This is a genomic window from Actinoallomurus vinaceus, from assembly GCF_039542055.1.
Classification (GTDB): domain Bacteria; phylum Actinomycetota; class Actinomycetes; order Streptosporangiales; family Streptosporangiaceae; genus Actinoallomurus; species Actinoallomurus vinaceus.
The window spans coordinates 111749-168447 of record NZ_BAABHK010000014.1 but is presented as its reverse complement, the minus strand read 5'-3'; the positions used below and the strand labels follow the sequence as shown (position 1 = coordinate 168447).

General features: G+C 70.9%; 47 protein-coding genes, 1 tRNA gene, 2 pseudogenes and 2 riboswitches (2 of these 52 running past the window's edge). Of the genes and pseudogenes, 27 read left to right on the top strand and 23 right to left on the bottom strand.

The features are described from left to right. The 5 genes from ABEA24_RS38440 to ABEA24_RS38420 all read right to left on the bottom strand — a co-directional run. On the bottom strand, positions 1-923 hold the 5' portion of the coding sequence (locus ABEA24_RS38440; protein ID WP_345437785.1) for a hypothetical protein. It extends 367 nt beyond the left edge of the window; 923 of the gene's 1290 nt are visible here — the first part of the coding sequence; the start codon lies at positions 921-923; the stop codon falls past the left edge of the window. 255 nt (positions 924-1178) lie between these two features. Further along, on the bottom strand, positions 1179-2480 hold the full coding sequence (locus ABEA24_RS38435; RefSeq protein WP_345437783.1) for a homoserine dehydrogenase: 1302 nt from the start codon (positions 2478-2480) through the stop codon (positions 1179-1181). Then, the gene (lysA, locus tag ABEA24_RS38430; RefSeq protein WP_345437781.1) at positions 2477-3856 is read right to left on the bottom strand and encodes a diaminopimelate decarboxylase; all 1380 of its coding nucleotides are present in this window, start codon (positions 3854-3856) and stop codon (positions 2477-2479) included. The genes ABEA24_RS38435 and lysA overlap by 4 nt, the downstream gene beginning before the upstream one ends. Positions 3857-3875: 19 nt before the next feature. Continuing rightward, positions 3876-4607 (bottom strand): DALR anticodon-binding domain-containing protein, encoded by a 732-nt coding sequence (locus ABEA24_RS38425; protein ID WP_345437779.1) that lies wholly within the window; start codon positions 4605-4607, stop codon positions 3876-3878. A 45-nt stretch (positions 4608-4652) separates the two neighbouring features. Continuing rightward, entirely contained in the window at positions 4653-5030 is a 378-nt protein-coding gene (locus tag ABEA24_RS38420) for a response regulator transcription factor (protein WP_345438097.1), read from the bottom strand. Positions 5031-5241: 211 nt separating this feature from the next. Between ABEA24_RS38420 and ABEA24_RS38415 the strand changes: the two genes are divergently transcribed. From ABEA24_RS38415 to ABEA24_RS38405, 3 genes are all read left to right on the top strand, one after another. Continuing rightward, positions 5242-5313, top strand: a tRNA-Arg gene (locus ABEA24_RS38415). A 271-nt stretch (positions 5314-5584) separates the two neighbouring features. Further along, complete coding sequence (locus ABEA24_RS38410; RefSeq protein WP_345437777.1) at positions 5585-6532, top strand: hypothetical protein; 948 nt, start codon at positions 5585-5587, stop codon at positions 6530-6532. Positions 6533-6937: 405 nt separating this feature from the next. Beyond that, entirely contained in the window at positions 6938-10066 is a 3129-nt protein-coding gene (locus ABEA24_RS38405; RefSeq protein WP_345437775.1) for a hypothetical protein, read from the top strand. 82 nt (positions 10067-10148) lie between these two features. Here the strand turns inward: ABEA24_RS38405 and ABEA24_RS53800 are convergent. Both ABEA24_RS53800 and ABEA24_RS38395 read right to left on the bottom strand, forming a co-directional pair. Continuing rightward, positions 10149-10328 (bottom strand): annotated as a pseudogene (locus ABEA24_RS53800) (integrase core domain-containing protein); the annotation flags it as partial. A gap of 182 nt (positions 10329-10510) precedes the next feature. Then, on the bottom strand, positions 10511-10897 hold the full coding sequence (locus ABEA24_RS38395; protein ID WP_345437773.1) for a VOC family protein: 387 nt from the start codon (positions 10895-10897) through the stop codon (positions 10511-10513). 93 nt (positions 10898-10990) lie between these two features. Here ABEA24_RS38395 and ABEA24_RS38390 point away from each other — a divergent pair, with 93 nt between their 5' ends. Further along, complete coding sequence (locus ABEA24_RS38390; protein ID WP_345437770.1) at positions 10991-11980, top strand: helix-turn-helix transcriptional regulator; 990 nt, start codon at positions 10991-10993, stop codon at positions 11978-11980. A gap of 32 nt (positions 11981-12012) precedes the next feature. Here the strand turns inward: ABEA24_RS38390 and ABEA24_RS38385 are convergent, their stop codons facing one another. After that, the gene (locus tag ABEA24_RS38385; protein ID WP_345437768.1) at positions 12013-13065 is read right to left on the bottom strand and encodes a hypothetical protein; all 1053 of its coding nucleotides are present in this window, start codon (positions 13063-13065) and stop codon (positions 12013-12015) included. A gap of 71 nt (positions 13066-13136) precedes the next feature. Here ABEA24_RS38385 and def point away from each other — a divergent pair, with 71 nt between their 5' ends. After that, positions 13137-13679 (top strand): peptide deformylase, encoded by a 543-nt coding sequence (gene def / locus ABEA24_RS38380; protein WP_345437766.1) that lies wholly within the window; start codon positions 13137-13139, stop codon positions 13677-13679. 56 nt (positions 13680-13735) lie between these two features. Here def and ABEA24_RS38375 read toward each other — a convergent pair whose 3' ends face one another. Continuing rightward, complete coding sequence (locus ABEA24_RS38375) at positions 13736-14755, bottom strand: NADPH:quinone reductase (RefSeq protein WP_345437764.1); 1020 nt, start codon at positions 14753-14755, stop codon at positions 13736-13738. Positions 14756-14960: 205 nt separating this feature from the next. Between ABEA24_RS38375 and ABEA24_RS38370 the strand changes: the two genes are divergently transcribed. Then, on the top strand, positions 14961-15548 hold the full coding sequence (locus ABEA24_RS38370) for a TetR/AcrR family transcriptional regulator (protein ID WP_345437762.1): 588 nt from the start codon (positions 14961-14963) through the stop codon (positions 15546-15548). A 72-nt stretch (positions 15549-15620) separates the two neighbouring features. Here ABEA24_RS38370 and ABEA24_RS38365 read toward each other — a convergent pair whose 3' ends face one another. Further along, on the bottom strand, positions 15621-17219 hold the full coding sequence (locus ABEA24_RS38365) for an FAD-dependent monooxygenase (RefSeq protein ID WP_345437760.1): 1599 nt from the start codon (positions 17217-17219) through the stop codon (positions 15621-15623). An 83-nt stretch (positions 17220-17302) separates the two neighbouring features. On the opposite strand from ABEA24_RS38365, the gene ABEA24_RS38360 reads away from it, so the two are divergent. Beyond that, positions 17303-18280, top strand: coding sequence for an Lrp/AsnC family transcriptional regulator (locus tag ABEA24_RS38360; RefSeq protein ID WP_345437758.1), 978 nt, complete (start codon positions 17303-17305; stop codon positions 18278-18280). A 110-nt stretch (positions 18281-18390) separates the two neighbouring features. Beyond that, positions 18391-19107, top strand: coding sequence for a class I SAM-dependent DNA methyltransferase (locus ABEA24_RS38355; RefSeq protein WP_345437756.1), 717 nt, complete (start codon positions 18391-18393; stop codon positions 19105-19107). 11 nt (positions 19108-19118) lie between these two features. Here the strand turns inward: ABEA24_RS38355 and ABEA24_RS38350 are convergent, their stop codons facing one another. After that, on the bottom strand, positions 19119-21302 hold the full coding sequence (locus tag ABEA24_RS38350; protein ID WP_345437754.1) for a SpoIIE family protein phosphatase: 2184 nt from the start codon (positions 21300-21302) through the stop codon (positions 19119-19121). Between the two features lie 394 nt (positions 21303-21696). Between ABEA24_RS38350 and ABEA24_RS38345 the strand changes: the two genes are divergently transcribed. The 4 genes from ABEA24_RS38345 to ABEA24_RS38330 all read left to right on the top strand — a co-directional run bounded on the left by ABEA24_RS38345 (position 21697) and on the right by ABEA24_RS38330 (position 24714). Continuing rightward, the gene (locus tag ABEA24_RS38345; RefSeq protein ID WP_345437752.1) at positions 21697-21972 is read left to right on the top strand and encodes a hypothetical protein; all 276 of its coding nucleotides are present in this window, start codon (positions 21697-21699) and stop codon (positions 21970-21972) included. Between the two features lie 106 nt (positions 21973-22078). Next, complete coding sequence (locus ABEA24_RS38340) at positions 22079-22459, top strand: BlaI/MecI/CopY family transcriptional regulator (protein ID WP_345437750.1); 381 nt, start codon at positions 22079-22081, stop codon at positions 22457-22459. Then, the gene (locus ABEA24_RS38335) at positions 22456-23388 is read left to right on the top strand and encodes a M56 family metallopeptidase (protein ID WP_345437748.1); all 933 of its coding nucleotides are present in this window, start codon (positions 22456-22458) and stop codon (positions 23386-23388) included. The genes ABEA24_RS38340 and ABEA24_RS38335 overlap by 4 nt, the downstream gene beginning before the upstream one ends. Positions 23389-23551: 163 nt before the next feature. Next, positions 23552-23689, top strand: a riboswitch (cyclic di-AMP (ydaO/yuaA leader). 5 nt (positions 23690-23694) lie between these two features. Continuing rightward, on the top strand, positions 23695-24714 hold the full coding sequence (locus ABEA24_RS38330) for a C40 family peptidase (protein ID WP_345437746.1): 1020 nt from the start codon (positions 23695-23697) through the stop codon (positions 24712-24714). A 170-nt stretch (positions 24715-24884) separates the two neighbouring features. Here the strand turns inward: ABEA24_RS38330 and ABEA24_RS38325 are convergent, their stop codons facing one another. Beyond that, positions 24885-25676, bottom strand: a complete 792-nt coding sequence (locus ABEA24_RS38325; RefSeq protein WP_345437744.1) for an alpha/beta fold hydrolase — start codon at positions 25674-25676, stop codon at positions 24885-24887. Between the two features lie 92 nt (positions 25677-25768). After that, positions 25769-26230: a cupin domain-containing protein gene (locus ABEA24_RS38320; protein WP_345437742.1), complete on the bottom strand. Its 462-nt coding sequence runs from the start codon at positions 26228-26230 to the stop codon at positions 25769-25771. A gap of 112 nt (positions 26231-26342) precedes the next feature. Here ABEA24_RS38320 and ABEA24_RS38315 point away from each other — a divergent pair, with 112 nt between their 5' ends. The 3 genes from ABEA24_RS38315 to ABEA24_RS38305 all read left to right on the top strand — a co-directional run bounded on the left by ABEA24_RS38315 (position 26343) and on the right by ABEA24_RS38305 (position 28919). Continuing rightward, positions 26343-26972 carry a TetR/AcrR family transcriptional regulator gene (locus tag ABEA24_RS38315; protein WP_345437740.1) on the top strand — a complete coding sequence of 210 codons (630 nt, stop codon included), beginning with the start codon at positions 26343-26345 and terminating at the stop codon, positions 26970-26972. 127 nt (positions 26973-27099) lie between these two features. After that, complete coding sequence (locus ABEA24_RS38310) at positions 27100-28002, top strand: aldo/keto reductase (RefSeq protein ID WP_345437738.1); 903 nt, start codon at positions 27100-27102, stop codon at positions 28000-28002. A gap of 143 nt (positions 28003-28145) precedes the next feature. Further along, a complete protein-coding gene (locus ABEA24_RS38305; protein ID WP_345437736.1) occupies positions 28146-28919 on the top strand; it encodes an IclR family transcriptional regulator in 774 nt (257 codons plus the stop codon). Between the two features lie 98 nt (positions 28920-29017). Here the strand turns inward: ABEA24_RS38305 and ABEA24_RS38300 are convergent, their stop codons facing one another. Then, positions 29018-31333: an ATP-binding protein gene (locus ABEA24_RS38300; RefSeq protein ID WP_345437734.1), complete on the bottom strand. Its 2316-nt coding sequence runs from the start codon at positions 31331-31333 to the stop codon at positions 29018-29020. A 484-nt stretch (positions 31334-31817) separates the two neighbouring features. Here ABEA24_RS38300 and dhaL point away from each other — a divergent pair, with 484 nt between their 5' ends. The 3 genes from dhaL (at position 31818) to ABEA24_RS38285 (ending at position 35013) form a co-directional block, all read left to right on the top strand. Beyond that, positions 31818-32441, top strand: coding sequence for a dihydroxyacetone kinase subunit DhaL (dhaL, locus tag ABEA24_RS38295; protein WP_345437732.1), 624 nt, complete (start codon positions 31818-31820; stop codon positions 32439-32441). Positions 32442-32625: 184 nt separating this feature from the next. After that, a riboswitch (cyclic di-AMP (ydaO/yuaA leader) is annotated at positions 32626-32762 on the top strand. A 53-nt stretch (positions 32763-32815) separates the two neighbouring features. Further along, positions 32816-33505, top strand: a complete 690-nt coding sequence (locus tag ABEA24_RS38290) for a CHAP domain-containing protein (RefSeq protein ID WP_345437730.1) — start codon at positions 32816-32818, stop codon at positions 33503-33505. A 122-nt stretch (positions 33506-33627) separates the two neighbouring features. After that, positions 33628-35013, top strand: coding sequence for an outer membrane protein assembly factor BamB family protein (locus ABEA24_RS38285; RefSeq protein WP_345437728.1), 1386 nt, complete (start codon positions 33628-33630; stop codon positions 35011-35013). A gap of 301 nt (positions 35014-35314) precedes the next feature. Here ABEA24_RS38285 and ABEA24_RS38280 read toward each other — a convergent pair whose 3' ends face one another. Then, positions 35315-35698 (bottom strand): RNA-binding S4 domain-containing protein, encoded by a 384-nt coding sequence (locus ABEA24_RS38280; RefSeq protein ID WP_345437726.1) that lies wholly within the window; start codon positions 35696-35698, stop codon positions 35315-35317. 107 nt (positions 35699-35805) lie between these two features. On the opposite strand from ABEA24_RS38280, the gene ABEA24_RS38275 reads away from it, so the two are divergent. Further along, the gene (locus tag ABEA24_RS38275; RefSeq protein ID WP_345437724.1) at positions 35806-36996 is read left to right on the top strand and encodes a Ppx/GppA phosphatase family protein; all 1191 of its coding nucleotides are present in this window, start codon (positions 35806-35808) and stop codon (positions 36994-36996) included. A gap of 182 nt (positions 36997-37178) precedes the next feature. Then, positions 37179-37346, top strand: a pseudogene (locus ABEA24_RS53795) (DUF6098 family protein); the annotation flags it as partial. Positions 37347-37354: 8 nt separating this feature from the next. Here ABEA24_RS53795 and ABEA24_RS38270 read toward each other — a convergent pair. Further along, positions 37355-40090 carry a type 1 periplasmic-binding domain-containing protein gene (locus ABEA24_RS38270; RefSeq protein ID WP_345437722.1) on the bottom strand — a complete coding sequence of 912 codons (2736 nt, stop codon included), beginning with the start codon at positions 40088-40090 and terminating at the stop codon, positions 37355-37357. Positions 40091-40446: 356 nt separating this feature from the next. Further along, on the bottom strand, positions 40447-40884 hold the full coding sequence (locus ABEA24_RS38265) for a hypothetical protein (protein ID WP_345437720.1): 438 nt from the start codon (positions 40882-40884) through the stop codon (positions 40447-40449). A 226-nt stretch (positions 40885-41110) separates the two neighbouring features. On the opposite strand from ABEA24_RS38265, the gene ABEA24_RS38260 reads away from it, so the two are divergent. Beyond that, positions 41111-43102 carry a zinc ribbon domain-containing protein gene (locus ABEA24_RS38260; RefSeq protein WP_345437718.1) on the top strand — a complete coding sequence of 664 codons (1992 nt, stop codon included), beginning with the start codon at positions 41111-41113 and terminating at the stop codon, positions 43100-43102. A gap of 317 nt (positions 43103-43419) precedes the next feature. Here ABEA24_RS38260 and mca read toward each other — a convergent pair whose 3' ends face one another. Together mca and ABEA24_RS38250 are read right to left on the bottom strand one after the other, a co-directional pair. Next, positions 43420-44298 (bottom strand): mycothiol conjugate amidase Mca, encoded by an 879-nt coding sequence (gene mca, locus ABEA24_RS38255; RefSeq protein WP_345437716.1) that lies wholly within the window; start codon positions 44296-44298, stop codon positions 43420-43422. A gap of 382 nt (positions 44299-44680) precedes the next feature. Next, on the bottom strand, positions 44681-46105 hold the full coding sequence (locus tag ABEA24_RS38250; RefSeq protein ID WP_345437714.1) for an MDR family MFS transporter: 1425 nt from the start codon (positions 46103-46105) through the stop codon (positions 44681-44683). 138 nt (positions 46106-46243) lie between these two features. On the opposite strand from ABEA24_RS38250, the gene ABEA24_RS38245 reads away from it, so the two are divergent. From ABEA24_RS38245 to ABEA24_RS38225, 5 genes are all read left to right on the top strand, one after another. Next, on the top strand, positions 46244-46879 hold the full coding sequence (locus tag ABEA24_RS38245; RefSeq protein ID WP_345437712.1) for a TetR/AcrR family transcriptional regulator: 636 nt from the start codon (positions 46244-46246) through the stop codon (positions 46877-46879). 226 nt (positions 46880-47105) lie between these two features. Beyond that, on the top strand, positions 47106-49142 hold the full coding sequence (locus ABEA24_RS38240) for an NPCBM/NEW2 domain-containing protein (protein ID WP_345437710.1): 2037 nt from the start codon (positions 47106-47108) through the stop codon (positions 49140-49142). Between the two features lies 1 nt (position 49143). Beyond that, on the top strand, positions 49144-49743 hold the full coding sequence (locus ABEA24_RS38235; RefSeq protein ID WP_345437708.1) for a (2Fe-2S)-binding protein: 600 nt from the start codon (positions 49144-49146) through the stop codon (positions 49741-49743). Then, a complete protein-coding gene (locus ABEA24_RS38230) occupies positions 49743-50705 on the top strand; it encodes an FAD binding domain-containing protein (RefSeq protein WP_345437706.1) in 963 nt (320 codons plus the stop codon). The genes ABEA24_RS38235 and ABEA24_RS38230 overlap by 1 nt, the downstream gene beginning before the upstream one ends. After that, on the top strand, positions 50702-52876 hold the full coding sequence (locus tag ABEA24_RS38225; RefSeq protein WP_345437704.1) for a xanthine dehydrogenase family protein molybdopterin-binding subunit: 2175 nt from the start codon (positions 50702-50704) through the stop codon (positions 52874-52876). The genes ABEA24_RS38230 and ABEA24_RS38225 overlap by 4 nt, the downstream gene beginning before the upstream one ends. Here the strand turns inward: ABEA24_RS38225 and ABEA24_RS38220 are convergent. Continuing rightward, positions 52869-53813, bottom strand: a complete 945-nt coding sequence (locus tag ABEA24_RS38220; RefSeq protein WP_345437702.1) for a LysR family transcriptional regulator — start codon at positions 53811-53813, stop codon at positions 52869-52871. The genes ABEA24_RS38225 and ABEA24_RS38220 overlap by 8 nt on opposite strands. Before the next feature lie 98 nt (positions 53814-53911). Between ABEA24_RS38220 and ABEA24_RS38215 the strand changes: the two genes are divergently transcribed. After that, positions 53912-54517, top strand: a complete 606-nt coding sequence (locus ABEA24_RS38215; RefSeq protein ID WP_345438095.1) for a ClpP family protease — start codon at positions 53912-53914, stop codon at positions 54515-54517. Between the two features lie 46 nt (positions 54518-54563). Here the strand turns inward: ABEA24_RS38215 and ABEA24_RS38210 are convergent, their stop codons facing one another. The 3 genes in view from ABEA24_RS38210 to ABEA24_RS38200 are tightly spaced (at most 52 nt apart) and all read right to left on the bottom strand, a layout consistent with a single transcriptional unit that may run on beyond the window. Further along, positions 54564-54983 carry a spore germination protein GerW family protein gene (locus tag ABEA24_RS38210; protein ID WP_345437700.1) on the bottom strand — a complete coding sequence of 140 codons (420 nt, stop codon included), beginning with the start codon at positions 54981-54983 and terminating at the stop codon, positions 54564-54566. Then, complete coding sequence (locus tag ABEA24_RS38205) at positions 54980-55657, bottom strand: class I SAM-dependent methyltransferase (RefSeq protein ID WP_345437698.1); 678 nt, start codon at positions 55655-55657, stop codon at positions 54980-54982. The genes ABEA24_RS38210 and ABEA24_RS38205 overlap by 4 nt, the downstream gene beginning before the upstream one ends. Positions 55658-55709: 52 nt before the next feature. Further along, a protein-coding gene (locus tag ABEA24_RS38200) for an AAA family ATPase (protein WP_345437696.1) crosses the window boundary here: on the bottom strand, positions 55710-56699 show its final stretch. Its footprint extends 1671 nt past the window's final position; the window shows 990 of its 2661 coding nt (coding positions 1672-2661); the start codon falls outside the window, past its right edge — the gene reads right to left on this strand; its stop codon occupies positions 55710-55712.

Here is a 56699-nt window from a genome sequence, read left to right as displayed (position 1 = left end):
ACGTACTTCTCCCGCAGGCTCCGGCTGGCCACCTCCGCCAGCCGCAGGCGCCGGCCCTCGAGGCGATCGGGCAACCGCTCCAGCGGGGTCCCCCGGATCGTCTCCCGGCCGTCCATCTCCAGGCCGTACACGATCGCCGCGATGGCGAGCCACACCAGTGGCAGCACGAGGGCGTCCTTGACCGGTCCGGGCCCCTTTACGTGGACGGCATGGGTGATGGCCTGCCGGAACACCCGGTCGTCGAGCCAATGCGTCGCCGCCAGCACGAGCTGCATGACCGAGTACAAGGCGTACAGGGTGAAGTTCACCTCGAAGAACGCGGTGAGGACGCCCATGGTGCGGCCGTGCCGCGCCTCGTACCGGCGTTCGCACAGCACCCGCAGGCCCCACGCGACCACCGCGACCGCGAGGCAGACCAGGATCGGCAGGTCGAGGATGTGCCCGGCGTTCATCTCGTCGCCGGCGGTCACGAGCCGCTGGGCGTCGGCCCGCAGCACCTCGCGAAGATCCGTGGTGTAGAGGTTCCAGCTGAGGTAGACGAGGACGAATGGGAACAGCGTCCGGCCGATCGCGGCGACGTACGGTTCGTCCGGATCCTTGATCACCGACAGGCCGCGGCCGAGCGTGAAGAGCATCCCGATCGCGACGATGAGCGAGGCCAGCACGGTCACGCTGAGCGGCAGCAGGACGACCGCGCGCCGCAGGCCGCCGTGGTTGCCGCGGCCGAGGTGCGAGATGCCCTGGATGAGCAGGTAGCGGACGATCGACCCGGCGCTGAACCAGATGGCCAGCGGTACGAAGAACCGCCCTGCGAGCCGGATCGCCGACACCGGCAACAGCGCGATCTCGAGCGCTGCGCCCCACCGCCCGACGGGCGGGGTCGGCTCGGCGGCTTCGTCGGCGGGTACGGCGGAGGCGGCCATCGCCCGCATGTTATTGCGGATCTGGCCGCTCAGGCCGCTTCTTACTTATTCGTCGCCTTCTTACTCACTCGCTCGCCCTTCTCACTCGCTACGCGGGCGGCCTTCGTCGTCCGGAGGCGCGCCAGAGGACACGGTCAGCCGCTCACTCCGCTCGCTGCGGCGGGCTCACTTGTGCTTGTTGGCTCGCTCGCCCATCTCACTCGCTACGCGGGCGGCTTCGTCCCTCAGCCGCTCACTCCGCTCGCTGCGGCGGGCTCACTCGTCGCCTTCGACGCGCATCACGCTGGCGACCTCGCGGACGATCTCCTGGTCGCGGAGGTTCGCGACGGTGGCCGACAGGGCGCCGTCGGGGGCGCGGTGGGTGACGATGACGAGCTGTGCCTCCTGGCCGTAACCCTCCTGCCGTACGGCCTGGATGGACACGTCGTGCTCGGCGAAGGCGTCGGCGACCCGCGCCAGCACGCCGGGGCGGTCCGCGACGTCCAGGGAGACGTGGTAGCGCGTGATCGTGTCCGCCATCGGCAGCACGGGCAGGTCCGCGTAGGTGGACTCGGCGGGGCCGCGGGTGCCGTTCACCCGGTTGCGGGCGACGGCGACGAGGTCGCCCAGCACCGCGCTGGCGGTCGGGGCGCCGCCCGCGCCCGCGCCGTAGAACATCAGCGAACCGGCGGACTGGGCCTCCACGAACACCGCGTTGTACGCCTCGCGGACACTCGCCAGCGGATGCGTGCGCGGGATCATCACCGGGTGGACGCGGACGGAGACGCCGCGGCCGTTCCGGCCGCCCTCCGACGGCACCCGGTCGCAGATCGCCAGGAGCTTGACGACGCAGCCCATCGCCCGTGCGCTGGCGATGTCGGCGGAGGTGACGTCCGCGATGCCCTCGCGGTGCACGTCGGCGGCGGTGACGCGGGTGTGGAAGGCGAGCTGGGCGAGGATCGCGGCCTTGGCCGCCGCGTCGAAGCCCTCGACGTCGGCCGTCGGGTCGGCCTCGGCGTACCCGAGGGCCTGCGCCTCCTCCAGGGCCTCGGAGAAACCGGCGCCCGAGGAGTCCATCTTGTCGAGGATGTAGTTGGTGGTGCCGTTGACGATGCCCATGACGCGGTGCACGTGGTCGCCGACCAGCGACTCGCGCAGCGGGCGCAGCAGCGGGATCGCACCCGCCACGGACGCCTCGTAGTAGATGTCGGTGCCGTGCTCCCGGGCCGCGCCGAACAGCGTCGCGCCGTCCTCGGCGAGCAGGGCCTTGTTGGCCGTTACGACCGACTTGCCGGACTTCATCGCGTCGAGGAGGAGACTGCGGGCGGGCTCGATGCCCCCGATCACCTCGACCACGATGTCGACGTCCGGACGGGTCACCAGCCCGGTCGCGTCGGTCGTCAGCAGCTCCGGCGCGATGCCCTCACGGCGCTTGTCCTTCCGGCGCACCGCGATCCCGGCCAGCTCCAGCGGCGCGCCGACCCGCGCGGCGAGGTCCGCCGCCTGCTCGTGCAGGAGGCGGACCACCTCGGTGCCGACCACGCCGCATCCCAGCAGCGCGATCTTCAGCGGCTTCATGGGGACACCTCCAGGCGCAACAGATCGTCCTCGGTCTCACGGCGGAGGATGAGCCGCGCCCTGCCGTCGCGCACGGCGACGACCGCCGGCTTGGGCACGTGGTTGTAGTTGTTGGCCAGGGAGCGGCAGTACGCTCCGGTCGCCGCGACCGCGATCAGGTCGCCCGGGGCGAGGTCCGCCGGCAGCCACAGATCGCGGACCACCATGTCGCCGCTCTCGCAGTGCTTGCCGACGAGGCGGCTGAGCATCGGGGCCGCGTCCGACCTGCGAGAGGCGAGCGCGGAGGTGTACTCGGCGCCGTACAGCGCGGTGCGGATGTTGTCGCTCATGCCACCGTCGACGGAGACGTACGTGCGCAGCCCCTCCAGAGGCTTGACCGTTCCCACCTCGTACAGCGTGACGCCGCCCGGGCCGGCGATCGTACGGCCGGGCTCGACGGTCAGGCGGGGTATGGGAAGGCCCTTCTCCCCGCAGATGCGGGTGACGATGCCGCGCAGGTTGTCGGCGATGTGCTTCGGATCGAGGGGGTCGTCGCCCTCGAGGTAGGCGATGCCGTACCCGCCGCCGAGGTCCAGCTCGGCGAGCTCGATGCCGTGCTCGTCGCGGATGGCGACCATCAGCTCGACGACGCGCCGGGCGGCCAGCTCGAATCCGTCGGTGTCGAAGATCTGCGAGCCGATGTGGGAGTGCAGGCCGACGAGCTCGAGCTCCTTGATGCCGATGACGCGCCGGGCGGCCTCCTGCGCCGTATCCCGGGCGAACCCGAACTTCTGGTCGTCGTGGGCGGTGGCGATGAACTCGTGCGTGTGCGCCTCGACGCCCGTCGTGACCCGGATCATCACCTTGGGGCGTACCCCGCGTTCCCGGGCGAGGTAGCCCAGGCGGGCGATCTCCTCATAGGAGTCGACGACGATGTGGCCGACGCCGACCTCCAGCGCCCGCGCCAGCTCGGCCGTCGACTTGTTGTTGCCGTGGAAGGTGATCCGCTCCGGCGGGAACTCCGCCCGCAGCGCCACCGCGAGCTCCCCGCCGCTGCAGACGTCGAGCCCGAGCCCCTCGTCCTTCACCCACCGGGCGATCTCGGTGCACAGGAACGCCTTGCCGGCGTAGTACACGTCCCCGTCGCTGAAGGCGGCCGCGAACTCCCGGCAGCGCGACCGGAAGTCCTCCTCGTCGTAGACGTACAGCGGCGTACCGAACTCTCCCGCCAGATCACGGACGTCCACACCGCCGACCGTCAGCACCCCGTCGTCCCGGCGCGCGCCGCGCGGCCAGACGCTCGGCGTGAGCGCGTTCAGATCGCTCGGCGGGGGCGACGGGTGGTCCTCCGGCAGCACGTCCGCGTGCCGTTGGCCGGCCGGGTGAACTCGACTCATCGACTGCTCTCTCCGTTACTCAAAGACGGTCGTTCGGGGTCTCACCGAGCATGCGCAGGCCGTTGCCCAGGACGATGTACGCCGCCCCAGCCAGGTTAAGGCGTGCGGAGTGGTGGCCGGTGATGGGCTCGTCGCCCTTCGGCAACGCCGGACACCACTCGTGGACATCGTGGTACGCATCGGCGATCAGTTCCAACTGCCGCGTGAACGGCCGCGGGTCATCGGTCCGGGCGGCCTGCTCGGCCCGCCCGGGAAAGTCCGCGATCAGCCCCAGGAGCCGCCGCTCGCGCGGGTCGTCCAGGGCACCCTCCGCCGCCCGGACGCCCAGCTCGGCCGCCTGCCGCCGTACGGCCGCGGCCCGCGCGTACGCGAAGCGCACGACGAATCCGGGGTTGTCGAAGGTCAGCGGACGCTCCGGCCAGCTCGCCCGCGGCACGGCGATCACGCCGTACGCCTCATCGACGCGGCTGATCAACGAGGCGGCGACGGCGATCGACAGGAAACCCGGCCCGGTGACCCGTACGTCACCCACCCCCGGCATCCGGCCCAGCCGGGTCGCCAGCAGCGCGGCGATCTCCGTCGCGGGCCGCCCGGCGGCACGCGCCAGCCGCAGCGGCAGCGGAGTTGCGTAGTCACCGGACGCGGTGGCCGTGACGGGAACGCGCTCGGGAACGGGGACGGCGAACTCACCGTCGGCGACCGCCCCGCGAACGGCGGCCACGACGGCGGCGTTCAACTCGGCCGGGGTCACGGTCTGAGACTAGTCGACCAGCATGTGGACATCCGGCCGCCGCGATCAGGGCACCGGTCCGGCGCCGGCCAACTCCCGGACCGTACGGATCAGCAGCGCCGGGTCGAACGGCTTGGTCACATAGGCGTCGACGCCGATCTCATGGCCGCGCCTGATGTCGTGCTCCTGGGCCCGCGCAGTGATCATGACCACCTTGATGCCCCGCGTCAGCGGGTCGTCGCGCAGCTTGATGGCCGTCACCCAGCCGTCGAGCCGGGGCATCATGACGTCGAGGGTGATCACGTCCGGGGCGATGTCCCGCACCCGGTCGAGGCAGTCCTGCCCGTCCACGGCGGTCACCACCTCGAAACCCTCCAGTTGGAGGTTCACGGCGATCAGCTGCCTGATCACCTCGTCGTCGTCGACGACCAGCACACGTCCCAATGTCACGGCCGCCAAGCTAACGCGTCCACCCGCCCGGACACGCGGAGAACCGCCACATGCATGCCACTTGACCGTGGGTTCGAGAGCGCGACGATCTTTTCCCGGGCCACCGAGGGCGACGTTCACCCAGCTCAGCCACGTACGACGGGGCCCTGGGGCGGCTAATGTGTCCGAGTGGGGACGGTGAGCTGGTAGTCTCTATCCGTCCCGAGCCCCCTTAGCTCAGGGGATAGAGCACCGGCCTCCGGAGCCGGGTGCGCTGGTTCGAATCCAGCAGGGGGCGCACCTCACCGGCCAGCGTGATCAAGCCGCTGATCTTTGCAGACACACGAAGAACGGGCCGGACTCATGTCTCACTGAGTCCGGCCCGTTCTCGTTGTTCAGCAGGTGCACGCCGCCCTGCTCCTGGCCACCGCCGCCCACCGCGTCACCGGCCCGCCCGAAAGCCGAGCGTGATCACATAAAGTTAGTTAAGCGTGACGTTCGGCCATAGGTGCGGCCTTCGGTCTCGTGTTTGAATCTGGTTCCGATCTCCGTCTGAGGTGGGGATGCCAATGGCCGGAACTCATGGGGCGAACCGGCGGCAACCACGGCCGCATCCACAGCAGAAGTCCGCCTTAGCAAAATTCCTGAAACGCCCAGGAACGATCATCGGAGGCGTGGTTCTCGCCGCTATCACCACCGTGGTGACCACATTGGCCACGTCGACGAGTCAGCACATCGTGCATGCGATCGCCCCGAACACCGCCCGTGACGCCAAGGGCCCGCCGCTGAAAGTGATTTCAACGCTCGTCGAGCGGCACGGCGCCTACCAGGCCGAGACATGGGTCCTCCCGAACGAGTCGCCCTTTGACCCGGCGACCCTCGCCCAGTTGAACCGGTGGCGAGCGAACCAGAACGGAGGCTTCGCGAACCTGGAGCGATGGATGCAACAGCATGGCGGCGTCGACCCTGACCTCACCGGAATCAAGCTGATCGTGGCCGGCAACCGGGACTCTCCCGTCCGGATCGTCGGAATGAGACCGGTTGCCGTCTGCCGCGCCCCGCTCACCGGAACGCTTCTGTATTCCCCGCCGGCCGGCGACGAGTCGACCACGCTCGTCTATTTCAATCTCGACCGCCCGGACGTCCAGGCCCGAACCTTCAACGACGGAAGTGTAGGCGGCCCCTATTTCGACCAGAAGACGATCTCCCTCAAGTTCGGCGAACAGTGGGTCTTCGAGGTCCTGGCCGGCACCGCCACACGCTACTGCGAGTTCAGGCTGCAACTCACCATCATCGAGGGCGCCAAGACGGTGACCCAAACGGTCGGCAATGGCGGCGCTGGAGCACCGTTCCGGGTGTCCGCACTGGTCAATGGTCCGAACGGACATCCCTATTCGGCCTATCGGAACGCCTACCTCGGCGGCGTCGCCATCAGCCCGCCCGGCGACTACCGGCGGATCGACCCGGCGTCATACGCCGACCCCCCGCTCATCGGCTATCCGATCGCGGAACCGTAGAGCCGTCGGGCACGCCCAGTTCATCGATGTGCTGCACCGCGACCACGCCGAGGTCGAGGGCCGGGTCCGCACCGTCAAGGCGATGGGCCTGCGTAACCTGCCCTCCAAGACCTGGAACGTCAACCTCGGCTGGGCACTGGCTGCCAACCTCGCCGCCGATCTGGAGGCCTGGACCCGGCTGCTCGGCCTGCACGATGACACCGGACTCTCACGCGCCGAGCCCGACACGCTGCGGTACTGCCTGTGGCACCTGCCCGCCTCATCACCCACGCCCGGCACGAGTCTTGACGCAGCCTCACGTCCACGATCGCGTACTCGGGCCACACCACACCCGCCGCACGAGGGCGGGTCGGTGGCCGAGGTGGAAGCCGGGTCATCCCCTCCCCGGTGCCATAACATGTGCGCGTGGCCCGCGACCGGCATGCGACTGCCGTACGCAGCACGCGCCCTTGGGTGGTCGCCGCCACCGTGGCCGGTCTGCTCGGCGTCGGTGCCGCAGTCGCCTGTCAGGTCGGCGCCGCGCTCGGCCTGTCGTTCAAACCGGCCGACGTACCGCGCGAGGACCTTACCGCGGCAGCCCCGCGCGAGGTGGTGGCCGCGCCGCCGATCACCCAGATAGTCGCCCCCGACGATCTCCCGGTACGGCTGGCCGCGCGAGCGGTGGCCGATGCGCTGGTCAGCCGGGGCGAGGCACGCCCGACCGTCGTCACCAGGCCGGTGGCGGCACGCGGGGCCGTCCTGCGGGTCGAGCTGGCCGGTGGTGCCGGCGACGCGTCCGGCGAGGCGTACCGGCTGAGCCGCACCGCTGCCGGCCTGGTGCTGCGGGCGGCGCACCCGGCCGGTGCCGCGACCGGGCTGTACGCGGTCGCCGACCGGATTCGTTCGGGCGACGAGATACTGCCGGCCGGCCAGAACGACAGGCTCGTCGCGCCCCGGATGGGCCTGCGACTGCTGGATACCGGGTCGGTCGGGCTGTCCGACGACCCGGCCGGCTTCGTCGCGAGCGACGATTACTCACTCAACACCGACGTGGTCGGGCCGGCCGTCATGGCTGGACCGCCCTACGTGGACACGGCAGCCGTCGCCCGGATCGCGGCCCAGTTCCGGCAGCTGGTCGATCGCGCGCTCGCCGGAGGCTACAACGGCGTGGTGGTGCCCGGCTTCCTGGAGTACGTCACCTTCGCCGGCGTCGGCGACGGACATCAGGTGTACCCGGCCGGGGACGGCCACATCGCCCGCGCGAAGGCGATGGTCGCCGCGTTCGGCCCGGTCTGGCGGTACGCGCACGACGCGGGGATGAAGGTCTACTTCGCGACCGACATGCTGGCGCTGTCGCCGCCGCTGCAGCGGTACCTCCAGCGGCGTTTCGGCAGCCTGGCGACCGACGACGCTCGGCTCTGGACCGTGTACCAGGCCGGACTGCGCGAGCTGTTCACCGCACTGCCGTACGCGGACGGGCTGGTGATCAGGGTCGGCGAGGGCGGCGCCGCGTACCGGTTCCCGGGCTGGGACTACACCTCGCGGATCGCGGTGAAGACACCGGCCTCGGTGCGCGCCATGCTGCGCGCGCTGCTCGCGGTCGCCGGCGAGGGTGGCCGGGACATCATCTTCCGCACCTGGAGCATCGGTATCGGCTCCATCGGCGACCTGCACACCAACCCGCAGCGGTACGAGCAGGTGCTCGGCGGCATCGACGACCCGCACCTGGTCGTGTCCACCAAGTACTGCCTCGGCGACTACTACAGCCACCTTCCGTTCAACGGCACGCTGAAGGTCGGCGAGCAGCGGCGGATCGTGGAACTCCAGGCACGGCGGGAGTTCGAGGGCTTCGGGTCGTTGCCCAACGACCTCGGCACGCTGCACCAGGAGGCGCTGCGCACCCTGCTGGCCGCCAACCCGCACATCGAGGGCATCTGGACCTGGTCCCAGATGGGCGGACCGCTGCGCGCCGGGCCGCGCACCCTCTACCTGCGCGCCGGCTTCTGGCAGATGTTCGACCTGAACGTCTACACCGCAGCGCGGCTGGCCGCCGACCCGGACGCCGACCCGGCGCAGCTGTCCGCGGACTGGATCCGCCAGACGTTCAGCACCGATCCGTCCACGGTGCAGGCGATAAGCCAGGTGCTGGCGCTGTCCCGTCAGGCGATCACCAAGGGCCTCTACATCGGTCCGTACGCGCAGCGCACGGTCAAGGCGCTCGGCCTGGAACCCCCGCCGATGATGTGGATCTTCGAGTGGGACATCGTCACCGGCGACAGCGCCGTGCTCGACAGCATCTACGCGGTGAGCCGGGACCACCTGGACGAGGCGATCCGGGAGGGTGATGAGGCGACCGCCACGGCGCGGCGGATGCGCGATCTGCTCGCCGCGACCGACCCTGCCGTCTGGCGCGACCCGGCGCAGCGCCAGTCTTTTTCTGACGCGCTGGACTACGAGGTCGACCTGTTCGACACGCTGGCCGCGTATCGGACCATGTTCCTGCGGCACGCGCAGTGGCTGGACACCGGGTCGGCGCACGCCCGCACGCAGTGGCTGGCCGCCCGGTCCCGCTACACCGCGGCGCGCGACGAGCACCTGCGGCGGTACACCGGGAACGTCGACCTGCCGCCGTACCGGTTCCCGGCGGCCGACATCGGGCTGGCCCGTGCGGAACGGGACCTGGCGATGGCCTGGCTCGCCCGCGCCCTGCTGGTCGTCCTCGTCGCCACGCTGGCCCTGGGCACCTCGGCCGGGCAGCGCCTGCTACGGGCGCTGACCCGCCGTCGGCGCCCGCCCGGCGCCGCGGCCCTGCGCGCGCTGTGGCTCGGCACCATGAGACCGTGGCGCGTCGGTGACCTCAGCCCGCCGCCGACCGCCCTGGACCGGGTGCTGGTGTGGGCGCTGCCCGCAGCCGCACTGGCGCTCAGCCGGACCTGCTACAGCTGGTTCGCCTCCCCCGCCCACCTGCTGGTCGCCCTCGGCGGGTGGGGGGCCTTCGCCGGAGTGCTGCGCGTGCTGCTGCGCGGCCACGACCGGTTCGGCCTGTACGCGGCCGTCGGCGGAGCCGCTGTCGTACGCACCCTGATACTGCTCGTCGCCTTGGCCGGGCACGGCCCAGGCCGGTACTGGTACGACTTCTGGACCCGGCCGCAGGCGCGGTCGGTGTACATCACCGTCGCCTTCGCGGCCTTCCTCTGGGTACCGGCCGCCGCGTACCTCGCGCTGCGCGCACTCGGCGCCCGGTCCACCGCCGCGCCGGTCCTCGCCGCCGTCGGCGCCCCGCTCGCCCTGCTCGGCGCCACCCTCTGGGCAGCCGGGCTGGAGACCTCGCTGGCCACGTGGAACGACCAGATGGCTCTGCTGCCCTGGGGCATGCACCGCATCCTCGGCGTCACCGGCTTCCTGGACATCCCGCCGTGGCTGCCCAAGCTGGTCACCGCGGCCGGCGGCACGCTGGTCGCGGTCGGCGGCCTGGTCGCGGCCGGTCGGCGGGCCAGGCGCCGGAACCGGGCGCACCTCCAACAGCCCGGCGAAGCCGCGTCTCATTCTCGATGACGCTCGCCACGCCGCCGATGCCTTCACTGAGCTGGTCGACCGCCACCGGGAGGCCGCTAGGTGTGGTGTCCCGGCACCTTGGTTACGCGAAGCCCTCGAAGGTGAGCTGCTGCGGGATGTCCGCGAGTGGTTCGGGCGGCTGGTCGAAGACGATCCGGTAGTCGCTCCCTGCGGTCCGGCTGATGGGCGGTCGGCCGCCGAGCGCGGCGTGCGGCCGCTCGTGGTTGTAGTAATTCACGAACTCCGCGAGTGCGACGCGGCGTTCACGCTCGGTTGTGTAGTCGCGGACGTCCGGCGTCGATCCGCAGACACAAGCGCAGACGTCCTTCGAGGGTTAGCGGTGCGTTCCGGTGTCCGCTGCTGGTGGCGCTCCTGGACTCGGCGGCCGCGTTCACCGGGAGCCCTGGGATCTCAGGGCTCCCGCGTGAGCGGCTGTGCGTGGCGTCAGCGTGCGAACTTTTCGATGACGGGGGTGAAGAAGTTGACGAGGTTGCCGTCGGGGTCACGGAACAGCAGCGACCGGTTGCCCCAGGGCATCGTGGTGGGCTCGGTGACGAAGTCGGTGACGAAGCCGGTCAGGTTCTGGTGAACGCGGTCCACGTCGTCGACGAGGAACTCGGTGATCACGCTGTGGTTGTCCGCCGGGTGGGCAGAACCCGGGGCGAACAGCGGAACGGTGCGGGTTCCGGCGATCGCGAGGGTGGCGCCCGCGGTCTTGAGTTCGGCGAAGTCCTCGGTGGCCCACATCGCCCGCGCCCCTGTGGCTCGCTCGTAGAACTCGACGAGGCGCGCGACGTCGCCGGTGATGATGCGGATCGAGACGAAGTCCATGGGGATCTCCTTGGCTGTGCTGGAGGCGTGCACGTCGCAGGCTAGAAGAAATAGTGGACAGAATCGGTCCTGTATTCGCGTTAGGCTGCGAACATGCCTCGACCCACCGGCCGCGTGCTGACACTCCTGGAGCTGCTGCAGTCGGGCGGCACCCGGACAGTGGCCGAACTCGCCGACCGGCTCGGCGTCGAAGGGCGCACCGTGCGGCGGTATGTGGACCAGCTGATCGACCTGGACGTGCCCGTGGAATCGGTGCGCGGCCGCTACGGCGGGTACCGGCTCGCCCCCGGGTACCGCTTGCCTCCGCTCATGCTCAGCGACGACGAGGCGCTGGCCGTGCTGCTCGGCCTGGTCGCCGGCCGCCGAGCAGGGTTGACGACGACGGAGCGCACGGCAAGCGAGACGGCATCGGCGAAGATCCGGCGGGTGCTGCCCAAGCGCACCGCCCGTCGGCTCGACACACTCCTGGAAGCTCTCGCCTTCACGGATCAGCCCGATGATTTCGACACCCCGGACGCCGAGGTCCTGCTCACCGTCGCCGATGCGGTGCGCCACCGCCGACCGGTCTCGATCCGCTACACCGACCGCGACGGACGGCGCAGCGAACGCACACTGCACGCGTACGGGATCGTCGCCCATGCGGGCCGGTGGTACGTCACGGGCAAGGACGCCCGGATCGGCGAGGACCGAACCTTCCGGCTCGATCGCATCGCAGACGCGCGGACCCTGCCCGGCTCATTCGAAGCGCCCGTGGGTACCGGTCCGGCACAGCGCGTGTTGTCAGGGTTCGCCACGGCCGAGTACCGGCATGAGGTGACCTTGCGGATCCACGGGACGGTTGGGCAGATCCGCGCCCGCCTTCCCGCCAGCGTCGCGAGCCTGGAGGAGTACGCGCCCGTGGCAGGCGAGGACCGGGCGACCGAGCGCTGGATGCGCGTCGAGCTGCGGGCGGAGCGGCTCGATTGGTTGCCTCTGGTACTCGCCTCACTCGACCGGCCGTTCGTCATCGAGCGCCCCGATGAACTGCGCGACCTCGTCATCGCGCTCGCCGATCGCCTCACGTCCTACGCCCGCCAAGCCTGACCGCGAGGAACCAATGTCATGAGATGGCACAGCTAGGGCGTGCCGACCTGCCCGTGCGCCGCGTGCGCCCAGACGTCCAGCAGCCGCCCCGCGGAACCGCCGATCGGGCCGACGGCGTCGGCCAGTGTGGCCGCGTCCGGAAGATGCGCCGCCTCGATCGCCGGTACCGCGTCCGCGGCATCGTCGATCGTGGACGAGCACACCGAGAGCAGGTAGTCGGGCACGGTCAGCGCGGGATCGACGCATCCGACCACCGGAGTGCCGACAGCGGTGATCAGCGGGAACACCGTACCGGGGATCCCGACAGCCGCCTCGGCGCGCGCCGAGGCCTCCAGCGTAGGCACCGCGCTGATCTCGTACTGCTCCCAGAGGCTGCGGTCCTCTCGGGGGTGGAGGCCGACCAGGATCGACTTCCCCGACGCCCGCAGTCGCTCCGCGGATGCCAGCAGCAACTCGGTTCCGGGCGCCGCGCCACCGGTCCCGTTGGGATGGGTCACGCTGGTGACGACCAGCACCAGTCCCGGCTCCGGCTTGCGCACCGGCAGCGCGTCGGTCTGTGGCGAGCCGACGACGCGTACGGGACGCCGGGTTCCGAGGTAGCCGGCGAACGCGCGACCTTCCGCCGGAGACGACGCGGTGATGACGCGTAGCCGCCCTCGGAGCTGCCGGGCTCCGGCGGCCTCCGTGGGCCCGAGGTAGGCCAGCGAACTGGCAGCCGCCGGCAGCCGCCGGAAACCCGCCGCGCACTCCAGCGGCCAGTCGCCCGCGCCGGTCACCACGAGCAGGTCGGCAGGCGGCGCGTCGGCCGGTGTCGCGACCGGCACCGGGTCGCCCGGCGTGATCTGTGACAGGTCCGGCACCAGTTGAGTCAGCCGGCAGCCGCGCCGCGCGGCCTCGGCCAGCAGCGGCTTGACGTGATAGGTCCCCCACGGTTCGTTCGTCGCGATCAGTACGCGGAGCGGGCGTGGCCGTGGCGCGGCCCACGCCGAGCCGCCCAGCCCGACCACCCCTGCGGCACCGACAACGCCCCCGAGCACGGCCCGGCGCGACAACACGGCGGCGTGCGATCCTCTTTCTTTACCCATTCGTGACACCCTAGGAGTCCAGCCCAGCCAGGCGGTTAACGGCCCGGGAATTTGGATGAGTAGAGGTTCACATGACGGTTGTCTCGATCAGAAAACTCGGTGACCCGGTTCTGCGAGAGCGGGCCAAGCCGGTGACCGACTTCGACGGTGAGCTGCGCACACTGGTCGGCGACCTGCGCGAGACACTGAGTGACAGCGGAGGGGCCGGGCTTGCGGCGCCTCAGCTCGGTGTCGGGCTCCGAGTGTTCGTCTGGAGCCCCCAGCTCTCCGATGGTGGTCCAGATCACCTGGTCAACCCGGTCGTCGACTTCCCAGACGAGGAGGAACAGGACGGCCTGGAGGGATGTCTGTCCATCCCCGGCGTCTACCTCGACACCAGGCGTCGCATGAACGTGGTGGCGAAGGGCTTCACCGTCAAGGGCGACCCCGTTCAGGTCGTCGGAGACGGGATACTCGCGCGTTGCATCCAGCACGAGACCGACCACCTGGATGGGGTGCTGTTCATCGACAGGCTGACCCCTGTGCAGCAGGAGCGGTGGATCGCCACGCTGCGTGCGGCCGCCTGGTTCGACGAGAATGCCATGCCGGGGATCAAACGTTCGCCACACCAGTAGAGCGCGGCCATCCGCGCAGAATCCAGCTCAGCAGGGCGACCGAGCTCGGCTGAACGTCACGACGTGACGTCCACCAGGACCTTGCCGACCGCGCCGCTCTCCACCGCCCGGTGAGCGTCGGCGGTGCGGTCCAGCGGGAAGCGGATCAGCGGCAGGCCGTGCTCCTCGCCGACCGGCAGGGCGCCGTCGCGGACCGCGGCGGCGACGTCCTCGGCGGCCGCGGCGCGCGCCTCAGGACCGGCCGTGTAGAGCACCAGGAACTGCAAGCGTGTGTTCAGCACCATGTTCTGCAGCACGTCCAGTTCGACCGGCTTGCCACCGTCGTTGGCGTAGGTCGAGATCGTGCCGCGCGGCCGCAGCACGGCCAGGTCCAGTGCGAGGTTCGCACCGAGCGCCACCTCGGCGACGATGTCGACGCCGTCCGGGGCGATCCTGCGGATCTCGGCGGCCGGGTCGCCCTCGCGATAGTTGATCACGTGGTGGGCGCCGGCGGCGGTGGCCAGCCGGGCCTTCTCCGGGCCGCTGATCGTGCTGATCACGGTGGCGCCGGCCCATCGGGCGAGCTGGATCGCCGCGTGCCCGACCGCCCCGGCCCCGCCCGCGGCGAGCACCACCCTGCCGTCGAGCGCGCCGGGCCCCAGCCGGCGCGGCCCGTCCTCGGCGACGGTGAGCGCGCGGTGCGCGGTGAGCGCGGGGACGCCGAGTGAGGCGCCGACGTCGAAACCGGCCTCGTCGGGCAGCGGCACGGCCTGCTCGGCGGGCACGACGGTGAACTCGGCGGCGGTGCCGGTGGGCCGCCCTGCGGTGGCCATGAACAGCCAGACCCGCTGACCGGCCCGGCTCTGGTCGACCCCCTCACCGACTGCGTCGATCACGCCGGCGCCGTCCAGGTGCGGAGTGGCCTCTGGGAACCCCATGGGGTTGGTGGCGCCGGAGCGGGCCTTCCAGTCGGTCGGGTTGACCCCGGACACGGCGACCCGGACGCGAACCTCGCCGGGGCCGGGCACGGGCAGGTCACGGTCGACGAGTTGAAGAACGTCGGGACCGCCGTTGTCGCGGTAGATGATCGCCTTCATGATCGGTCTTATCTCCTGTGGTTGGGGTCGGCGCCCACCTTACAAATTTGAGGTGACAGATGTCGATAGTTGTCATTCAGATAGCGAACTGACAAAGTTTGACGTCCGTCAGCTGGTCGACGTACGTTCTTCGCTGCGGAGGTCTGGCGACTGGGCACGACAGCCTTGAAGCGTCGGCCTCGTACCAGCTCGACAGGGAGATCTGATGCGCGGGGAGCCACTCGACGCGGAGACGATCGTGTCGGCCACCGAGGAGGTGCTGCGCCGCCACGGTCCGGAAAAGACCACGGTGCTCGATGTCGCGCGGCTGCTGGGAGTGAGCCACGGGAGCGTGTACCGGCATTTTCCGTCCAAGGCGGCGCTGCGTGAGGCCGTGATACGGCGCTGGCTTGACCGGGTGCGAGAGGATCTCGCCGCGACGGTTCAGGATTCCGAACTGACCCCGCCCGACCGGCTACGTGGCCTGCTCACCGCCATGTTCGCCACGAAATGGACGAAGGCGAGGGAGGACCCGGAGCTCTTCGCCACCTTCCGGGCGCTGGCGGCAGAGCACAGCACCGTGTCCTCCGCCCATGTCGCCTTCTTGCTCGCCCAGATCCGCGCCATCGTCGTCGACGGCATCGCCGACGGCGACTTCGCAGCCGGTGAGCCAGACGCGATCGCGCGAGCCATCCTGAACGCGACCAGCCGGTTCCACGATCCGACGCACGCCGCGGAGTGGCACTCCCCCGAGGTCGAAGCCGAGTCCACGGATGTCATCTCGCTCATCCTGAACGGCATCCGGACACGGTAACGGCTGCCGCGCGCCGCAGCCGGAACGCGGCGGCGGAACGGCTCGCCGGCGAAGAGGATGCCCAGGAGCTGTTCATGGTGACGTCAGGGCGCCGGAGCGCAGCCGAGACGGAATCCGTGCTTCGGTCAGGGCCGCGGTGGCGTTCGGGGCGGCACGGGGTGCGCGCCAGGCGATCACGTGGTCGGGGCGGACCAGTAGGGCGCCGTGGTCGCCGATGCCGCAGGCGTCGGCGGGCCGTACCGTTCCAGAACCGTCCTCGCGGGGCAGCAGTGCCACGTCGAGGAAGGCGCCTGGTGGATCCAGCTCGCGCGCGGCTCGTACCCAAGGGTGTCCTTCGGCCCCTGCGAGCAGCAGGTAGCGGCCGTCGCGGACCAGGTCGAGCGTTGAGACGCCGTCGGCGAGGGGCAGGTGCGGCAGCCGGGTGCCGGGCTCGCCGTGCCAGCGGCCCGGCTCGTCGGCCTCCGGCAGAGCGGGGCCGGCCGGATCGTCGCCGGGCATGCGGTAGCGGTAGCCGATCGCCACCGCCGCTTCGCTGAGCAGCGGACGGTCCCAGGCCCGGGTACGGTCACGGACGCGTAGCAGTGCCTGTTCCACCGTCAGCCTGGCCACCGCACGGCGCTCGGGCTCGTAGTCGTCCAGCAGCCTTGGATCGGCGTCGCCGCGCAGTACGGAGACCAGCTTGGTGGTGAGGTTCCAGGCGTCCTGGATGCCGGTGTTGGCGCCGAATCCACCGGTCGGCGGGGTGACGTGCGCCGCGTCTCCGAGCAGGAGGACACGGCCCGCGCGATAGGAGTCGGCCACCCAGCCGCCCATCTGCCACGGCCGGGTCCCGGTGATGGCGACCCGCGACGCGGGCAGTCCGAGCGCGTGTGACACGACCTCACGGCACCGCTCGGCGTCGAACACGATCGCCGGGTCGATGGCCGCCGGATCGTACGTCACGGACACCGCCCCGCGGTCGTACGCGGTGTTCCAGGAGATGAAGGCGCGCTCGGGCAGGTCGGTCCTTGCCAGGGCGAGCCGGCGGCCGTCGAGGATCCGGCGCAGGTCGGCCGCGAAGCCGATCTCCATGACGTGCGAGACGGCCTCGCTGCCGCCGCGGCCGATACCGAGTCCCTCCCGGATGGCGCTGCCGTTCCCGTCCGCGGCCAGCAGGTAGCCGGCCTCGACGGTGTACGGCTCGCCGGCCGGGTCGAGCAGGTGGGCGACGACGTGGTCGTCGTGCCGGCGCAGGTGGAGGAAGCGGTGGCCGAAACGCAGGTCGGCGCCGGCGGCGCGGGCGTGGGCGCGGACCACTTCCTCCAGGTCGGCCTGCTTGACGAGGGCGCTGGGGCACGGCGAGACGTCACTGAAGTCCTCCGCGGCCGGAAGACGCCAGCGGCGCACTTCCGGCCCGGCAAGGGATGTGACCACCGCGGCGTGATCGGCCGGCGGAAGGGCGCGCTGGACGGCGTAGACATCCTGGTCGGCGCCGACGCTGCGGTACGCCTCCATCGTGCGCGGATAGAACAGTTTGGCGCGCAGCCGGGTCGACACCGCCGGGTGCTTCTCGACGAGGACGGGGGTGATGCCTCGGGCGGCGAGGAACAGCGCGGCCGAGGCACCCACGATGCTGCCGCCCACGATCAGGACGGCGGCGTGCTCCTCCGGCGTACGGGAATCGACGTTCATGGCCCCATCGTCTCCGCCGCCCAGGCGCAGCCACGTTCACCGGCTCTATGATCGGCACATCCGACACGATCGGCGGAGTCCCGATGGAATCCGACTACTACGACGAGATCGACCTTCAGATTCTCCATGCCCTGCATCTGGACGCACGGGCGCCCTTCTCCCGGATCGCCTCCGTCATCGGCGTCTCCGACCAGACCGTCGCCCGGCGCTACGCCCGGCTGCGCGCCGCGGGCTCGCTGCGCGTCTGGGGACTGGTCGATCCCTCCCGGCTGGGCCGGATCGAGTGGCTGGTCCGAATCCGCTGCACCCCCGACTCGGCAGGCGACGTCGCCTCCGCTCTCGCCAAGCGGACGGACATCTCCTGGATCAGCCGCACCTCCGGCGGCACCGAACTGGTCTGCCGCACGTACGCGCCCACCCCGGCCGACGAGCTGCTGCTGAAGACACTGCCCAGCAGCGCGCGGATCCTCGACCTGAGCGCCCACTGCCTGCTGCATGTCTTCTTCGGCCGCAGCGACAGCCTGATCACCAAACGGGGCGCCCTCTCCCCCGCACAGGCCGCGCGGCTACGGCCTCGCGCCGTACGTCCGGCCGACCCCGTCCCTCTCGACGACACCGACCACCGGATCCTCGCCGTGCTGCGGGGCGACGGCCGTGCCCCGATCAACCGACTCGCGGCCGAAACCGGGGTGTCGCACTCCACCGTGCAACGCCGGATCACCGAGCTGCGCGAGAGCGGCGTGCTCTACTTCGACATCGACACCGACCGCGCACGGCTCGGATTGCCGATCCGTACCCAGCTGTGGCTGACAGTGGCGCCCGAGCACCTCGACACCACGGGCGGGATGCTGGCCGCACACCCCGAGGTGGCCTTCGCCGCGGCCATCACCGGCACGCGCAATCTCTACGCCTCCGTGTCCACACCCAGCATCCCGAGTGTCTACGAGTACCTGACCAGCGCTGTCTCCCGGCTTCCTGCCGTCCAGAGCCTCGAGAGCTCCCTCGTCCTGCACACCGTCAAAGGCCCCGCAGGCGTGCGCAGCCCGGGAGCCGACCACTGACCCGAGCCGTAAGTCCGTACGGCCGCGTTGTCGATCGCGGCCGACACGCGCTGCGATGCGTGATCCCGGAGCTGACGGCCCGTCCGGCATCGGGGAAGTACCCTTGGCCGGTGTTCTCGCCTCAAGGCCCGTCTCTGCGTGAGCTGGCGATCCAGGCGCTGTCCTCGGTCGAGCGCGGCTACGACCTCCTCGCTCCGAAGTTCGACCGCACGCCTTTCCGCACCCCCGAGAGCATTCTCGACGCGACCGCCGACGCGCTGCGTCCGCTCGGGCCGTTCGGCCGGGGACTGGACGTGTGCTGCGGCACCGGTGCGGGCATGCGGGTCCTCGAACCCCTGTGCCAAGAACCGATCACGGGCGTCGACTTCAGCGCGGGCATGCTCGCGCAGGCGCGCAGTGCGCACCCGGACGCGGAGTGGGTACGGGCCGACGCCCGGGCCCTGCCCTTCGCCGAGGCCTTCGACCTGGCGGTCAGCTTCGGAGCGCTCGGGCACTTCCTGCCCGCCGAACGGCCCGCGCTGTTCGCCGGGGTGTACCGCGCGCTGCGGCCCGGCGGGCTCTTCGCCTTCCCGATCGGCGCGCCGCCACCCATCACCTCGGGCTGGTACTGGGCGCTGCTCGGCTTCGACCTGGCCATGCGGGTCCGCAACGCCGTGTGGCGTCCCCCGTTCGTCATGTACTACCGCACCTGCCCGCTGCAGGCGGTCCGCGACGACCTGACGGCAGCCGGATTCACCGTGACGACCGCCCCCTTGACGGCTCTGGGCCGACGCGAGGTCGGCAGCCCGCGGTACCGGCTCGTCCTCGCGCGCAGAACAAGCCCGTAGAAACCGGCGGCTCAGGTCGCGGTGATGACCAGTGCGGCGCGGTCGTCGTCGCTGTCATCACAGCCTGCGGTGAATCCGCAGAGGCCGCCGGTGATGGCGTCCAAGACGTCCTGCGCGGTACGCGCGCCGGACCCGCGGGCGATGAGGGCCTCGATCACGCCCTCCTCACCGAAGAAGGTGCCGGCGGCGGAGCGGGCCTCGGTGATCCCGTCCGTGACCATGACCAGGCTCTCACCGGGCCCGAGGGTGATCTCATAGGGTTCGATGTGGAGGTCCGAGCCGACGCCCAGGAGCATGCCGGGGACGTCGAGGGGATCGACGGTGCCGTCGGCGCGCCGGTGCAGCGGAGACAGATGACCGGCACGGATGAGCTTCCCGCCCAGCCGCCCGCCTGAAGTGTCCAACTCGCCGTAGACCAGGGTGACGAAGCCCACGCCGTGCTGGGCGGCGCGCTCCAACAGCGCGACGTTGACCGCGTCCGCGACGGCTACCGGATCGCACCCCAGGCGGGCGACCGCGCGGACGGTGTGGCGGACCAGGCCGGTCATCGTGGCGGCCACCGCACCGCGGCCGCAGACGTCACCGATCATGAACGCCCAGCAGTCGTCGTCCAGCCGGAACAGGTCGTAGAAGTCACCGCCGATCTCCAGCCCCTCACCGGCGGGCTCGTAGAAGGAGGCGACGGTCGCGCCGGGCGGCTCGGGCAGATCCGGCAGAAGAAGGCCCGCCTGCAGGTCACGGGCCAGCCGGACCCGCTGGGTGTACTGATACGCGTTCGTGGCGCTCGCGGCCGCCCGGCGGGCCAGTTCCTCGGCCAGGGCCACGATCCGGCCGTCGAGGGGCCGTTCGGCCGTGGCCAGCAGGGTGAGGGCGCCGAGAACGCGGCCGCGGTCGACGAGCGGCACACACACGTGGCCGGTCACGCCGAGCCGGTGCCAGGGGCCGGGGACGGGGGGCGGGCGCCGGCTCACCTCGGTGGTCCCGCAGACCGGCAGGCGCGCCACCGCCTTCTCCTCCACGGGGCACCAAGCGGCCAGGAGGTCTTCCTGGATCTTCGTCCGCGCGGCGGTGGCGGCCCTGCGGATCCGCCCGGTGCACATCACGTCGACCATGCACATCGGTGCGAGTGCGGGTACCGCCAGCCGGGCCAGGTGGTGCAGGGCCTCATCCACGTCCAGATCCCGGGCCAGCTCGGTGCTCGCCTCCAGGATGAAGGCCAGATCCTCGCGGGCGGCCCGTTCCTTGGCCTCGGCCGCGACACGCGCCTGCTGGACGCGGTGGCGCTCGATCGCCAACGCGGCGGTGCGCGTGAAGGCCGCGCTCAGTGCCAGGTCGACGTCCTGCGGGCCGCAGGGACGCCGGTGGTACATCGCGAAGGTGCCCAGGAGCCCGCCGTCGACCCCGAGGATGGGGGTGGACCAGCACGCGGCCAGGCCGGCCTTCTCCGCCACGTCCCGGAAGTCCCGCCAGCGGGGATCGGTGCGAATGTCGGTGACGATCACCGGTTCCCGGCGGTGGGCCGCGGTGCCGCACGAACCGACGCCTTCGCCGACGGAGATGCCGTCGATGGCCTCGTTGTAGAAGTTCGGAAGGCTGGGGCCTGCGCCGTGGCGCAGGTGCCGCCCGTCGGGATCGGCCAGCAGTACCGAGACGATCAGGTTCGGCGACTGCTCCTCGAGGATGAGGGCCATCCCTTCGAGGATCTGTTCGAGCGGCCGGTCGCGGGCGATCTGTTCCAGCAGCGCATGGTGCTCGGCGGCCAGTCGCTGGGCGTACTTGCCCTGGGTGGTCTCCACCCCGACCGCGGTGATGCCGACGATCTCCCCGGCGTCCTCCAGCCGGGGCTCGTAGATGAAGTCGAAGAACGCCTCGCGGGGTCCGTCGTCACCGGCCAGCATGACGCGTGCGTCGGTGGTGGTGGAGGCCCGGCCGGTGCGGTAGACGTCGTCCATCAGCGCGATGAGGCCCTGCTCTGCGAGCTCCGGCATCGCCTCGGCGATCGGCACACCCGTCCGGGCACGGTCGGACCCGACCGTCTCGAAGAACGCCGGATTGGCCGCCTCGAGCACGTGATCCGGGCCGGTGAGCATGCAGAACAACGCGGTCGACCGGCCGAACACGGACGTCAGGTCCTCCCAGCGCCCTGGCCCATCGGCCGACGCCCGCCACTTCAGCGACTTCTGTGGCGCCGTCACCACCTCAGCTCCGTCCTGACCTGCGCATATGGTGGTTTGCCGTCAAATACCACCATGCCACAGCAATGCGCGTGCTCGTCACGACGCGAGCCGTCCGGCCAGCGAGTGACCAGGGCGGACACCGGCGGCTCGGAGCGTCGACTACGGGCTGACCTCATCTCCTACACAAGGTAGTAGAAATACCGCCAAAGCGGCCATCACCTCGCCGCGTTCGACGCCGAGCACATGGCCACGCGCTCGCTCGATGACCACGGCGACGCCGTCCGTTCGCCGCCATAGAGGCGGGTCGCGTTGCCCTGCCTCCTCTTGTTCACTACCTTCTGTAGGAGATGCATATCGATCACTCTTCAGCGACGTTGCTCCGACCACGATGTCCCGGACCGTCGTGCGGCGCGTGACGGTGACCTTCGAAGTGTCGGATGGCGCCGAGCGCCCAACGTGGGTCGACGACGGAGGCGGTCTCGCCTGGCATGTCAAAGCCGTCATCGGATATTGGCGGCACCCGGATCTGGGGAGGTACCGCTTCGTCCCCGGACACCGAGCGGAGGCGCAACGCTGGCATCTGACCGTTGTCGGTCCGCTGCCCGGTCGCCCGTCGCTGATCGGTGAACAAGAAGTCGTTCTCCGGACCTTCGGTGAAGGCATGAGCTGGTACATGGACCTCGGCTGAGTCCCGCGTGCGAAGCTCCAAGGCCGCGCTTCGGCCGTCGGCGACTCACGTCGGCCGCCCTGCCGCATAGGTCACAATGGTGCGGACCGGGGAGGGAGACGGACAGGTGGCGATCGCGGGCCCGCTCGAGCGAGCGATCATGGAGGCGCTGTGGGATGCCCAGAAGCCGCTGCTCATCCGCGAGCTGATGGAGAAGGTCAACGCCGGATCGGCCAAGCGATCGGCGTACACGACCGTCCAGACCGTCGCCGACCGGCTCGTCCAGAAAGGCTTCCTGTCACGGACGGCCGACCGGAACGCCTGGCGGTACGCTCCGACGCGCAGCCGTGAGGATCACGTCGCGCAGGTGATGGCCGAGGCGCTGGCCCAGACCACCGACCGTGGTCCGGTCCTGGCCCGGTTCGTCGAGACCATCGACCCGCAGGACGCGCACCGGCTCTTGGTGGAGCTCGCACAGCGTTCGGCTCCGACGGAACCGCGTTCGTGAGCCAGCTCGCCGGGCTCGGCGTCCTCACCCTCGCCCTCGGCGCCGGCGCCGGGCCGGTGCTGAGCCGCAGTGCCTGGTGTCAGCGGATCCCCCGGATCGCCGCTCTGGCGTGGCTGGGAGCTCTGGCAGGTGCCATCGCGGCCCTTGTCGGGGTGGTCGCGCTGGTCTCGACCGGCCGGCACGGCCTGGTGCACAGGGCGGCGGAGTGGGCGGCCGACTGCTGGCACCATCACGACGGATCCGGCGACCCCGCGGCGTACATCCTCAACACCGCCCTCCTTCTCAGCGCGACCGCCGCGATCTTTGTGGCCGCAAGCCGGTACCGGCGCACCGTGGCCCAGCGCCGCCGCCACCAGGAGGCGCTGCAGTTCGTCGTTCGGCTTCCCGGCGACATCGACGACGTCTGCGTTCTCGACCATCCGCTGCCGGTCGCCTACTGCGTGCCGTCGCGAAGGCGCCCGATCGTCCTCAGCAGCGGCGCCCTCGACCAACTGGACGACATCCAGCTGCAGGCGGTCCTGGCACACGAACGGGCACATCTGCGCTACCGCCACCATCTGTTCCTCACGACGGTCGACGCGCTGGCGGCCGCGCTGTTCTGGCTGCCGACCTTCCGTGACGCACGCCGTTGCCTGCCCATCCTGCTGGAGATGACCGCCGATGACGTCGCGGCGCGGCGGTGTGGCCGGCGCGCGGTCGCCGGCGCGCTCCGGAAACTGGCGATCGCCCCGAGCCCGATAGGCGGGCTGGCCGCCCACGGTGCACGCGGATCAGAGATCGATCAGCGACTCACCCGCCTCGAGACGCCGTCCGCCACCGCCGACAACGGTCACCTCCGGCACCTGACGTGGGCCACGGCGACGACCTCCGTCGCCCTCCCCGCCCTGATCTCAGCGGGCTGGCTCACCGCGATGCCGTTCTTCTGCTGACACCCCACGGCCCCTCTCACCAGAACCAACCTCCTATCGACTGTAGGAGACCACACCTTCACCGGCATGACTTATCCCATCAGATCACCCCATCGGGTGGCAGAAGACTGAAGAGATCTCCTACACTCCGTCAGAGATCGGCCGCCCCCTGCTTCACACGAGGCACGGCCGACCGCCGAATCCCTTGAGGGAACCGGGGACCCGAGACTCCCGGGGCGAATCCGGCGCGCACCAGCGCCCGGTAGGGCGACTCCGGCCCGAGCCCGACAGCTAACCCGGTAGGCGGACTAGGAGAGGAGCTCTCACGTGGCGTTCTTCCACCCGAACGCGGATGCCGCAGGTCGTCCACTGCTGCGTCGATCGCTCCGGCTGTGCTCGGCGCTTTCGGTCGCGGTCGCGGTGACTCTCACGACGGCCCCCGCCGAGGCGAGCCCCAAGCCCTCGGCTGCGGCCGCGAAGAAGGAGCTGGAAAAACTCAACGGCCAGGTCGACAAGATCGTTGATCAGTACAACAAGGCCAAGACCGAGCTGGACGCGGCGAAGAAGAGGCTCAAGGCACTCAACAGCCAGACGAAAACCGAAAGACGCGTCTACGAGAGCCTGCACGCGCGCGTCGCGCAGATCGCCGCCGAGGCGTACAAGAGCGGCACTCTCGATTCCACCACCGCCACGGTGCTCGCGTCCAAGGACCCGGACGCGGCGCTGAACCAGATGTCGGCGTTCACTCAGCTGTCGAACAACCGCGGGCAAGAGCTCACAGCGTTCCTGGCCTCCACGCAGCGCCTGCGCCGGGAACAAGCGGAGGCGCAATCCGCCTACCAGACCGTCTCGCAGAAGGCTGCCGCGTTGAAGACGCGCAAGGCCACGGTCGAGAAGGCCATCGCCAAACAGAAGAATCTGTTGCGCAAGGCCGGTGAATCCACGGCCGCGCCCGGCTCGGGAGCCGGTGGCACGTACAACGGGCCCGCCTCGGGGCCCGCGCGTAAGGCCGTGGAGTACGCCTACGCCCAGCTCGGCAAGCCCTACATCTGGGGCGGCACCGGACCGAAAGGCTACGACTGCTCCGGCCTGACGATGATGTCCTGGCGTGCCGCCGGCGTGAACCTCCCCCGCGTCGTCCCCGACCAGTACAGCGCCACTCGCCATGTCTCCAAGTCCGACCTGCAGCCCGGCGACCTCGTCTACTTCGACGACATGGGCCACGAGGGCATCTACGTCGGCGGCGGCAAATTCATCCACGCGCCCCGGACCGGAGAAGTCATCAGGCTGGACAGCATGTCCAACCCGTACTGGGTCTCCCACTACGACGGCGCCAGCCGCCCGTAACGGATCCGGCGTGTCACTGCTGCGAGCCGCCGGATCACACCGGAAGCCGTCGCACTGGTGGAATCGGCTCGGCGTCCTACAGGCGCTGGTGGCCGCCTGGACGTTCGCGATCGTCGGTCTGGACTGGGGCGGCGCGATCGCCGGTGTGATGATCTTTGTGATCGCGGTGTCTAGGCTTCGGATTTCAGCTGTGGATCGCCGATGAACCGGTCGACGATGGTCAGCAATGCCTCCGGGGTCTCGATCTGCGGTAGGTGCCCGGCATCCGGCATCAGCTGGAAGGCGGCGCCGGGGATGGCGGCGGCGTACTGCCTGCCGTAGGCCGGTGTCGCGATCCGGTCCGCCTCGCCCCAGACGACGAGGGTCGGGGCGGCGATGCCGGCCAGGCGTGATTCCAGGCTCGGATCGGACATCGACCGGCCGCCATAGGCCTGCAGGGCCGCCCGGTTGCCCGCGGTGACGGCTTTCTGCGCGTCGGTCAGCGCCCCGGGGTCGATCCGATAGGCGTCGGGATTCGCGTAGCTGAAATCGGCGATCTGGTCGAGCGTGAGGGAGAAGAAGTCGGCGACAGGGTGTTCGGCGCTCTCCATGCCGACGGCGTCGACCAGGACGAGTTGCTCGACGCGCTCGCTCGCGAGCGCGAGTTCCGCCGCGGCCCAGCCACCGATCGAACTGCCGATGACGGTCACGCCGGACAGCTCAAGATGGTCGAGCAGGTGACGGTAGAGCTCGCCGAGTCTCCGGATCGAATCGAGCCCGTCGGGGCGCGGGGTTCCGGCGAAACCGGGATTGACGGGGGTCAGCACCCGAAGCGGGGCGCGCGCGGCCATCAGGTCGGCGAACCCGGCGACCGAGGTCGGGCCCGCACCGCCGTGGAGCAGCAGGACGGGGCGACCCTGCCCGCGTTCGGAAACGGTGAGGGGGATGTCGCCGAAGGCGGTGGAAAGCGTGTATGTGGCCATGGGTACCTGAATCTCCTGAAGAACGTGAGGGATGAGGGCGGCCGGGCTCTCGGGCCTGTCGCCCGCAGCGCACCGGCGCCGGCGCGTACTCGTCAGTCGGCGTAGTCGGTGGCCGCTTCGGTGTCGTACCGGTTCATGACCTTTTCGGTCGCCTCCGGGGTCAGCGCCCCGCCCTGCTCGATCATGTCGCGAAGGTCGCGGAAGTACTGCACGTACAGGTCGGGGGTGAAGGTGTTCAGCAGCACCAGCGGCTCGTCGGTGGGGTTCGCGAAGGTGTGCGGAGCGCCCGGCGGGATCATCGCGAGGGTGCCGGCCGGCGCGTCGTACGTCGTGGTGCCGATCGTGAACCGGGCGGTGCCGGAGACCACGTAGAAGCCCTCGTCGTGCCGGGCGTGCCGATGCTGCGGCGGGCCGTCGGTGTGCGGAGCAACGGTGATCTCGCCTATTCCGAGGCGGTGCCCGGTGGTGCTGCCGTCCTCCAGGATCCGCATGGTGGTGGGTCCCAGCTGCACGACTTCGCCGCCATCACTGCCGACGATCGAAACCTGGGTCATGACGCCCCCTTCATGAGAGTTTACTCTCGTAACGGTACAAGGCACTCACAAAACATGCAAGTACACTCTCACGAGAAGACCTTGCCCCCACAATGAGAGAGGTCATCTGTCGATGGTCGACAGCAGCACCACAGGGCGCGCGAACCAGAAGGCCCGCACGCGCAAGGCCATCGTCGACGCCTGCCGTGAGCTCATCCGCTCCGGCGCCGAGATAACGATGCCGCAGGTCGCACGGGCCGCCCTGGTCTCCGAGGCCACCGCCTACCGCTACTTCCCCGACCTGGTCTCGCTCGTACGGGAGTCCCTGGTGGGGGTGTGGCCGGAGCCGGCGCAGGCCCTCGCGCCGGTCGCCGGCTCGGCCGACCCGGCCGAGCGCGTCGCCTTCGCCTGCGAGTACCTGATGCGCGGGATCCACGCGTATCAAGGTGCGGTACGCGCGATGATCTCCCACACGATCACGGCACCCGCGAACCCGACGACCCGCCCCGGCATCCGCTTCGGTCTGATCGACCACGCCTTGGCGCCCTTCGAGGAGGCCGATGGACCGGCGTCCCTCACCCCCACGGCGATGACCCAGCTGAAGCGAGGTCTCGCGATCATCATCAGCGCCGAGGCGCTGTTCACCCTGACCGACCTGTGCGGCCTTTCGGTCGATGAGGCGATCGCGAGCGCGGTACGGGCGGCGACCGCCCTCACCACGGCGGCCTTCGCCGAAGCGCCCGCCGACCGCCCCGTCCGCTGAGCCCCCGCACGCACGGTCTCGACGGCTTCCCAGCCAACCGGAGGAACCTCCGGTTGTGCTAGCCTCGACGTAGCGGAGGCCCCTCCGCATCGATGAGACCACGTCATCGACGAACGGGAGCGTTCTCATGAGCACAGCCGAAAGCACGCCGAAGGCACCGGGGGGCAACGCGATGCTCGCGGGACGCCGGGTCGCCCGGGTCGGGTTCGGGGCGATGCATCTGGCAGGCGGTCACGGCCGTCCGGCGCCCGACCCCGAGCAGGCCGTCGCCGTGGTGCGCGCCGCCGTCGACGAGGGTGTCAACCACATCGACACCGCGGAGTTCTACGGCGCCGGCCGGTGCAACGAGCTGATCCGCGAGGCCCTCGCGCCGTTTCCCGAGGACCTGGTGCTGGTGAGCAAGGTCGGCGCGGAACACGACGACCAGGCCGGCCTGGTCCTGGCCCAGCGGCCCGAGCAACTGCGCGCGGGCGTGGAGGCGAACCTCGCCACCCTGGGCGTCGAGCGGCTGGACGTGGTCAACCTGCGCCGCGCCGACGCTCCGCCCGGCCTCCTCGCCGAAGGAGACCAGGTCGTCGACCTCGACGGCCAGCTCGCCGAGCTCATCGCCCTGCGGGACGAGGGCAAGATCGGCGGCATCGGGCTGAGCCACGTCAGCGCCGGGCAACTGCGCCACGCCCTGCCCGCCGGGATCGTCTGCGTGCAGAACGCCTACAGCCTTCTCGACCGCGCGAGCCGGCCGGTGCTGGACGTGTGCCGGGAGCACGACATCGCGTGGGTGCCGTACTTCCCACTCGGGTCCGCCTTTCCCCAGTTTCCCAAGGTCACCGAGCATCCGGCGGTTATCGAGGCCGCCGCGTCCCTCGGGGTGACACCCGCCCAGGTCGGCCTGGCATGGCTGCTCGAAACCTACGCGCACACGCTGCTCATTCCGGGCACCGTCGACCCCGCCCATCTGAAGGAGAACATCGCGGCGGGTGACGTCCACCTCGACCGGCAGATCATCGACACCCTCGACGGCATCGCCTAAGGTTCACCGGGCGGGTGAGCACGCGGCGGCCGGTGGCGTCCGGTTCCGGGGAACGTGAAGCGAACGGGCCGCCATCGCGGCCGACGGAACGATAATCTTGTTCGCGGAACCTGGTTCGCCGATGACGAAAGCACGGACGGGTCATGATCCAGTCAGTGCAACGCGCGGCCCAGATCCTGCGAGAGCTCGCTGCCACCGGCCCGAGGCTGGGCGTGACGGAGCTCGCCGAGCGGATCGGGGTCGCCAAGCCGACCGCTCATGCGCTGCTCCGCACGCTGGAGACCGAGGGGCTGGTCGTGCAGGACCCCGAGTCCAGCAAGTACGCCCTGGGCCCCGGGCTGGTGCGCCTCGGCAACGCCTATCTCGACGGCCACGAGCTGCGCACCCGGTCCATGATCTGGGCCGACGCGCTGGCGACGCGGGTGAACGAGGCGGTCTGGGTCGGGGTGCTGACCGGTGATCATTTGCTGGTGGTCCATCACGTCTTCCGGCCCGAGGGAGCGGTCCAGATTCTCGAGGTCGGAGCCACGATCCCCTGGAACACGTGCGCGCTGGGCAAGGCGATCGTGGCGTTCGGGTCCGAGGCCACGGAAACGGAACTGCTTGGCGGTGAGCTGGGCGTACTGACCGGCGCGAGCGTGAGCGACCCTGAGGTTCTCGCTGAGCAGCTGGCGGACGCGCGGAGCGTCGGGTACGCGATCGAGGATCAGGAGTCCGCCCTGGGAGACGCCGGTGTCGCGGCACCGGTGTTCGTCCGCTCCGGCGATGTCGCGGGCGCCATCGGCGTGGTCGGGCCGGTCGAGCGGCTGCTGTCCGAGTCCCGGCGGGAGGAGATCGCGGTCGCGGTGCGGGAGACCGGCCGCAATCTCTCGCGGGAGCTGGGCGCCACCCGCGGCCATACCCGGCGCGCCGGTTGACCGGAGAACGCCTGCCTCGTACGCCGAGGTCCAGTGCCTTGTTGAACGGCGTTCGTCAATGCTGAACGGCCTTCTGGCTCCGGTGGACGTCCGTGAGGTCAGCGGCTGCCGTACTGCGCGGCCCAAGCGGCGGCGACCTGGGTTCTGGAGGTGAAGCCCATCTTGTACAGGATGCGCCCGACATGGCCTTCGGCGGTGCGCTGGGCGATGACGAGGGCGCTGGCGATGTCCTTGTTGCTGAAGCCGCGCGCGACGAGCTCGGCGATCTCGCGTTCCCGGCGGGTGAGGACGGCGGCGACGCCTGTCAGAGCCCCGTCCGCCGTCTCGGACGCGGCGGGCTCTTCGTCCCGGGCTCGGGCGATCGCCTGCTCGGGGGTGAGCCGTCCGCCGCGTGCGTGGGCCGCGGCGAAGGCGTCCTGGCCGAGCGTTCGCCTGAGGCCCGTCTCGCAGTCGGTGTGCGCATGTGCCACCGGTCCGATTTTGGGCAGCGACGCCCCGGCCGATCGCCAGAGGGCCTCCGCGGCGCCCAGCAGTTCGGCGGCGTACTCATGCCGATCCTGATCGGCGGCGATCCAGCCCAGCGCTTCGACGCAGTGAGCGAGGCCCAGGTGGTCCACGGGGACGCGCGGCGGACGCAGGGCCTGGCGGATCACACTGGTCGCGGCCCGGGCGTCACCGCGTCGCCACAGGTCGAGGCCTGTGATCCAGTGCGCTTCCCGGCGGGACCATCGGGCACCGGCCGACTCGCACATCTCGTCGCACTCCCGGCACAGAGCGGTCGAGCGGGCGTCGCCCATGAAGACGGCGGCCGTGGCCAGCTGCAGCAGTGTGGTCCACGAACGGCCGTGGTCTCCCGTGGCGCGGTAGTGGGCCAGCGCCCGGCTCAGGAGCGCGTAGGCGCGTGGGAAGTCCTCCTCCAGCACCGCTGCCAGGCCGGTCAGCTGGATGACCCCGGCCAGCTGCGCCTGGTCGCCGAGCCGCTCGGCCAGGGCGCGGCACTCCTCCAGCAGTGGCGCCGCGGCCGGGAGGTCGCCGCTCCGCAGGTACAGCCAGGCGTCGGCCCACAACGCCCTGGCCCGCGCGGCGCTGGGTGAAGGGTCCGCGGCGAGGGCCCGCTGCAGCCAGCGGTGGCCGTCGCCCAGGGAGGAGAACGACAGCGGATGGCTCCACAACGCGGCGGCCATCTCCAGGCCGGTCCGCTCCTCGCCCGGCTCGTTCAGGCAGAACTCGAGCACGGCCGCCCACTCGGCCTCTTCGCCGGCCATCCGGTCGAGCCATTCGCCCTGCCCAGGTCCGAACCACTCGGCTCCGGCCTGCTCGGCCAGGTTCCGGTACCAGTCGCGGTGCCGCCGTCGTACGGCCTGCTCCTCACCCGACTCGACCAGCCGGTCGTGCCCGTACCGTCGTAGCGCCTCCAGCATCCGGTACCGCGTCCGAGAGCCGTTGGCCTCTCTGCCGAGGATCGACTTCTCCACCAGGCCGGCCGTCGCGTCGAGCACGGCGTCGGTGAGGATGCCGTCGTCGCACACCTGTTCGGCCGTCTCCAGATCGCACACACCGGAGAAGACCGACAGCCGGGCCCAGAGCGTCCGTTCCTCGACCGAGCACAGGTGGTAGCTCCAATCGATCAGCCCGTACAACGTCTTCTGGCGCGGAGGCGCGACCGGGGAGTCGCTGCGGAGGAGCTGGAACATCTGATCCACCCGATCCGCGATCTGCTCCACCGACAGCGCCCGCATCCGCAGCGCCGCGAACTCGATCGCGAGCGGGAGGCCGTCCAGCCGATGACAGAGCCTCGTCACCGCCGCGGCGTTGGCGGCACAGACGGCGAACTCCGGCACGACGGCCGACGCCCGCTCGCTGAACAGGCGCACCGCCGCGTACAGCAGCACCGTGTCCGCCGACGCCTCATCGAGCTCCGGCACGGGAAGCGGCGGCACTTCCAGGACGAACTCCCCATTGGCGCGGAGGAGTTGCCGGCTGGTCGCCAGGATGCGCACATCGGCCGTCAGGCAGAGGAGATCCCCCACCAGGGCCGCGCACTCGTCGATCAGGTGCTCACAGTTGTCCAGCACCAGCAGCATCCGTTTTCCAGCGAGGCGCCCCGCCAACCCGGCCGGGTCCTGGACGTTCCGAAGGCCGAGGGTCTCCGCGACCAGCCGTACGGGCGACTTCGGGGCCTCCGACGCGGCCAGGTCGACCAGCCACACCCCGTCGGGGAACGCTCGCCGGGCGTCCGTCGCGACATGCAACGCCAGGCGGGTCTTGCCCACGCCGCCGACGCCGGTCAACGTCACCAGACGCCCGACGCCCAGCAGCCGCTTCACCTCCGCGAGTTCGCGCTCGCGGCCGATGAAACTCGTCAACTCCGTCGGCAGGTTCCCCACCAGCCGTCCCGTTGCGGCCGTACGCATTTCCTCTCCACGTCGGCAGATCGCCCGATCTCCTCTGGCCGGATAGGACGTGTGCCTGATCGCCATTGATGGAATGGCCGCCGGCCTGCCGCCTGTCCGTCGTCGCCAGGAGCAGGAGATCATCCGCCGCCGATCTTCACAGCGGTTCGACCGCCCCATCGGACTTCAGGGGCGAGGGACGGTCGATAGGTTGTAATGAACATCAATCTAAAACTCTGAATCCGGTTCATCAATAGCGAACGACCTACGGATTCTAACCCTCTCAACATGCGAGACAGGCGCCCGACCACCTGCACCGTCGCGTGCCGAGATGCCGGCACACCGGACGATCTCGGTCCTCCGAACTCGGTTCGGCATGCGTGAACGGACTTCTGCAGGCTGGAAGACGGACTCGACGAGTGTCGTGGCCCACGGCCGGGCCACTGTTCCGGCGGCTTAGCCTGGTCGGTAACGATGTCACCAGAATCACCGCCTTGGACAGCGAATGGACATCGATACGACCTTGGCGTGGGTACGGGGGATCACCGCGGCGATACGCCGCGACGCCGACTATCTCACCCGGCTGGACGCCGCCATCGGCGACGCCGACCACGGCGTCAACATGCAGCGCGGCTTCTCCGTCGTGCGAAGCACGCTGGACGGTAAAGAATTCAGCACAGTAGGGGAAATTCTCACTAAAACCGGGACCGCGTTGGCGTCGAGCGTCGGCGGTGCGGCGGGCCCGCTGTACGGGATGGCGTTCCGCGCCATCGGCAGGCAACTCACCGAGCCGAGCGCGACCGCTGAGCAACTGCTCGCGGCATTGCGCGCAGGCCTGGAGGCGGTCCAGAAACTGGGCGCCGCCCGGCCCGGGGACAAGACCATGATCGATGCCTTCGGTCCGGCGGTGGAGGCGTTCGAGAAGGCCCTGCGCGGCGGAGCCGCCCTCGGCGCGTCCGCCTCCGCCGCCGCGGACGCCGCGGAAGCGGGCATGCGCGCCACCATCCCCATGATCGCCCGCAAGGGCCGCGCCTCCTACCTCGGGCCCCGCAGCCAAGGCCACCAGGACCCCGGCGCCACCTCCACCGCGCTCATCTTCCGCGCCCTCGCCGAAGCGGTAGCACCCTGATGTGATTTGCATCACATTTTTGATGTTTCAAGCTTTGTTTGCTACTTTTCCGCACGTAACGGAGCACCGTGCGTCATCTTCGCTGGCCAGGGCCGGTGTGGCGGGGCGCTCGGCGAGGCATCTCACGGTCACCCTTCTCCCCCGCGTCCTTTTTCATCGACCTGTTGTACGAGCCGCTCGCACGAGCGAGCGCCCGCTGAGTCCGCACCTCGCGGAGCCGGGGACCCACCGCATCACTGGGGTGAATCGGCACATCGTGCCGTAGGGCAGCTTCCACGCCCGAACCCGTCAGCTAACCCGGTAAGCGGCATGGAAGCCGAAGGAGTACCCCTGTGTCCCCTCGATACCCCAGACCTGCGTCTGGGCTGAGACGCGTGGCGCTCAAGACCGCGGTCGCCGGCATCATCACCGTCGGCGCCGCCGTCGCCACCCAGCTCTCCGCGAGTGCGGCCCCGCACTCCCCGGTCCCCGTCTCCGCGGACCGGCACACGGCCTCAGCGGCCGACCACGACCCGGCCCCGGACCTGGGCACCGTGCTCAGGAACATGATCGTGCCGAAGGGCGAGCTCCAGAGGGGGCAGCCCTCCGCCGCCGACGTGCTGAAGGTCGCGCTCTCTCAGGTCGGCACGACGGCGGACGCCGCCGGGGGCACGAAGTTCAACCAGTGGTTCATGTCCACCCCGGCCGCCCAGTCGGGCGCCCAGCGGTACGGCGGGAAGATCAGCGACTACGCCGACGCCAGCTGGTGCGACATGTTCGTCTCCTGGGTCGGCGCACAGGCCGGCGCGCCGGGCGTCGGAGTCGACGCGTTCACGCCCACCCACGCCCAGTGGTTCCAGCAGCAGGGGCGGTGGGGCGCCATCCCGAAGCCCGGCGCCGTCGTCTTCTTCTCCTTCTCGGGCGACAAGACCGTCGGCGGCATCGAACACGTCGGTCTCGTGGTCAAGGACGATCACGACGGAACGATCGAGACCGTCGAGGGCAACACCGACGAGTCCGTCAAGATCCGCATCCGGCCCGTCTCCGAGGTCGTCGGGTACGGCTACCCGGACTACATCCGGTAGCCCAGGCGACGTGGCCGCCGGGACCGCGGCGGGCGCCGCGATCGCGCTCGGGATACGCGGTGTCCGCAGTGCGATCGCCGAGCGCCCTGCGCGGGACGCCCCGCTGTGGTGAGAATGGGCCCATGGGCAGGGTCGCGTACGGCGTCGCACTCATCGTCCTCACCACCGCCACGGCATGCGGCTCCGGCGGCGGGTCGAAGCCGGACGCCCGTTCACCGGCACCGAGCGGCACCGCCGCGAGCGCGTCGGCGCGTACGGCCGTGTCCTGGCCGACGTACCACGGGTCGAACGACCGCGCCGGGTACGCGGCCGGCTTCCCCGCCCCGCGTACGCTCGCGGACGCCTGGACGGCGCGGCTCGACGGAGCGGTGTACGGGCAGCCGGTCGTCGTCGGCGGCATGGCGTACGTCGGCACGGAGAACGACACCGTCTACGCACTCGACCTGGCGACGGGCCGGCAGGCCTGGAAGCGGCACCTGGGCACGCCCGTGCCCCAGTCGGCGCTGCCCTGCGGGAACATCGACCCGCTCGGGATCACGGGAACACCGGCGTACGACGCCACGACGCGCACGGTGTTCGTCGCGGCCGAGACGACAGGCGCGCACCACACCCTGGTGGCGCTGAACGCCGCCGACGGCCGTGTGCGGTTCACGCGCGGCCTCGACGTCGCGGCCGGCCGCGACCGTTCGACAGAGCAGCAGCGCGGGGCCCTCACGGTCGCCGGCGGCCGGGTGTACGTGCCGTTCGGCGGGCTCGACGGCGACTGCGGCAACTACGTCGGCTACGTCGCCGCCTCCCGGACGGACGGCACCGGGTCCGTCGCCGCGTACGCCGTTCCGACCAGCCGGATGGGCGGCATCTGGGCGCCGTCCGGCCCGGCCGTCGACGCGTCCGGCGACGTCTACGTCGCCGTGGGGAACGGCGCGAGCCTCGGCGGCGCCTACGACGGCAGCGACTCGGTGCTGCGGCTGTCCCCCGACCTGTCCCGCCGTCTGTCGTACTTCGCGCCGAAGAACTGGGGCGCGGAGAACAGCGAGGACCAGGACCTCGGCTCGACGGGCCCCCTCCTGCTCCCGGGAGGACGGGTGCTCATCGCCGGCAAGACGGGAGACATCTACCTGCTCGACGCGCGCGACCTCGGAGGGATCGGCGGCCAGCGCGCCTCCCTGCCCGGCTGCGTCTCCTTCGGCGGGATGGCCCGGTCCGGGTCCTCGGCGTTCCTGCCCTGCGAGAACGGCCTGCAGCGCGTCGACGTCTCCTCCGGCGGCACCCTGCGCCGGGTCTGGACCGCGCGGGCCGACATCAAGGGATCGCCGGTCGTCGGCGGTGGCGCGGTGTGGACCCTCGACACCGGGGCGGGCGTGCTGCACGCCCTGTCCCAGTCCGACGGGCGCTCCATCGCCTCCCGGCACGTCGGCACGGTGACCCGCTTCGCCTCCCCGACCCTCGCCGGGTCGCTCGTCCTCGTCCCCACGATGGCCGGGGTCACCGCCATCAGCGTCCGCTGACACGAGCCAACAGCGTGCACTGACACCAGCCGACGGGCCGACGGTGTGCGCTGACGCGGGCCGACGCGCTATCAGCGCCCGCGGACGCGGGCCCGACAGGGCCGACCGCGCGCACTCACGCCAGCCGACGAGCCGACGGCGTGCGGCAGCGCCAGCCGACGGGCCGACGGGCCGACGGGCCGACGGGCCGACGGGCCGACGGGCCGACGGGCCGACGGGCCGACGGTGTGCGCTGACACGGGCCGACGGTGCGCGCTGAGACGGGCCGACGGTGCGCACTGACGCCGGTCGGCGGGGCGGTTCAGCCTCGGTGGCGGCCGAGGAGCCGCTCGATCTCCCGCCGGTCGCGTTTGGTGGGCCGTCCGGCGCCGCGCTCGCGCCGCGCGATCGGGACCAGGGCCGCGCGCGGGGGCGGCGGCGGGCTGTGGTCGGTGTAGCACTCGACGGCGACGGGGGCGCCGACCCGCTTGCGTACGACGCGCCGCACCTCGACGATCCGCTCCCGTCCGGCGAGCCGGACCCGCACCCGGTCACCGGGCCGTACGGCGGCGGCCGGCTTGACGCGCTCGTCGTTGACCCGCACGTGACCGGCCCGGCAGGCGGCCGTGGCCAGCGAGCGGGTCTTCACCAGCCGTACCGACCAGATCCACACATCGACCCGTACGGTCTCCTGATCCGCCGCCATGGGACAGACCCTACCCGGGCCGGCGGGGCGGCGCCGAAACGGTTGTTTCGGCACCGCGTGAACCGGGCATCATGCATTACTCGCCGCCAACCGGGTAGTCAGGCGGCATGCGCACCGCCATCTTGGACGTCGGGTCCAATGCTGCCCATCTGAAGGTCGTGGACCTGGTTCCGGGCGGTCCGATCCGGACGGTCGTGTCCGTCAAGGAGCCGACGCGGCTGGCCGGGTCGATCACGGTCGGTGGCCGGATCGGCCACGCGGCGGTCGACCGGGTGGTGGCGTCGGTGGCCGCGACCGCGCGCGAGGCCGCGCGCGTCGGCGCCGTCGAGTTGATCCCTTTCGTGACGTCCGCGATCCGTGACGCCGCCAACCGGGAGGAGATCCTCGATCGCGTCGCCGCGGAGACGGGCGTCGAGCCCGGGTACCTGTCCGGCCAGGACGAGGCTCGCCTCACCTTCCTGGCCGTACGCGCGTGGTACGGCTGGTCCGTCGGGCCGATCGTGCTGGCGGACATCGGCGGCGGCTCGATGGAGATCGCCACCGGGGACGGCGCCGAGGCGGACGCCGCGCTGTCCATGCCGCTGGGCGCGGGCCGGCTCACGCGGGACCACCTGCCCAGCGACCCTCCGCGCGGCAAGCACGTCGAGCGGCTCCGCGCGCACGTCGCGGACCGGCTGGCCGCCTACGGCGTCGACCGGCTCACCGACGGGTCGTCCGGCCATCACGCGGTCGCCACCTCGAAGATCTTCGCTCAGCTCGCGAGGCTCTGCGACGGGGAGAAGTCGGACGGCCGCCAGGTGCTGGAGCGGGCGGGGCTTCGCCGCAGGATCCCCCGCCTGGCCAGGCTGACGAGCGCGGAATGTGCCCGGCTCCGAGGCATCTCGCGGTCCCGCGCCCGCCACATCCTCGCCGGCGCCATCGTCGCCGACGAGATCATGGGTGCCCTCGGCCTGAGCCGTCTGGACGTCTGTCCCTGGGCGTTGCGCGAGGGCATCGCGCTGCGCAGGCTGCAACGGCTCGAGGCCGGAGTCGACAGGACGGACGACATCGCGCATCTAGTACGGCCGCTCCGCGCCGACCGGCCGCGCCTGCACTCCGTCGCGGACACCGGCGCCTGCCAGGTGATCGCAGGCGCTGCGACCGGGAGGGCCGCGGACCGCGGCGGTGAACAGGACGAGGGCCCCGCCGGGACGTCGCCCGGCAGGGCCCTCGATGTGTGTACCGGTGTGCGGGTCGCCTCTCGGCGAAATGCACAACGCGGCTCCAGCCGAACGGTAGTCCGCGAAGGCGATAGATGAGGCCCGGGGACACCAGGCACACCGGCCACGAGAGGTTTAACCGCCCCCTCGGGGCCGTTTGTTCCCGCCGGCTCCCACGAATTTCGCCCGGCGGCCCGGAGGCCGCCGAGCCTCGCAGTGCATGAACCAGGTGCCGAACCCACCGCGGCGGATGCCGGCCTGTTCGCGACCCGGCCGGCCGGTACGCCTGGGTCCTGACCGGCCGGGTGTGCGACTCCGGGCCGGATCACGAGCCCCTCATCGCCGACTTCCGGCCGCCGCGCTCGGCGACGACCTGCTGGAAGAGGCGGAGCAGCGCTACCACGACCGTTTCGAGGTCGGCCGCGACCCGCTCCAGCGGCCTCGGGTAGAGCGGGGATCAATTCGCGTGGCACGCTCCGGACCTGAGCGGCGGATCGTCGCGGTAGCCCACTCCTATCCGGTCGACCTCGCGAGGGATATCGCTGCCTTTCCGGTAGACCTGGTAGACGTTCGGGGCGCACAGCAGGGACAGGCGTTTGTCCTCGGCGACGCCGTACCGGTCGAAGCGGATCGGTCCCGTGACTCCGGGATAGGGGGTCTGGTCGGCCGACTGCCGGACCTGCCGGTAGACGAGCTGCGGACTGATCTGGCGCGGATCCCAGTGCGTGCTGGTCGGGCGACTGCCCGCGATGTCCTTGACGGCCTTGGCCACGATGCGGACCGCGTCGTAGGAGAGGCCGGTCCAGCCGCCTACGGGGTCGTCTCCGATCCCCTGCGGGTTGTCGCCGCGGCAGCGGGACCGTTGCGTTCTGAGGTCGGTGAGGAAGTACTGCCGCTCCGAGTCGGACGCCTTCTCGAGCATCGGGCAGGAGGCGAGCTGTCCCTTCACCGCGAAGATCACCGGAAGGTTGGTCGGCGCCGTCGCGCGGGCGGGCACGTTGGCCATGTACCGGCCGACCGAGTCGTCCGCCACGATGACCGGGAGATCTTGACTGCACTCGGAGTAGACCTGCTGGATGAACGGGCCGAACTCGGAGTAGCGGCCACCGAAGAACACCACCCCGGAGAACCTCCGCGCGCAGATGTCGCGCACCGAGGTGCCGTTCTTCCAGAACTGGTCCGCGTAGTCGCCCTTGAACAGGCTCTTCAGGTCGTCGCGGAGCGTCTGGACGTACAGGTCGTCCTGCTCTCCGCTGCGACCCGCCACGCCGAACGTGTAGTAGTTGACGAGACCGCGGCGGTGCAGCACCTCGGTCACGTAGTGATGCACCAGCCGGGCCTGATCGATGTTGGGCGCCGCCAGCTGGAGGTACAGGCTCGAACCGCCGGAGATGCCGTCCGCCGAGGTCGTCGGCGTCACCGTCGGAAGGCCGATGCGTTCGAGCTCCCTGAGGGCGCGTTGCGTGCTGCGGCGGCTGTCGACCGGAGCCACTACGGCGAGCACGGTCGAGTCCCCGGCGATGAGCTGCTCGAGCATGCGCACCACCTGATCGGCCTGTCTCGCCTCCTGCCCCGCGTTGGCGACGATGATCCGGACGTACGGGCTGGCGGGATCGTTGTCGGCCTCAAGGTTGGCGCGGTACTGCGCGGTCGCCACGCCCTCGAGCCCTTCCCGCTCGGCGACGAAGGTCTCGTCGTCCGCAAGCGGATCCAGTCGGGTCAGCGTGTTGAGGTACACGAGCGTGGCGTAGGGCCGGTCGTTCCTGACCGCCCATCCCTGTTCCGCATAGCGGTTCTGCTCGAAGATCGTCTTCTGGATGGCGACGGTCTTCTGGTTGTCGCCGAAGACCAGGCCGTCGCTGTCGCTGTAGCCGATGCACTCGCGCTGTTCGAGGGTCACCGCGATCCGCCGGCCGCGGGTGTTCACCGGGTAGCAGTGCGCCTGGATGAGGTCGCGTCTCCGCTCGGCGGCGATCGCGACCGCCCTTTCATGCCGCTGATGCTCCTGCCGCTGGTCGAGGCCGTACCAGGTGCCGGCGCAGAGGCACGGCACGAGTGCCAGCGCGATCCAGATCGCCGGGCGGGCCCGGAGCGGCACCGGCGGCGGCACGATACGGGGAAGCCGGGGCTGGATCGCGCCCAGGTCGGCCGGTGGAATCTCGATCGGGACGTACCAGGCGGTGTCGTCCCGGGCCTGCCGCATCTCCGTGACCGAGCCATGCCACACCCGGAAGACGTCACCCACGTCCTCCAGCCGAACGACCCGGTGGGGTTCGTCCTCCGGCCGCGACCCGCCGGGCGGCACCTCGCCGCCGTGGCTGATGATCAACAGGGGGTCGGACTCGCCGGTCTCGTTGCGCACGGTGTTCACGAGGCGCAGCAGGTCGTACGCGGCGTCGCCGGGGACGATCCGATCCAGCAGCAGGACGGGGTAGGTGGTGCGCCGCCAACGGGAGGGTCGCCACGGCCGGTGCCGGTACGCCGTCCGCAGGTCCTCCAGGAAGGCGTGCACCAGCAGCCGGTCGATCTGCTCGCCGTCCTCGGATCGGCGGGCGGGAGTCGTCAGCCGTACGGCGAAGGCGAAGAATCCGAAGAGGCCGCCCGCCAGCCGGGGAGCCAGGAACGGCTGGCGCATGAACCATCGCATCCGGCCCGTGACGAGCAGGGGCAGCATCATGGGCACAAGCGCCGCGGAGATCCACAACACCAGTCCGAGCGAGCCGGTCGCCACTTGTCCCGCCTCGCGCGGCCGGGTCCAGAGACTGCGTCCTAACCTGCGCGCCAGCTCTCGCGGCCGTTTCTCGACCTCGGCCTTTGACAGGTCCACGTCCATGATCCGCTTGATGAGTCCGTAGTGGCGGAAACGCAGGGGCGGACCGCCGAATCGTCGCGCCGACAGGCCCTCGTACGCCTGGTGCAGCAGGGATCGAACGTCGTCCGCCGGGTTCGGGATGACCGTGTGCGGCACCTGCCGCGTCCCGCTCTCGAACCGGTCGGTGAGGACCTCGACCGGCGAAGAGGCGCCGAGAGGACTCACGAGGCACAGCAGCGGCATTCGCCACTCGCCCCGGGTCACCGGCAGGGGCTCGATGCGGCGGGGAGCCCGCCCGGTGTGCCGTACGAGCGTCTCGATGAGATCCACCAGGCGGACGAAGCCGGCCAGCACCCCGCTCGGCCGATCGTCGGGCCCCACGTCGCCATCCTGCGGCCGACCGCTCATTGATCGTCCTTTTCCGCCGTTCACAGCTGATCATTCGGCGGCCACGGCGCCATGCCGAAGAGAGGCCAGGATCACATCGAATAACCGACGCGCGAGAACGGAAAGTCCGATCGTTATCAAACCCACACCGCGATAAGCCCATAAATTCCTCAATTAGGGCTTTCAACGCAAATCACAGTGATCAATATCTGCGGTGACGGCCGAGGAATCCGCCGCAGCGCGGAGGTCCGCTTCCGGCCCGCGTTGGGCGAATGTCCCTTTCCCGGCGCGGTCGAAGTGCCCGGCGGTGCCCGCCCGCGCCGCGACGGGACGCGGGCGGGATCCGCGTCTCAGGGCAGGCTGGTGCGCGGGGTGGCGAACACCATCCGGCCGCAGGTCTGGGACTGCGCGGCGCACTCTGTGCTGGACCACTCGGTCTGCCCCCAGACCAGACCGGTGGCGTAGTCGTACGTCAGTCCTTCGGGATGCCAGGCCCAGCACTGGTGCGCCGTGCTGCCGGACAGGCTGCAGGAGGCGGCACTCCCGCCCGACGTCGTCTGGCGCCAGACGCCGCCGCGGGCGTCCAGCCAGCTGTGCGATACGTACCAGACCCCGCCGTAGGACAGGACGCCCTGGACGTCGCCGACATAGCTCCGGTACGAGGCGGCGACCGGGACGGTCCCGGAGGTCGCGCTCAGCAGGTAGTCACTGCCGAAGGAGTACCACAGCAGGCGGCCGTGCAGGTTCGGGGTCTCATGGCTGAAGTACTCGCCGGCGACAAGGCTCACGGGTTTCCTTAGGGATCCGTGATGTTACGCAGCGGTCGCTGGAGGGTGCCGGGTTGCTGTGGTTGCTCAGGTGGCGAAGCGGGGTGCGTTCGATGGTGCTTCGCTGGTGGGTGATCGACACCCTGAGCGGCTGATCTCGCTCAGATTTTCGAATCATCGAGCGGACTACCGATACGGATCGCTACTGTGCGTACATGCTTGGTCGCATGTCATCCGGTCGTGTCGCATGAGCCGCAAACTACCGCTGGCCGCTGGTCAGGTGGCCCGGACCGCGTCCGCTCGGGTGCTGTTGCGTGGTGGGGTGGATGAGCGGACGGGTGAGGCACTGACGGCGCGGGTGGTGGCCGAGCGGGTGGGCTTTGCCGCGGACCTGGTCGCGGGGATGACCACCGGTCTGCTGGCGACGCATTGGAATGCCGGTGATGTGGCCGTGCTGGCCGGCGGGGTGGATGAGGCGGGCCGCGTCTTGCCGTCGAACGCGTGGATGGCGTTGCGGAGGCTGGGCTGGGGCGTGATCGTGCCTGAGGGGGTGCGGGTCAATGACCGGATCGTGCGGATGGCTCAAGAACAAGCCGGGCGGACCCTGCGCGGTGCCCAACACCGGGCCGAGATGGCCGCCGGGGTTCTCAAAGCCTGGCCTGCCGATCCGGACAAGCGCACGCCGGCCGAATGGGACGCCGTCCGCGAGGCGATCCCCGACGGCCGGTCCCTGTCCGCCGGCGTGATCAAGGCGCGCACACGGCAGATCACCGCGTTCGTCAACGAGCATGGGCGGTTTCCGGTCGATGTGTTCGACCTGGAAGATGCGCCGCGCGTGGCGCGGATGCTGGTGCTGGCCGCCGTCGACCGGCAGCAGGCCACCCTGCAACGCGCCGACGACGACCCAGCGCGAGTGTTGCTGCGGGTGCAGTTGCCGACCCGCCCGGATCCGCGTTCCTACGCCAACTGGTCCTGGGTAGCCTGCCCGGTCACGCTGCCGCCTACAGTCCCGCCGGATGCGGTGCTGCACCTGCCCACACTCCGCCCGCAGGGCCAGAAAGTACGCGCGGATCTGTCGTTCTCCCACGCCGTTCCCAAAGCCGAACGGAAGGGTCACACGACGGCGCTGGGCGTGGACTGGGGCCTGAACACCCTGCTCAGCGCCGGAGCCTGCCGTTTGCATCCCGATGGCCGTATCACCGCGCTGGGGGCCGGAGCGATGTTCCGAGCCACCGGGGTGATGGCCCGCCAGCACCGGCTTCGCCGCCACGGCGAACACCTGCACACCAAAACCGACACCTACGCCCACCTCATCGGCAGCAACGAGGACCACCACCTGGCCGCCAAGCACGCCGTCTTGAAGGCCGAACGCCGGCATGTCGCCGACCGCCGGTCGGGCCTGAACGACGCACTCGCCTGGTCGGCGGCGCGGTGGGCGGTGGATCAGGCGATCGCGGCGGGCGCGAGCGTGATCTATGTGGAGGATCTGCGGTCGATGGAGGCCAAGGGCATGGGCCGCACCCTCAACACGCGCCTGTCCCAAGCCGTGCGCGGACAGATCACCGACAACATGCGGCACCTGGCCGCCGAGGTCGGCATCGCCGTGGTCACCGTCCCACCGAAGAACACCTCCAAGCAATGCCCGCACTGCCTGCTGCCACTGCGGCACTGCAAGGCACCCGACCGCCCCACCACACCTGGCTGGAAGTGGGCGATCTGCCCCGACCCTGATTGTGGCTGGCAGGGCGACCGGGACCACGGCGCGTGGCGGCGCATCGCCGCCCGTGGCCTGGCGCACCAGCACAACACCACCGTCGTCGACCGCGCCACCGGCCACATGGCCATCGGCCGCGTCATCGACACGCTCGAAGCGGGCGCGGTCATCACCCCGACCGCCGCTCCCAAGGCCAGCGGGGGTGACCGGTCCAAGACCGGTCCCACCCCGCGCCGAACCCCACGCCCCGCGCCCAGGCGACGCAGGGCACCCTCCACCCCCGGCCCCCAAAGGCCGGCGGGTCAGCGTCCGGAGGGACACGCTCACACGGACCACAAGCCGTCCCGCGCGGCCTGCCGGTACCAGGGCGTGCGCACACCCGTGCACACGATCAGCTCAACCACCACCCGCCGGGACCGCCCACGACACCGGCCGCGGGGGGCGGCACTGGGCGCAGGCTTCCACCTGCACGCCCACGCCACCCCACCCCGGTGGACAGATCCCCCAGTCACAAACTCAACATGACTACGGATCCCTAAGCTGATCAGAGACGCTCTGCCAGCCCGAGAGGATCACCTTGTACGCGCCTCAGGCACCGTCGTCATCGGCGTCGCCCAAGGTGGTGAGGCCCTGGAGCCGTTAGATCTGGGGTCCGCGATCCGGATGTCGACCTACCGGGTAAGAGCTGGGGCTTCCACCGACCACGGCTCATGACCCGTATTTCAGAGACGAGCTTCAGGTCCGGCGGCGCCGGACGGGACCCGCCAGCCCCAGCGGAGCGGGAAGCGGCCATGCTCCCCGGCCCGCGACGTCCGGCTGGCCTCACCGTCCAGTCGCGGCGTTCACGGGGGGCGGAGGCCGGCGAACAGGTCGTCCTCGGGGAGCCGGACCTCGACCAGGGAGCGCGCGAGGTGGTAGTCCTCGGTCGGCCACACCTCGCGTTCGAGGTCGCGGGGATGGGTGAAGAACGGGCCGTCCGGGTCGCTCTGCGTGGCGTGCGCGAGCAGGGCCCGGTCCCGTACGGCGAAATACTCGGCGCAGGTCACGCGGGTGGTGAGCTCCAGTTTCGGCGCGGTGTCCGGCCACTCGTCCAGGACCGCTGCCATCGCCGAGGCGATCCCCCGTGCGGTCATCGCGTCGTGCAGCGTCTGGAACCACTCGCGGGAGAACGCCGCCTGGTAGTACAGCTTGCGCGGCCGCCAGGCGACGCCCGCCTCGGGATACCACTCCGGGTCGCCGGCCGCGTCGAAAGCCGCCACCGTCACCTCATGCGTCTTGATGTGGTCGGGGTGCGGGTAGCCGCCGGTCTCGTCGTACGTGATGACCACGTGCGGCCGGAACTCCCGGATGAGGCGGACGAGCGGGCGTGCGGCGTCCTCGAGCGGCTGCCGTGCGAAGCAGCCGTCGGGCAGGGGCTCGCCGTCCGCCGGCAGACCGGAGTCGACGAAGCCGAGGAACCGCTGCCGTACGCCGAGCACCTTGCGCGCGGCGGCCATCTCGGCGCGCCGCAGCTCGGCGATGTTCCTCCGCACCTCGGGCCGGTCCAGTCGCGGGTTGAGCACGTCGCCACGCTCCCCGCCGGTGCAGGTGGCGACGAGGACGTCGACGCCTTCGGCGGCGTAGCGGGCCAGCGTCGCGGCGCCCTTGCTGGACTCGTCGTCGGGGTGGGCGTGCACGGTCAGCAGTCGCGGCGTCTCGTCCGGGGTGATGCGCAGGTTCACCGGTCTCCTTGAAGGGGGCGGGCCCGCATCTCGTGCGGGCCCGCGGTCGGGGGCGCGGCCGGTGGCCGCCGGGCTCATCGAGTGACACGCAGGTTCATGGCTCTCCTCTCCAGGCGTCGGGTCAGCGGGCGCGGCGGTCATCGAGTCACGCGCAGGTTCACGGGCTCTCCTCTCTCGGCGTCGAGTCGGCGGGGCCGGGGCTAATCGAGTCACGCGCAGGTTCACGCGCTCTCCTCTCTCGGCGTCGGGCCAGCGAGGCCGGGGCTCATCAGGTGACGCGCAGGTTCACGCGCTCTCCTCTCTCGGCGTCGGGTCAGCGGGGCCGGGGCTCATCGGGTCACGCGCAGGTTCATGGCACTCCTCTCTGCGGTCGGGTACGGGGTCAGGGGCGGGGCTTGGCGGGGAAGAACAGGGCGGGGATGATCGACAACGCCGTCAGGCCGAGGGCCCAGGCGAAGGTGTCGCCGTACGCCGCGGCGGGGTTCGCCGGGTAGTGTCCGAGCCGGCTCTGCAGGATCAGGGCGAAGACGGCCGTGCCGATCGAGCCGCCGACCCGGTTGACGACGTTGAGGGCGCTCGCCGCGCGGGGTGCCTCGTGCCGTTCGACGCTGCCGTACACCGCCGCCATCCCCGGCGCCATGATCGTGCCGATCCCGACGCCGCGGAGGAGCAGCGACAGGACGAGCAGCGGGCCGGCGGGGTCTGTCCCGAGCCGGGTGAACACCGCGGTGCCGGTGAGGGCGAGGGCGATCCCGGCGAGGACGACGCCGCGTGGGCCGAGCCGGTCGGACAGCCGCCCGGCGAAGAACGACGCCAGGGCGGTGCCGAGGGCCTGCGGAGCCAGGAACAGTCCGGCCTCGATGGCGCTCGCGTGCCGGGCCTGCTGGTCGTAGAGCGGCAGGAGGAGCATCGAGCTGTACAGGGACGCACCGAGCAGGAAGGAGTTCGACGTGGCGGCGGCGAAGCCGCGCCGCGCGAACAGCCGCAGGTCGACGAGCGGGGTGACCCGGCGGCGCAGGGCGTGTGCCCCGTACGCGGTCAGCAGCGTCGCCCCGCCGGTGAGGGCGGCGACGACGCGTCCGGTGCCGAAGCCGCCGGCACCGCCGGCCGCCGCGAACCCGTACACGAGGGCGGCCAGGCCTGGCGAGAGCAAGACCAGGCCCAGCACGTCGAACGGGACGCGGGTGGCGGCATGCGGGGCGTCCTTCGGCAGGACGCGCGCCGCGAGCAGTAGTGCGATCGCGCCGACCGGCAGGTTGACGTAGAACATCCAGCGCCAGTCGAGGTCGGCCACGATGAGGCCGCCGAGCACGGGCCCGATGACCGGCGCGAAGGACACCGGGATGATCAGGATGCTCATCACCCGGCCGATCCGTGACGGACCGGCCGCCTGGGCCATGATCGACTGCCCGATCGGCTGCATCATGCCTCCGCCGATGCCCTGGAGGACCCGGAAGGCGATCAGTGCGGACGTCGACCAGGCGAGGCCGCACAGCGCCGAGCCGGCGACGAACAGCCCCACGGAGATCATCCACATCCTCGTGCCGCCGAAGCGGTCGGTCATCCAGCCCGAGAGCGGCATCACCATCGAGATGGCCAGCAGGTATCCCGTGGACACCCACTGGACGACCGAGAGCCGGCCGTGCAGGTCGCGGGCGATCGCGTCGATGCCGACGTTCACGATCGTCGCGTCGAGCCCGGCGAGGATCGCCCCGAGGGTCAGGACGGCGCCCATGCGCAGCAACGCCGGGTCGAGCGGCTCCCTCCCCGGGCGGGCGGCCCGCGCCTCCGCCGCGGTCGTCTTCATGCCGGGTCCCGGCGCGCGCTGGATCAGCAAGTACCCCTCCAAAGCAGATAACTGGGTCGGACCTAACGTTAGGCGTGACCAATAAATAGGTCAATCCTAAAATTAGGTCGAGCACACCGGGCTGCCTAGGATGGGCTCATGGGCGCTGACACGCTGGGGCTACGGGAACTGAAGAAGAGGCGGACCCGCCAGGAGATCTCGAACGTCGCGACGCGGATGTTCATCGAGCGCGGGTTCGACGAGGTGACGATCGCGGAGGTCGCGGCGGCCGCCGGTGTCGCGAAGATGACCGTGACGAACCACTTCCCGCGCAAGGAGGACCTCATCCTCGACCTGCACGAGGAGATCGTCGCCGCCCCGGCCCGTACGGTCGCCGAGCGGGCCGCCGGCGAGTCCGCCCTCGCCGCGCTGCGCCGGGGCTACTTCGCGGACCTCGACCGGCACGACGCGGCGATCGGTTTCTCCGGCCCGGAGTTCGTCCGCATGATCACCGGAAGTCCCGCGCTGCGCGCCCGGCTGCGCGAGATCCACGAACAGCGCGAGAACGCCCTCGCCGAGACGCTCGCCGCCGAGACCGGCGCCGGTCCGGACGACATCATGCCCCGGGCGGCGGCCGCACAGCTGACCGCCGTCCACCGGGTGCTGTTCCAGGAGGTGCTCCGCCGCACGCTGGCGGGCGAGGACCACGAGACGATCGCCGCCGCGCTGGGCGACGCCGCCCGGCGGACGTTCGACGTCCTCGAACCGGCGCTGGGCGGCTACGCCGTGCGCTGACGCCGCGGCGTCCCCGCGTACCTGACGGGCCGAAAGAGCGAGCAGACCTCGGAGGACAGGTCGGATCTCTCTCGCCACGACAGCGAAGAATCAGCGGGCCGAGTCGGGAAAACACCGGAGATCGGGCCGATGGCGGCCAAGTAAGGATTCTTGACCATTCGGGCGAATAGATCCTATGTTTTGGCCAGCCTCCAGACCTTCCGCCGACGGCGAAGGAGTCTCCCGCATGCCCCGCCGTACCCATGGCCGCCTGTCGGCCGCCCTCCTCGGGCTGGCCCTCCTCACCGGATCCACCGCCCTGGCGATCTCCGTGACCACCGCCACCCCCGCCCACGCGCTGGACGACGGGCTGGCCAGGACCCCGCCGATGGGCTTCAACGACTGGAACTCCTTCGGCTGCAACGTCGATGAGAAGCTCATCACGGACACCGCCGACTACTTCGTCAGTTCCGGTCTCAAGGACGCCGGCTACACGTACGTCAACATCGACGACTGCTGGGCCGCCCACGACCGCGACCCGCAGACCGGACGTCTCGTGCCGAACCCGCAGACCTTCCCGCACGGCATCAAGTGGGTCGCCGACCATATCCATAAGCAGGGCCTGAAGCTCGGCATCTACACCAGCGCCGGGACGCAGACCTGCGCCAAAACCATGCCGGGCGCCCTGGATCACGAGGACGTCGACGCGCAGACGTTCGCCGACTGGGGCGTGGACTACCTCAAGTACGACAACTGCAACAACCAGGACCGGCCGGCGCTGGAGCGCTACACGAAGATGCGCGACGCGCTGAAGAAGACCGGCCGGCCGATCGTGTTCAGCCTCTGCGAGTGGGGCCAGAACAAGCCCTGGGAGTGGGGCAAGGACGTCGGCCACCTGTGGCGCACGACCGGCGACATCAGCGACAGCTGGACCTCCCTGCTCACCATCTTCAAGCAGAACGTGTCGCTCGCGCCGTACGCCGGTCCGGGGCACTGGAACGACCCGGACATGCTGGAGGTGGGCAACGGCGGGATGACCGCCCGGGAGTACCGCTCGCACTTCAGTCTCTGGTCGATCATGGCGGCGCCGCTCCTCATCGGCACCGACCTGCGCAAGGCCACCCCGGAGACGCTGAGCATCCTGGAGAACAGAGACGTCATCGCCGTCGACCAGGACCCGCTCGGCATACAAGCGACGGTCCTGTCCGGCGACAACGGGCACTGGGTGCTCGCCAAGCCGCTGAAGAACGGCGACGTCGCCGTCACGCTGTTCAACGAGACCGACACGACGGCGACCTTCGGCACGACGGCGAGCGCGCTGGGCCTGCCGAAGCGGCCCGCGTACGTCCTGCGGGACCTGTGGGCGCACAAGGACGCCGAGACCGCCGGGGCCGTCTCCGGGGTCGTGCCGCCGCATGGCACCGTCATGTACCGCGTCCGGCGGGACTCCCGGGCCTGGGCGTTCCAGCCGCCCGCGGCCGCCTTCGGGCTCGACCTGCCCTCCGCGGTCACCGGCATCCCCGGCACCATCACCCCGGCCGGGCGCACCGTCACCGCGGACGTCACGACGACCAACCTCGGCCGCGCGCCGATGCTGAACGCCCGGCCGTCCCTCGACCTGCCCACCGGCTGGAAGGCCCAGCCGGTCGGCCGTACCGGCGCCGCGATCCTGCGCACCGGAGCGACGCTGAAGAGCCGCTGGCGCGTCACGCCGCCGGCGTCGGAGTCCCCGGGCGCCCGGTCGCTCACCGCGCGCCTGTCGTACGGCCTGCCAGGAACGAGGCTGTCCCTGACCGAGGACCTGGTCGTGCCCAAGCCCGTGCCCGGCGGGACGACCGACCTGGGGGCGGACGACTGGGCCACGGCCCGCAACGGGTACGGGCCGGTCGAGCACAATATGTCCAACGGAGGCGCCAAGCCCGGCGACGGCAAGCCGCTCACGATCAACGGCACGGTGTACGCCAAGGGCCTGGGCACCCACGCGCCGGCCGAGATCGTGTACTACCTGAACGGCCGGTGCAGCTCCCTCACCGCCGACGTGGGCGTGGACGACGAGCGCGACCCCCGGACGGTGGCGGGTCAGAGCACGGTGACGTTCGAGATCTGGGCCGACGGCACGAAGGTCGCCGACAGCGGCCTGCGGACCTGGCAGGACGGCGCCGTGCACCTGTCCGGCGGGCTGACCGGCGCGTCGTACCTGCGGATCCTCACCACCATCGGCGGCGACACCAACAGCTACGACCGCGGTGACTGGGCGATCCCCGTGCTCACCTGCGGGAGCTGACATGGGCGGCGAGAAGACCCGCGGCGACGGCGGCCTGTCGCGACGCAACTTCTTCGGGACGACGGCGGCGGCGTCGGCCGGGGTGGTGCTGACCTCGGCCCCCGTCCCCGGCCCGTCCGCCCAGGCGGCCGAGGACGGCGCCGTCGACATCGCGGTCACGGTGAACGGCAAGGCCGAGAAGCTCCACGTCGACCCCCGCGTGACGCTCCTGGACGCGCTGCGCGAGCGGCTCGGCCTGACCGGCACGAAGAAGGGCTGCGACCGGGGGCAGTGCGGGGCGTGCACGGTACACGTCGACGGGCGGCGCGTCCTGTCCTGCCTCACGCTGGCCGCGACGGCCGACGGCCGGAAGGTCACCACGATCGAGGGCCTGGCGCACGGCGACGACCTGCACCCGGTGCAGCGGGCGTTCGTCGAGTGCGACGGGTTCCAGTGCGGGTTCTGCACGTCCGGCCAGATCATGTCGGCGGCCGCCCTCCTGAAGGAGGGCCACGCCCGGACCGACGAGGAGATCCGCGAGGCGATGTCCGGGAACATCTGCCGCTGCGGCGCCTACCCCGGCATCGTCGAGGCGATCAAGAAGGCACGGGAGGCGGACTGATGCGCGCGTTCGGCTTCACCGCCGCCCGTACGCTGCCGGAGGCGCTGCGGCTCGCGGGGCCCGGCTCGGCGTTCCTCGCCGGCGGCACGACACTGGTCGACCTGATGAAACTCGACGTGCTGACGCCGGGGCAGGTCATCGACATCAACCGCCTGCCGCTGCACGGGATCAGTCGGGACGCTCTGCGCATCGGCGCGCTCGAGCGGATGAGCGACGTCGCCCGGCATCCCCGCGTGTACCCGGTGATCGCCGAGGCGCTCGCGCTCAGCGCGTCCCCGCAGCTGCGCAACATGGCGAGCATCGGCGGCAACCTGCTGCAGCGCACTCGCTGCGGCTACTTCCGCGACGTCCACACGGCCTGCAACCGGCGGCAGCCCGGCAGCGGCTGCGCGGCGCTGACCGGGGACAACCGCACGCACGCCATCCTGGGCACCAGTGACGCGTGCGTCGCCACCCATCCGAGCGACCTGGCCGTGGCGCTCGTCGCGCTGGACGCCTCGGTGCGCCTGGTGAGCCGCGCCGGCGAGCGCCTCGTGCGGCTCGCCGCCTTCTACCGGCCGCCGGGCGACACTCCTCAGGTCGAGAACGACCTGCGACCCGGCGAGCTGATCACCGAGGTGGTCGTGCCACGTCTTCCGTGGGCCCGCCACTCGACCTACGTCAAGGTACGGGACCGGAGCTCGTACGAGTTCGCGCTCGCCTCGGCCGCCGTGGCGCTCGACGTGCGCGGCGGCGTGATCCGCGAGGCGCGGGTCGCGGCGGGCGGCGTCGGCGCCGTGCCGTGGCGGCTGCCCGCCGTCGAGGCCACGTTGCGGGGGAAGCCGCCGACGCGGGCCTCCTTCGAGGCGGCCGCGGCGCCGGCAGCCGACGGCGCGCGGCCGCTGCCCGGCAACGCGTTCAAGGTGACGCTGCTGAAGCGCACGATCGTCCGCGCCCTCATGAGCCTGGAGGCACGGTCATGACGGACCGGGTCGACGGGCGGCTCAAGGTGACCGGCGCCGCCACGTACGCGGCCGACAACCGCCTCGACCGCCTCGCGTACGGCTATCTCGTCACCAGCACGGTCGCACGCGGCACGATCGTGAGCATGGACACGGCCGCCGCGTCGAAGGCGCCCGGCGTCCTCGCGGTGTACACGCCGTTCGAGCCGCTGAAGCTGTACCGCTACACCAAGGAGCAGAACGACGAGCTCACCCCGCCGTTGCAGGACGCGAACGTCCGCTACTTCGGCCAGGCGATCGGCCTCGTCGTGGCCGAGACGTTCGAGCAGGCCCGGGACGCGGCGGCGTTGATCCAGGTCCGGTACGACGCGAAGACGCCCGCCGCCTCCTTCCGGGACGGCCTCCCCTCGGCGGCGGACCCGCCGAGCGGGTCACCGGTGTCCGAGGTGCTCGCGCCGGGCGTCGGCTCCATCGACGACGCCCTGAACGCGAGCGAGGTCACGATCTCCGCGACGTACACCGCGTCGATGCAGAACCACAACGCGATGGAGCCGCACCCGACCGTCGCGGCCTGGGACGGCGACCACGTGACGCTCTACACGGCGACCCAGGGCGTGATCCTGGTCGTCGACCGGATCGCGGAGGCGCTCGGCATCGACAAGGCCAAGATCCACGTCCGCAACCCGTACGTCGGGGGCGGCTTCGGCAACAAGTGGGGCATCTGGGCGCACACCCCGCTGACCGCCGCCGCGGCCCGGGCGCTGGGCCGCCCGGTCAAGACCGTCCTCACGCGGGAGCAGGCGTTCACCGTCGTCGGGCACCGGCCGGCCTCGCAGCAGACCGTGTCGCTCGGCGCGCGGAAGGACGGCACGCTCACCGCGATCAAGAACGACGGCGTCTCCAGTAAGTCGGCGTCGAACTCCTTCTACGAGCCCGTCGCCAACCTGTGCCTGTCGCTGTACGCCTCGCCCAACATCCACGTGAGCCGGAAGGTCGTCACGCTGGACGTGCCGGTCACCACGATCATGCGGGCGCCGCAGGAGGCGAACGGCTCCTTCGCGCTGGAGAGCGCGATGGACGAGCTCGCGGTCAAGCTCGGCATCGACCCCCTGGAACTGCGCCGCAAGAACGACTCCCCCGTCGTGCCGAGCAGCGGGGTGCCGTGGTCCAGCAAGCACCTCGACGAGTGCTACCGGATCGGCGCCGAGCGGTTCGGCTGGTCGCGGCGGAACCCGACGCCGGGCGCGGTCACCGACGGCGACTGGCTCGTCGGGCTGGGCATGGCGACGGCGACGTACGGCGCGTCGCGCGCACAGGCGTCGGTCAAGGTACGGCTCCTGGCGAACGGCACCGCCGTGGTGTCCGGCACGGGGGCCGACCTCGGCACCGGGCAGTCCACCGTGTGGGCGATCCTCGCCGCCGAGTCCCTCGGCATCCCGGTCGCGCGGATCCGGCCCGACCTCGGCGACTCCGCCTCCCCGGTCGCCGCGAACGCGGGCGGCTCCGGCTCGACCTCGACCAACGGCCCGGCCGTCCAGCTCGCGACGGACGCCGCGAAGACCGCCATGATCGCCCTGGCCGTCCAGGACGAGCGGTCCCCGTTCCACGGGATGGCCGCCGGCGACGTCCGGTTCGAGGACGGCCGGCTGACGGCGGGGAACCTGTCCGTGCCGTTCGGCTCGCTGCTGACCTCGTTGGACGTCCCCGGCGTCGAGGCGACCGCGACGTCACCGAAGAACGGGGACAAGACCCACGGCTTCCGGTCGTTCGGCGCGCACTTCTGCGAGGTACGGGTGAACGCCTGGACCGGCGAGCCGCGGGTCTCCCGCTGGCTGACCGTCCTCGACGCCGGCCGGATCGTCAACGAGAAGACCGCGCACAACCAGATCGTCGGCGGCGTCGTCATGGGCATCGGGCACGCCCTCCTCGAGGAGACCCGCCTGGAGCCGGCCACTGGCCGGATCTCCAACGCCGACCTCGCGTCGTACCTCGTCCCGGTCAACGCCGACGTCCCGCCGATCGACGTGCGCTTCCTCGACTACCCCGACACGCTGCTCAGCCCGCTCGGCGCCCGCGGCATCGGGGAGTTCGGCATCGTCGGAGCCGCCGGCGCCGTCGCCAACGCCGTCCACAACGCCACCGGCAAGCGGATCCGCGATCTGCCGATCACTTTGGAGAAGCTGCTCACCTGAGCGCGGCGCGGTCGGCCTCGGGGATCCAGACGCGCTCGTCGCCGGGGTCGGGAACGGAGGGGACGGGAAGCGCGGCGAGGAGTCTCCGCAACCGCGGATCGCGGTTCCGGCGCTGCCAGGCGATGGACCACACGTGCAGCGGCACCGGTCCCGCGATCGGGATCTGCCGCCTGCGCGGGTCGTGCGGCATGTCCATGCCCGCCTCGCCGAGCACCACGGCGCGCGTCTCGCGCCGCATCTGCTCCCCGTAGTCCCGGACCCCGATCGCGAGCTCGGTGAACCGGACGGGGACGCCGAGCTCGTCACGGAGCCGGAGGAGATAGCCGCGCGATTCCTCGGCGCCGCCGGGGTCGGGCATCGCGATCCCCGCCTCCCGGAGGTCGGGAAGCCGCAGGACGGTTCGGCCGGCGAGGGGATGCGCCTCGTCGACGAAGGCGTGCAGGGGCTCGATGTGCACGGGACGGTGGTCGAGCTCGGCGGGCCAGGGCCGGCCGAGGTCGTGCACCCGGCCGAACGCCGCGTCCAGTTCGCCGCCCAGCAGGGCCGGCAGCGCGGTCGCCAGGCCCTGCCGCATCGTGGGCTCCACCCGCAGGCCCGGAGTCCGTCCGACCGCCTCGCGCAGGATCCGCAGCGGCGTGAAGCGCTCAGCGAACACCTCGACCCGCAGCGGCGCGGACGTGTCGCGGACGGCGGCGACGGCGGTGTCGTACGCGGCGACGGCGTCCCGGGCGAGCGGCAGGAACCGCCGGCCGTCCGGAGTCAGCGCGACCCGGCGTGTGGTGCGCTCGAAAAGCGGCACTGCCAGGGCGTTCTCCAGCCGGCGGATGCGCTTGGACAGCGCCTGCTGGGTCAGGAAGAGCCGCGCGGCGGCCCGGCCGAAGTGCAGTTCCTCCGCGGTGACGACGAACGCCCGCATCCCCTGGAGATCGGGTTCCACGCGAAAAGCCTCGATCAACAACCGTCGGCTGTCAAAGCCGCGCGAGAAGTTGTTGGACGTGGCTTCTGAGCCGCCGCTTTCCTGACGCCATGACCCAGATGCTCTTTGAACCGGCCTCGCGTACCGCCGAGGCGCCCCCCGCGCCGCCGATGGGCGAGCAGGTCTTCCAGCGGCTGCTCCGCGAACGCATCATCGTGCTCGGCCAGGAGGTCGACGACGAGATCGCCAATCGGATCTGCGCCGAGATGCTGCTCCTGTCGGCCGAGGACCGGAACCGCGACATCCACCTGTACATCAACTCGCCCGGCGGCTCGGTGACGGCCGGCCTGGCGATCTACGACATCATGCAGTTCATCCCGAACGACGTGGCGACGCTGTCGATGGGCTTCACCGCGTCGATGGGCCAGTTCCTGCTGTGCGCGGGCACGCCCGGCAAGCGCTACGCCCTCCCGCACACGAGCATCCTCATGCACCAGCCGTCCGGCGGGATCCGGGGCGTGGCCGCCGACATCCGGATCCAGGCCGAGCACATGCGCGCCGTCAAGCACCTCATGCTGGAGCGCATCGCCCACCACACCGGGCAGCCGGTCGAGCGCATCGAGGCCGACTCCGACCGCGACCGCTACTTCACCGCCGAGGAGGCCCGCGCGTACGGCTTCGTCGACCACGTCGTACGCTCCGCCGACCAGGTGCTCCCCCGATGACCGTGGTCACGAGGCCGTGGCGCGACGCTAGGCCGGGTCCTGTGTGTCAGCGGCGGCGCCGGCCGATGGCGCGGGCGAGTCTCGGCGCGAGGGCGCCGGCAAGGGCCAGCGACACGGGGAGGACGATGTCCGTCCAGGGGTCGCGAATCGGCTTGTAGGTGGCCGTGCCGTCCTTGATCTCTATGAAGCCGAGGGGCCTGGCGTGGGCACCGCCTCCCCCTCCGCCGCCCGCGCCGGTCTTGGCGGGTCCGGTCTCGCGCCCCGCTCCGGCACCGAAGCCGTAGACGGCTCGGGCCACCGGGATCACGGTCACGCCCTCACTGACGACGGGCTCGCCGAAGACGGCGGTCACCGATGCCTTGCCACCGAGCCGGTCGGCGAGTCGCTCCAGCAGGCTCCTGGCCGCCTCGGCGGTGTCGCTCGCCGCCTCGACGGCGGCTTCGGGGACGCTTTCGATGTCGGTCATTGTGGTCCTGCCTGGTCGGAGTGCTCGCGGGTGGCGGTGCCGAGGATATGGGTGGCCGCCGGGGATGGGATCTTGGTGGCCGGGAAGGGAAAACGGTCCACTTCAGTGAGGGTGAAGCCGGCGGCGGTGATGGCCGATTGGGTGTCGCGGCCGGTGTGGCACCCTCCGCACAGCAGGGGCCAGAAGGTCGCGTCCACGAAGCGCTGGACGCGGCGCATGGCGGGTGAGCCGGCCCGTACGTGCTCGAAGAAACGCAGTTGCCCACCGGGCCGCAGCACACGGTAGAGCTCGGCGAGAGCGGCTCCCGGGTCGGCGATCGAGCACAAGGTCAGGCAGACCACGGCCGCGTCGAAAGAGCCGTCGGCGGCCGGGAGCTGCTCGGCGCGGCCGTCGACGACCTCGACCGGTACCGGCGCGGCGCGCGCGGCTTCCCGGGCGAGGGCGCGCAACTGTGGCTCGGGCTCGACGGCGACCACTCGCCTCACCTCGGCCGGGTAGTACGGGAAGTTCAGGCCGTTGCCCGCGCCGATCTCGATCACCTCCCCGGACAGCCCGGTCAGGAGGCGCTTACGGTGTTCGGCGACGCCCGCCCTGTCCAGGGCGGGTCCGGCGACCTTCGCGTAGAACCGGGCGAAGATCGGGTGCCGTGTGCTGCCCGAGGCCATGATGCTCATCGTCCCCCTCTACCCAGGGTCCCTGGCTGCCATGGTGACCCATGGCCGCCCGTCACAGGTAGAGGCCGAACCTCTCATCCGCGGGCGCGGGACGGGACGGCAGGTCCTCGGCGCACAGGGTGACGAGGTCGGTCCGCGAGGGCCCGTCGAGGCCGGTGACGCGCTGCGCCTGGCGGGCGACGGCGGCGTCGAGCAGGTTGCGCATGAACCGTCCGTTGCCGAACGACAGACCGCGCGCCGTACGGCGGAGCAGGGCCCGCAGCGCGTCGCCGACCTCCGGCGCGAGGACGAAGCCGTCGTCGGCGGCGAGCCGTTCGAACACGGCGCACAGCTCGTCGTCGGTGTAGTCGGCGAAGTGCAGCTGCTTGGGGAACCGGGAGTCCAGACCGGGGTTGGCGGTCAGGAAGTCCGCCATCTCCTGCTCGTAGCCGGCGACGATGACGACGAGGTCGTCCCGGTCGTCCTCCATGAGCTTGACCAGCTCGGCGACGGCCTCGAGGCCGAAGTCGCTCTTGAACGACGGCTGGGTGAGCGTGTAGGCCTCGTCGATGAAGAGCACGCCGCCCATGGCCCGCTCGACCAGCCGGCGGGTCCGCGGGGCCGTCTGGCCGATGTACTCGCCCACGAGGTGCGCGCGGGAGGCCTCGACCAGGTGGCCGGAGGACAGCACGCCGAGCTTCTTGTAGATCCGGGCCAGCAGCCGGGCCACCATGGTCTTGCCCGTGCCGGGGTTGCCGGTGAACACCATGTGCCGCGTCGGAGCGGTACCGCCCAGTCCCTGCTCCGCGCGCAGCTTCTCGGCGCGCGTCATCGCGATGAGGAGCCCGATCTCCCCTTTGACCGTCTCCAGGCCGGTGAGGGCCTGCAGCTCGGCGAGCGGGTCGTCGTCGGCACCCGAGGCGTCGAACGCGCGGGGGACGTCGGCGCGTTTGACGACGAGCCCGGCGTCCGGCTCCGTACGGTCGCGCGCGGACTCGACCGCGAGGTCCGCCAGGTGCGCCACGAGGCGGGCGTTGCGGAGGGTCTGCGTCGGCGGCGTCAC

Excerpts from the sequence above, each read along its gene's own strand:
- ABEA24_RS38360 (WP_345437758.1), top strand. The coding sequence starts at position 17,303 with ATGGAATCCGACTACTACGACGAGATCGACCTTCAGATTCTCCATGCC.
- ABEA24_RS38260 (WP_345437718.1), top strand. The coding sequence starts at position 41,111 with ATGAGCCGCAAACTACCGCTGGCCGCTGGTCAGGTGGCCCGGACCGCG.
- ABEA24_RS38305 (WP_345437736.1), top strand. The coding sequence starts at position 28,146 with ATGATCCAGTCAGTGCAACGCGCGGCCCAGATCCTGCGAGAGCTCGCT.
- ABEA24_RS38370 (WP_345437762.1), top strand. The coding sequence starts at position 14,961 with ATGCGCGGGGAGCCACTCGACGCGGAGACGATCGTGTCGGCCACCGAG.
- def (WP_345437766.1), top strand. The coding sequence starts at position 13,137 with ATGACGGTTGTCTCGATCAGAAAACTCGGTGACCCGGTTCTGCGAGAG.
- ABEA24_RS38300 (WP_345437734.1), bottom strand. The coding sequence starts at position 31,333 with ATGCGTACGGCCGCAACGGGACGGCTGGTGGGGAACCTGCCGACGGAG.
- ABEA24_RS38435 (WP_345437783.1), bottom strand. The coding sequence starts at position 2,480 with ATGAAGCCGCTGAAGATCGCGCTGCTGGGATGCGGCGTGGTCGGCACC.
- ABEA24_RS38225 (WP_345437704.1), top strand. The coding sequence starts at position 50,702 with ATGACGGACCGGGTCGACGGGCGGCTCAAGGTGACCGGCGCCGCCACG.
- ABEA24_RS38280 (WP_345437726.1), bottom strand. The coding sequence starts at position 35,698 with ATGGCGGCGGATCAGGAGACCGTACGGGTCGATGTGTGGATCTGGTCG.
- ABEA24_RS38325 (WP_345437744.1), bottom strand. The coding sequence starts at position 25,676 with ATGGCCACATACACGCTTTCCACCGCCTTCGGCGACATCCCCCTCACC.
- ABEA24_RS38395 (WP_345437773.1), bottom strand. The coding sequence starts at position 10,897 with ATGGACTTCGTCTCGATCCGCATCATCACCGGCGACGTCGCGCGCCTC.
- ABEA24_RS38240 (WP_345437710.1), top strand. The coding sequence starts at position 47,106 with ATGCCCCGCCGTACCCATGGCCGCCTGTCGGCCGCCCTCCTCGGGCTG.
- ABEA24_RS38210 (WP_345437700.1), bottom strand. The coding sequence starts at position 54,983 with ATGACCGACATCGAAAGCGTCCCCGAAGCCGCCGTCGAGGCGGCGAGC.
- ABEA24_RS38235 (WP_345437708.1), top strand. The coding sequence starts at position 49,144 with ATGGGCGGCGAGAAGACCCGCGGCGACGGCGGCCTGTCGCGACGCAAC.
- ABEA24_RS38275 (WP_345437724.1), top strand. The coding sequence starts at position 35,806 with ATGCGCACCGCCATCTTGGACGTCGGGTCCAATGCTGCCCATCTGAAG.
- ABEA24_RS38315 (WP_345437740.1), top strand. The coding sequence starts at position 26,343 with ATGGTCGACAGCAGCACCACAGGGCGCGCGAACCAGAAGGCCCGCACG.
- ABEA24_RS38205 (WP_345437698.1), bottom strand. The coding sequence starts at position 55,657 with ATGAGCATCATGGCCTCGGGCAGCACACGGCACCCGATCTTCGCCCGG.
- ABEA24_RS38375 (WP_345437764.1), bottom strand. The coding sequence starts at position 14,755 with ATGAAGGCGATCATCTACCGCGACAACGGCGGTCCCGACGTTCTTCAA.
- ABEA24_RS38285 (WP_345437728.1), top strand. The coding sequence starts at position 33,628 with ATGGGCAGGGTCGCGTACGGCGTCGCACTCATCGTCCTCACCACCGCC.
- ABEA24_RS38245 (WP_345437712.1), top strand. The coding sequence starts at position 46,244 with ATGGGCGCTGACACGCTGGGGCTACGGGAACTGAAGAAGAGGCGGACC.
- ABEA24_RS38310 (WP_345437738.1), top strand. The coding sequence starts at position 27,100 with ATGAGCACAGCCGAAAGCACGCCGAAGGCACCGGGGGGCAACGCGATG.
- ABEA24_RS38385 (WP_345437768.1), bottom strand. The coding sequence starts at position 13,065 with ATGGGTAAAGAAAGAGGATCGCACGCCGCCGTGTTGTCGCGCCGGGCC.
- dhaL (WP_345437732.1), top strand. The coding sequence starts at position 31,818 with ATGGACATCGATACGACCTTGGCGTGGGTACGGGGGATCACCGCGGCG.
- ABEA24_RS38230 (WP_345437706.1), top strand. The coding sequence starts at position 49,743 with ATGCGCGCGTTCGGCTTCACCGCCGCCCGTACGCTGCCGGAGGCGCTG.
- ABEA24_RS38215 (WP_345438095.1), top strand. The coding sequence starts at position 53,912 with ATGCTCTTTGAACCGGCCTCGCGTACCGCCGAGGCGCCCCCCGCGCCG.
- ABEA24_RS38410 (WP_345437777.1), top strand. The coding sequence starts at position 5,585 with ATGGCCGGAACTCATGGGGCGAACCGGCGGCAACCACGGCCGCATCCA.
- ABEA24_RS38250 (WP_345437714.1), bottom strand. The coding sequence starts at position 46,105 with ATGAAGACGACCGCGGCGGAGGCGCGGGCCGCCCGCCCGGGGAGGGAG.
- ABEA24_RS38320 (WP_345437742.1), bottom strand. The coding sequence starts at position 26,230 with ATGACCCAGGTTTCGATCGTCGGCAGTGATGGCGGCGAAGTCGTGCAG.
- lysA (WP_345437781.1), bottom strand. The coding sequence starts at position 3,856 with ATGAGTCGAGTTCACCCGGCCGGCCAACGGCACGCGGACGTGCTGCCG.
- ABEA24_RS38390 (WP_345437770.1), top strand. The coding sequence starts at position 10,991 with ATGCCTCGACCCACCGGCCGCGTGCTGACACTCCTGGAGCTGCTGCAG.
- ABEA24_RS38365 (WP_345437760.1), bottom strand. The coding sequence starts at position 17,219 with ATGAACGTCGATTCCCGTACGCCGGAGGAGCACGCCGCCGTCCTGATC.